Consider the following 56,775-nt stretch of genomic DNA (forward strand, 5'->3'; position numbering starts at 1 on the left):
GTTGAATTTTAATGGCAAGCGAATAAATACAGTTTTATTTCGTTTGCCGTTTTTTTATCCAAAGACGGTTATTTTAGTGCTTTTGCTATAAAGGAAGGCAAGGCGGTAAGGCTTTCAAGTACTGCGTCTGCTGCACTTTCGCTTTCCGCTGTCACAGGCTTCCCTGTACGCACTAAAATTTTAGTGCCCACGCCTGCGGCGGTAGCAGCCAGCATGTCTTCAAGCTTGTCGCCCACCATATAAGAAGAGGCCATATCAATATTTAGCTCTTCTTTCGCCGTTAAGAACATCCCAGGCAAAGGCTTACGGCAGTCACAAACCTGAGTAAACTCTTTCACCGAGCCTTCAGGATGATGCGGACAGAAATAGATGCCATCGAGATCGACACCACGATCGGCGAGAGACCAGTCCATCCATTCGGTCAGTGTCATAAACTGGTCTTCGGTAAACTTGCCGCGTGCAATTCCCGATTGATTCGTCACTAACACGAGTAAGAAGCCCATTTCCTTTAACTTAAGGCAGGCATCGATTACACCGTCGATAAACTGGAATTCATCGATTTCATGTACATAACCGTGATCGACATTCAAAGTGCCATCACGGTCGAGAAAGATTGCTGAAACAGGTTGTGCCACGTATTTGCTCCTGATGGCTGATTAACGGCGTCAGTATCGCATGTTTTCAATGTCAGTGAGAATGTTAACCTGGTTGACTTAGCCGTCTAGACGCCTTAGCATCCACGACATGCTACGAGGGTCACCCTCGCAGAGTTAAATTCACCATGTGACGTCAAAAAGACAGAATAAAAAATAATATGATTAAACTTTCAAATATCACCAAGGTTTTCCAGCAGGGAGCGCGCCAGATCGTCGCGCTTTCCGACGTGAGTCTTCACGTCCCTGCAGGACAAATATATGGCGTGATCGGCTCATCTGGCGCAGGTAAGAGTACATTAATCCGCTGCGTAAATTTGCTCGAGCGTCCGACCGAAGGCCAGGTGTTGGTCGATGGCCAGGATCTGATGTCCTTTTCAGAAAAAGCATTGACCCGCGCACGGCGCCAGATTGGCATGATTTTTCAGCATTTTAATTTGCTGTCATCCCGCACCGTTTTTGGCAACGTCGCACTGCCGCTGGAGCTGGATAACCTCTCAGGAGCCGAAATTAAGCAACGCGTTTCGGAGTTGCTGAAACTGGTTGGACTGGAAGATAAACATGATGCCTACCCTGCCAACCTTTCCGGTGGACAGAAGCAGCGCGTAGCGATTGCGCGCGCACTGGCGAGTAACCCTAAAGTTCTGCTGTGTGATGAAGCGACCAGCGCATTAGACCCTGCAACTACCCGATCCATCCTTGAATTACTGAAAGACATCAACCGCCGTCTGGGATTAACCATCCTGTTGATCACCCATGAGATGGATGTGGTAAAACGAATTTGCGATCAGGTTGCGGTGATAAGCGACGGTAAACTGATTGAGCAGGATAAAGTGAGCGAGATGTTCTCACATCCCAAAACCCCGCTGGCTCAGCAATTTATTCAGTCAACGCTACATCTCGATATTCCGGAAGATTACGCAATACGTTTGGTGCCCGCCCCGGAACAAGGCCGCGTGCCTTTATTGCGTCTGGAATTTACCGGTCAGTCCGTTGATGCTCCACTGCTTTCCGAAGCCGTACGACGTTTCGATGTAAACAATAATATTATCAGTGCTCAGATGGATTATGCCGGTGGCGTGAAGTTCGGGATTATGCTGACAGAAATGCACGGTTCAGAAGAAAACACTCAGGCTGCGATTCATTTCCTGCATGAGAATCAGGTGAAAGTTGAGGTGCTCGGTTATGTCTGAGGCAATGATGTGGTTAATGGGCCGGGGTATCTGGGAAACTGTCATTATGACACTAACCTCTGGCTTCTTTGGTTTTGCGCTCGGGCTACCCTTTGGTGTTCTGCTGTACGTCACCCGTCCGGGGCAAATTGCTGAGAATAAAAATGTCTATCGCGTGATGTCTGCGCTGGTGAACATATTCCGGTCGATTCCATTCATTATTCTGCTGGTCTGGATGATTCCGTTTACCCGCGTCATTGTGGGCACCTCCATTGGATTGCAGGCGGCGATTGTTCCGCTGACCGTAGGCGCTGCGCCATTTATTGCACGTATGGTGGAAAATGCGCTGCTTGAAATTCCAAGCGGTCTGGTTGAGGCTTCCCGCGCAATGGGTGCCACGCCGATGCAAATCATCCGCAAAATTCTGTTGCCGGAAGCCTTGCCGGGTCTGGTTAACGCAGCCACTATTACTCTGATCACTTTGGTCGGGTACTCTGCGATGGGCGGTGCAGTAGGTGCCGGTGGTCTGGGGCAAATCGGATATCAGTACGGTTACATCGGTTACGACGCGACCGTCATGAATACGGTGTTAGTCCTGTTAGTGGTTTTGGTCTATTTAATTCAGTTTTGTGGCGACCGCATCGTAAAAGCAGTCACGCATAAATAACGAAATAACAACTGTAAAACGTAACCCTGCGAATGATTTTTATCCGCTTATTGAGGAAAGGACATGTCAAACAAATTTAAATCCATTGCTGTTGTCGGCGCGCTTCTGGGATCGCTGGCTTTAGCGGGCTGTGGGCCAAAAGAACAAGATCCAAACCACATTAAAGTGGGCGTGATTGTCGGTTCTGAGCAGCAGGTAGCTGAAGTTGCACAGAAAGTAGCGAAAGAAAAATACGGTCTGGACGTTGAACTGGTGACTTTCAACGATTACGTTCTGCCGAATGAAGCGCTGAGCAAGGGTGATATCGATGTTAACGCCTTCCAGCACAAACCTTATTTGGATCAGCAGATCAAAGACCGTGGTTACAAACTGGTGCCAGTCGGTAACAGCTTTGTTTACCCGATCGCGGGCTATTCCAAGAAAATCAAATCTGTTGATGAACTGAAAGAAGGCGATCAGGTGGCATTGCCAAACGATCCAACTAACCTCGGCCGCTCTTTATTGCTGCTGCAAAAACAAGGTCTCATCAAACTGAAAGACGGCGTTGGCCTGCTGCCTACCGTTCTTGATGTGACTGAGAACCCTAAAAACCTGAAACTGGTTGAGCTGGAAGCACCACAGCTGCCACGTTCACTGGATGATGCCAAAATCGCACTGGCGGTAATTAACACGACTTACGCCAGCCAGATTGGCCTGACGCCAGAGAAAGACGGTATCTTTGTTGAAGATAAAAACTCACCGTATGTGAACCTGATTGTTGCCCGCGAAGATAACAAAGACGCTGAAAACGTGAAGAAATTCGTTCAGGCTTACCAGTCTGATGAAGTAAACGCTGCAGCGAACAAAATCTTCAACGGCGGCGCAGTGAAAGGCTGGTAATACCTGCCGTCAGGAACTCAGCATTACGCCTGAAAATTCCTGTGAAATATAGATTTCATAAATAAGTACAAGGCGGGCATATGCCCGCCTTGTTATTTTCTCAATACCTTGGTTCAATAACGCCACATTCATTCCTGTAAACATATTAAAAAGCAGAGGATTTACCATGCGTGCTTTACCTCTCTGTTTGTCGGCACTTTTGCTGGCGGGTTGTTCCCTGACTCCACACACACAGCCAATCACCACTGCACCTGTTGTTAAAGAAGAGCCAAAACCCGTCAAACCCAAACCGGCTCCAGTTCGCCCGGCTCCAGTAAAACTGTATAAAGATGCAGAAGCGCTGGTCGGCACACCATTTCGTGACTTAGGCGAAGTCTCCGGAGAATCATGTCAGTCCGATCAGAATGATGCTCCGCCGAGCCTTGCCACAGCACGTAAAAGAATGCTGACCCGGGCATCCTATATGAAAGCCAACGCAGTGCTTTTACATCAGTGCCAGATCCTTGGCGGTGTACCGGGCTGCTTCCAGCAGGCAATTTGTCAGGGCTCTGCCCTGAACGTCACCTTTAAATGACTTCATTTTCTTTTGAGCAAATAGGGACCATCCACTCGCCCTATAAAGAGAAATTTGCTGTCCCCCGCCAGCCTGGTCTGATTCAGGATGGCGGCGGTGAATTACATTTGCACGCGCCGTATAACCAGCCCGAAGCCGTTCGCGGGCTGGATGAGTTCAGCCATCTCTGGGTGATGTTTATTTTTCATCAGACGATGGATGGTGGATGGCGTCCGACAGTGCGCCCTCCCCGCCTTGGCGGTAACGCGCGAACCGGCGTATTTGCTACACGTTCAACCTTTCGCCCTAATCCACTAGGAATGTCTTTGGTTGAGCTGAAAGGGATCCACTGCCAGGGGCAAAACGTCATCTTGCAGCTCGGCAGTCTGGATCTGGTCGATGGCACTCCGGTGGTAGATATCAAACCTTATCTGCCCTTTGCGGAAAGCCACCCGGATGCTCGCGCAGGCTTTGCTCAGCACGCACCAGACGCTGATATGCCGGTAGAGTTTTTGCCTCAGGCCGAACAGCAGATGGCCGAGCACATTCATCAATACCCTCAGCTGCGCCGGTTCATCACGCAAGTGCTGGGGCAAGATCCTCGCCCGGCCTATCGCAAGGGCGAAGCCACCGAACGGGACTATGCCGTTCGCCTGCTGGAGTTTAATGTACGCTGGCGGGTGACAGGCTCTGTGAATCAGGTATTGTCGCTCGACAAAGACTAAATTTCCTCTGCGTCTCTTTTGGCGACACCAACTCGCTGGTAAACTAAACCACTTTTTACGTTTTGGCGGCTTTTAGCCGCCTGATTGCAATTTGCAGTGCTAACGGAATCAACACATCATGCGTACTACTCAATATCTGCTCTCTACTCTGAAAGAGACGCCAGCCGACGCGGAAGTTATCAGCCATCAGCTGATGCTGCGTGCGGGGATGATCCGCAAACTGGCTTCCGGTCTGTACACCTGGCTGCCGACCGGCCTGCGTGTTCTCAGAAAAGTTGAAAACATCGTGCGCGAAGAAATGAACAACGCGAACGCCATCGAAGTGTCGATGCCGGTAGTGCAGCCCGCCGACCTGTGGCAGGAGAGCGGACGTTGGGAACAATACGGCCCTGAATTGCTGCGTTTTGTTGACCGTGGTGATCGTCCGTTCGTTCTGGGTCCAACCCATGAAGAAGTCATTACCGACCTGATCCGTAATGAAGTCAGCTCATACAAACAGTTGCCGCTGAACTTCTTCCAGATCCAGACCAAATTCCGTGACGAAGTTCGCCCGCGTTTTGGTGTGATGCGTTCCCGTGAATTCCTGATGAAAGATGCCTACTCGTTCCACACGACCCAAGAATCTTTGCAGGAAACGTATGATGCCATGTACGCAGCCTACAGCCAGATTTTCAACCGCATGGGTCTGGATTTCCGTGCAGTACTGGCTGATACCGGTTCTATTGGCGGCAGCGCGTCTCACGAATTCCAGGTTCTGGCGCAGAGCGGCGAAGATGATGTCGTATTCTCTGACTCTTCAGATTTCGCTGCCAACATCGAGTTCGCAGAAGCGTTGGCCCCGACCGCACCTCGCGGCCCGGCAACCGAAGAGATGCGTATCGTTGAAACGCCAAATGCAAAAACCATTGCTGAACTGACAGAACAGTTCCAGGTACCGGTTGAGAAAACCGTGAAGACCCTGATGGTTCATGCAACGGCAGAAAGCGGTCATAAACTGATTGCACTGCTTATTCGCGGCGATCATGAACTAAACGAAATCAAAGCGGAAAAACTGCCACAAGTTGCAACGCCACTGACTTTTGCTACCGAAGCGGAAATCCGTGAAATCGTTGCAGCTGGCCCGGGCTCACTCGGTCCGGTCAATCTGCCAATGCCAGTTGTTGTTGATCGTACGGTTGCTGCCATGAGTGATTTCAGCGCGGGTGCCAACATCGACGGCCAACATTATTTCGGCATTAACTGGGATCGCGACGCTGAGCTGCCAGAAGTGGCGGATCTGCGTAACGTGGTGGCTGGTGATCCAAGCCCGGATGGTCAGGGTACGCTGGTGATTAAACGCGGTATCGAAGTCGGCCATATCTTCCAGCTGGGCACCAAGTATTCAGAAGCGATGAATGCAACCGTTCAGGGTGAAGATGGCCGTAATCAGGTGATGACCATGGGTTGTTACGGTATCGGTGTGAGCCGCGTGGTTGCTGCCGCTATCGAACAAAATCACGACGATCGCGGTATCATCTGGCCGGATGCTATTGCTCCGTTCCAGGTCGCAATTCTCCCAATGAACATGCACAAATCTTTCCGCGTGAAAGATGCGGCAGAAGCCTTGTATGCAGAACTGCGTTCACACGGTATTGACGTGATCCTCGACGATCGTAAAGAACGTCCGGGCGTAATGTTTGCTGATATGGAACTGATCGGTGTTCCGCATCACGTAGTGATTGGCGATCGTAATCTGGATGCTGAGGAGCTGGAATACAAAAACCGTCGCTCCGGTGAAAAACAAATGATCAAACAAAGCGATATCGTTTCTTATCTGCTGGGCCAGATCCCGCGTTAAGGTTCGGCCAAAGATCGTTGTATATAAAAATGCCCGCATTGAGCGGGCATTTTTATTTGTGCTTTTCGCTTAGCAACAGTCATTACGGGCAAGCTTTGGTTGCATCAAACTTTACGTTTTTATCTGCCACCACGGCTTTCTGCATCTGGCCTTCTTCCATCGATGGTTCCGTCATGAAATGACCGTCCATCGCTACAAAGATCAGCTGATTTGGTGCCTTACGCGCCGCGAGATATCCCTGTTGCAGCGATTTGCTGGCAGACATTGGGAAAACTTTACCTGTCGCACAATCCTGGAAAGAAGCAGCGTCGGCGCTGTACTGCATCATACCGGTCAACGGCATGGGGGTCTTCGGCAAACTCTGCTGTGTAGGTTTCAGCGTGTAATTGAGCGACGAAACAATCGGCGCACCACGGGTATCAAGCATTTCAAGATTTTCATCTTTCGGATGGAAGTAACGCTTTTCACCTTTCGCATCGGTCAGGACCAGCTTGTCTGCGGTTCTCGCCCAACTGCCATAACTCGCAAAAGTCTGGTCGCCGTCTTTCGCGCCCTGATAAATTTCCTGCAGAACATAAGTCCCATCCTGCTGGAGGAATAAGGATGTCTCCAGCCCGCCGCAATCGGCGCACGGCAAGACACCGCTGTAACTTTGCTGCATCGCCTGCAAGGGTTTTTCCTGATTGAAGGCGGCGGTATGGCAACCAAACAGTGATAACGCCCCGAGCGCCAGCACTGCGGTTATGATGATTTTTTTCACAGTTTCTCCCCTACTGCTTTTCCTGAGTGTTGCGATAAAAATTGTCCTGCAACACGATGTAAGGCTATCGAACTTTGCCCCTCAATGCTTTTGTCGCGCCTTTGCGCACTTTACTTTCTACCCGACGGATCTTAGAACCGCGGGTTGGCTTAGTCGCACGCCGGGGTTTTTCCACCACCATCGCCTGCGCGATCAGAGTGCTCAACCGGGCCAGCGCCGCTTCGCGGTTCTGTTCCTGGCTCCGGGATTCCTGCGCCTTAATGACCACCCAACCGTCAGCCGTGATGGAATGATGATTGAACGCGATCAGCCGCTCTTTATAGTAGTCTGGCAAACTTGAGGCTTTAATATCAAAGCGTAAATGTATTGCCGTTGATGTTTTATTGACGTTCTGGCCACCGTTGCCCTGAGCGCGGATCGCCGTTAATTCAATTTCACTGTCGGGAATTTCAAGTTTACCGGAGAGGATAAGCACAACGATTACCTTGATTCTTTTACGACAGACTCTTTCCATTCAGAAAAGTGAATTTCTAAATTACTCTGAGCATCAGAAAGCCAAATAGTTCCGTCCTGCAACGTCGCCTGTAAATCCATGGTTCTGCTGCCAAAGGCGGTCAGCTGAGTGAGCATTTCATCGTCTATATAACGAATGCGCAAATTCTCAAAACCTCTGACTTTGCCTTCGATTTGCGACCACCACACTCTGGCCGCCCGCTCACCGTAAGCGTAAAGCACCACTTCGCGCGACTGGTTACAGGCTCTTTTCAGACGCTTCTCATCGGGGAGCCCTAATTCGACCCATAACTCGATGCCATTATGGTCATTTTTACGCCAGATTTCCGGTTCATCCTCTGCGCTTAATCCACGGGTAAACGTCAGTCGCTCATCGGCATGGTAAATCCAGGCGAGCAGGCGCAGCATCATGCGTTGTTCTGTTTCTGAGGGATGCTGGGCCAATGTCAGGTTAGCGTCGTGAAAGAAATTGCGATCCATATCAGCGATATTGATCACTGCTTTATAAATAGTTGCTTTTAACGCCATGGGAAACCTCTTGATGATAGACGTACAGTGTACTTGAAAGCGTCATGTCGCGACCAGTTTAACCCCGCAGGTCCTTCTGAAGAACCGTTTCAACGCAAACGATAAACCTTTGTGGGTTGTCTAATAACTGAGACTCTCCTGTGCTATAGTCGATAAATACTGAGAGCTTATCTTTCTGCGCTTTCCTCAGAGGGATACGCTTTTAAGGGAGAACCTATGCAACAATACTGTGAGTTGGTACGCCGTAAATATTCAGAGATTGCCAGCGGCGATCTGGGATATGTGCCCGATGCATTGGGCTGTGTATTGAAAGCATTGGACGAAGTGGCAGCAAACGCTGACCTTCCGTCCTCCGTTAGGGACCAGGCGGCCTATGCCGCCGCTAACTTATTGGTGAGCGATTATGTCGATGAATGATGAGTACCAACCCATCAATTGTGATGACTACGATAATCTCGAGCTCGCCTGCCAGAGTCACCTGGTGTTGACACTGAAGCTGCGTAGCGGAGAAATCGTTGAGGCGAAGGCTAACGATCTGCTGATGCGTAAGAAAGTAGAATATCTGGTGGCCGAGGTGAACGGCGAACAACGCGATCTGCGTCTGGATTACATCGAAAGCTTTAGTCATCCGGAAATTGGCACCGTGGTGGTCAGCGCCGAGTAGCGCGCCCTCCAAACGTCAAACTAACGGGCAATCTCAGGATTGCCCGTTTGCATTTCTGAGCTCCGGCTATTTCAGCGGCGCGAGGCTGGCGTAATATGCCGCCAAATCGTTGATATCCTGATCTGAAAGCGATGCCGTAAACGCCTGCATCACCCCCGCCTGCCCACCACTGCGTTCACCTTTCTTATATGCCTGTAACGACAACGCCAGATAATCTGCATTTTGCGCGGCTAAGTTAGGGTAAATCGAATTTGTCGCTTTACCGTTTGCACCATGACAGGCGGCACAACTGGCCGACTTAGACTGTCCGTCCGCACTGTTTCCCTTGGCGAAAACCGGCGAACTTACAACCAGCAGCGCCAAAATACCTGCAACGATACGCATTACTTCCCCCGCGGGCTTAGAATGTCCGCCCAAATTAATCATCTCATTTCTTCTCAGGCAACGGACCAGATGACCTGCCATTGCGTTTCATGGTCTTCAGCCAATGCCTGACGGGTTATAAACCAGCCCGGCGCGGCAATAAGTTGCTCATTGTAGTAAATCAACGGAATACGATCACGCTGCCACGGCGGCACACCGAGTTCAGACCATAATTTTTTGGCCTGTCGCGCACGGTCGCGCCCGACTTTTTCGATATTCCCGTGTGCCTGAAAACGTATGGAGACGATTTCACCGGCGCGCGGCTGGCGAAAAAATGAGTTTTCAACGCGCGCAACAGGAGAGGAAGCGATAGACAGAGTACCCAATCCGTCCGGCAGTGTTAAAGACTGGACAGGATCCCAGCTCAGCACGACGTCTTTTAAAGGCTGAAATTCTGGTAACAGATACAAGCGTTGACGAAAGCGACGTACCGTCAACGCGCCCAATCTTAACTGCGCCTGCGCATCTTCCCGGCTCAGCGCAACTTCATTCCAGATCATTTGTAACTGTTCCCGCGAAGGCATCTTCGCGCCGCGTGCGGCCAGCCAGCGGCGCAGTAAGGCAGAACGTTTCACGTCAGAAACGTCGAACAGCCCTTCTACCGCCAGACTGCCCTGCGAATCCATTAATGCGCTCAGAGCTTCACTGAGCAGTTCATCCAGAAGAGACTCCTGTTCCGCACACAGCGCTGCGCTGCGGGCGGTAGCCTGTGCAAAGTGCGGCCAGCGCTGATACAGCTCCGGCAGAATATTAAGCCGCAGGAAGTTACGGTCAAAACGAGGATCCTGATTGCTGTCGTCCTCGATCCAGTTCAGCTGATGCTGACTGGCGTAGCCTTCCAGCTGTGCACGACTGAGATCCAGCAGAGGGCGTAACAGACGATAACGCGGCGTCAGGCTGTCTTCGCTCATCGCCGACAATCCCGCAGGCCCGCTGCCGCGTTTGAGCGCCAGCATAAACGTTTCACACTGATCGTTCAGATGCTGCGCCGTCAGTAGTACTTCATCTTCCGCGAGACTGTTTGAGAATGCCTGATAGCGCGCGGTTCTCGCCGCCGCTTCAATACCGCCGTCATGGGCATTTACCTGTACATGAACGACAGAAAATGCGATGTCATGGTGCAGGCAAAATCTCTGACAATGTGCCACCCAGTTATCGGCAAACTGACTTAAGCCATGATGAACATGCAGCGCACGCAGCTGAATCTCCGGCAGCAAAGTACCACGCAGCTCTGCCAGACCGGCGAGCAGCACGGTGGAATCCAGCCCGCCACTGAACGCCACGCAAAGCTTTCTCGCATCGCCAATTTTTTGGTGCAGATGCTCTGACAGAAAGCTGGCCGCAGAATGTGAATTCATAGAATTACCGGGATTCGTACAGTTCTAACGGGAGGCCGTCAGGATCGTTGAAAAAGGTAAACTGCTTGCCGGTATAGGGATCAACGCGAACCGGTTCACAGTCCACGCCCGCCAGCTCCAGCGCGGCAACAGACTGCGCAATATCATCCACGCTGAACGCCAGATGGCGTAGTCCGCAGGCTTCCGGGCGACTTGGGCGTGCCGGGGGAGTCGGAAAGCTGAAGAGCTCAATGATATATTGGCCATTCAACGCTAAATCCGCTTTCCATGAATCACGCTCTTCGCGATAAAACTCCGCCACCAGCGTGAAACCGAGGATATCGCAGTAGAAGCGTTTACTGGCCTGATAATCAGACCCGATAACGGCGATGTGATGAATTTGGCGTAGTTTAAGCATGGCGTTTGTCCCGTAGATTCTTGGGGTGCACGTTACTCAGCACACCCGCAGACGTCAATAAAAAGCCCTCATCATGAGGGCTATGGGTTATTCCGCATCCGGGAGTTTAAGGACTTTCACCAGATAGCGTCCGTCTTCGGTCAGCCGCGCACCGTGAATATCCGTTTCAAAGCCCGGATAACGTTCACCAATCGAACAAAGCATGATCAGGAAATCGAGCACGGCGCGGCTTTCCTCGGTGATCATCTCGCCCGGCATCACAACCGGCACGCCTGGCGGATAAGGCAGGATCATATTGGCCGATACTTTACCCATCAGTTCGTCGATATCGCATTCGTCGATATGTCCGCGCACCTGATGCTGGAACATTTCGTACGGTGTCATTTTCATTTCCGGCAGGACATCAAAGGCTTCGAGCATTAAGCGCGGCAGATCGTGGCGGACGATCAGCTTGTGAATCCCCTGCGCCAGATCCTGAATCCGCATATTGCGATAGAAATCAGGATCTTCCGCATAAAGGTCGGGCAGCATATTTTTAACGCGCAGATTGAGATCATAACTGCGTTTGAAATCGGTCAGCCCGCGCATCACGCTCATGGACTTGGTTTTATCAATGCCTATGCTGAACAGGAACAGAAGATTGTAAGGGCCGGTTTTTTCAACCACCACGCCCCGCTCATCAAGGAATTTCGCCACCAGCGCCGCCGGGATCCCCTCTTCTTCCAGCTTGCCCATTTCATTCATGCCGGGCGTGAGGATCGTCACTTTGATCGGGTCCAGATACATATGATCGGTATCCGCATTGGCAAAGCCGTGCCAGTTGTCATCCGGATTCAGCGGCCAGCACTGAGCTTCATCAATGTGCTCCGGCTGCCAGATATCGAAGAACCAGCCGTCCGTTTCCTCGCGCAGTCTCTGGATTTCTTTACGAAAATGTAGCGCGCGCTCAACGGAACGGTTGATCAGACGCCGCCCCGGATTACCGCGCAGCATCGCGGCTGCCGTTTCCGCTGAGGCCACGATGCCGTAGTTAGGCGATGTTGTGGTGTGCATCATATAAGCTTCATTAAAAGTGCTTTCATTGTAATCACCTTTAATGTGGATCATCGAGGCTTGCGAGAAAGCAGCCAGTAACTTGTGCGTAGACTGGGTTTCGTAAATGACTTTACCAGGCACGCGTTCGCCGCTCATGCCACTTTTACCCTCGTAGATCGGGTGGAAATTGGTATAAGGCACCCAGGCTGAATCAAAATGAATCGACGCCACGTCCAGCGTACTTTTAATGTAGTCGGTGTTGTACAACAGACCATCGTAAGTGGAGTTAGTGATGACGGCATGCACCGGCCAGGTAGCATTTTCCGTTTGCGTGATCTTCTCTTCGATACTTTCACGGGAGAATTCGTGTTTGGGGATCCCGCCAAGAATACCGTAAGCGTTTCGGTGCGGACGCAGATAAATCGGCACGATATTGGTCATCATCATCAGATGCGCCAGCGATTTATGGCAGTTACGGTCAATCAGTACCGTGCTGCCCGCCGGCGCGGCGTACATCCCGACAATTTTGTTGGCCGTCGAGGTACCGTTCGTCACGATATAACTTTGCTCGGCTCCAAAAGTGCGCGCGATATATTCTTCGGCTTCAAGATGCGGACCGGTGTGATCGAGTAAGGAACCGAGTTCAGTGACTGAAATAGACACGTCGGCCTTCAGCGTTTTGGCGCCAAAGAAATCATAGAACAGGGTGCCGACCGGGCTTTTCAGAAACGCCGTGCCCGCCATATGCCCAGGCGTACAAAACGTATACTTACCTTCCTCGACGTATTTGAACAGCGCTTTGGTCAGTGGCGGCGTGATGGTATCAATATATTCGTCAGTATACTGGCGGATGCGTTTGGCGATGTCGTCTGCGGCGGTCAGCGCATACTCGAAGAAATAAAGTACCATTCGCATTTCATTCACATCCACGTCCAGCGTCGAATGCGTGTTGATGAACGCGTACAGCGGCAGATATTCGTTCAGCTCATTAATTTCTGTACACAGCTCTTCGCTATGTTCGTCCCAGTCAAAAATAGCCCCACAAATGCGGGCGTTATTTTCAATCAGTTTCAGTAAGTCAGCGCGGTCTCGTGGATAAATCACCTGGAATCCGAGAAGCGTCAATGCGCTATCCAGTTCGCGGATTGGCTCTTCTTTATAGTAAGCCCCTTCCGGGCGCATGATAGCGATAATATTCATCTGACAAATCCTTCTGTTATTGGTATCTCATTTATTTATAGAAACACGGTTAGCGCCGGGTGTGTACCCTTTAGCATTGATTTTCTGGCTGGCGGAAGGAAATTAAGAATGCTGGAAAGGCTGACGAAGAAAAATAGACAATAAAAAAGGCCATGCGTTTGCATGGCCTTTCGGAAACTGGATTTGAATCAGCAATAGCCGTAAGTCATCAGACGCTGATAACGACGGTTACGTAATTCTTCAGTGCTCAGCACATCCAGATCGCTCAGATCAGCTTCCAGTTGCGCGCGCAATGAAGCCGCCATTGCTTCAACGTTACGGTGAGCGCCACCCAGAGGCTCAGGGATCACCGAGTCGATCAGCTTCAGTTCTTTCAAACGTGGCGCAATGATGCCCATAGCTTCTGCTGCCAGAGGTGCTTTATCCGCACTCTTCCACAGAATTGACGCACAGCCTTCCGGCGAGATAACCGAGTAGGTGCTGTACTGCAGCATGTTAACTTTATCACCCACGCCGATAGCCAGTGCGCCGCCAGAACCACCTTCACCAATGACGGTGCAGATAACTGGCACGTTTAAACGTGACATTTCACGCAGGTTACGGGCGATCGCTTCAGACTGACCACGTTCTTCTGCACCGACGCCAGGATAAGCACCCGGAGTGTCGATGAAGGTAATGATTGGCAGTTTGAAACGTTCGGCCATTTCCATCAGGCGTAACGCTTTACGATACCCTTCTGGCGCAGGCATTCCGAAGTTGCGACGGACTTTCTCTTTTGTTTCACGGCCTTTCTGATGACCAATGATCATCACGGCACGCTCCCCCAAACGAGCAATCCCGCCAACGATAGCTTTATCGTCAGCGAATGCACGATCACCAGCCAGCTCATCAAAATCAGTGAAGATATGTTTGATGTAATCCAGGGTGTAAGGGCGACGTGGATGGCGCGCCAGTTGAGCAACCTGCCAGGCGCCCAGATCAGAGAAAATCTTACGAGTCAGTTCAACGCTTTTCTCGCGCAAGCGTGCAACTTCCTCGTCCAGATTAATATCCAATTTTTCGTCTTGACGGCTGACTGCAGTCAGCGAGTCAATTTTCGCTTCGAGTTCCGCAATCGGCTGTTCAAAATCAAGAAAATTCAGACTCATAGCATTCCTATTTTAGTCAAATTCCAGTTCCACCTGCTCACTACCGACCAGGCCTCGCAAATCCAGCAATAGTTTGTCCGTTGGCGTAACACGCCATGACGCCCCGAATCGAAGCCGGGCTCTAGCGTTTTCTCGTTGGTAATACAGATGTACTGGTATCGTCCCCGATCGGTGAGGTTCCAACGATTGGCGGAGACGGTTCAAAAGCTGGTCATCAATTTGCCTGTCAGTCAGCGAGATAGCAAGACCGCGAGCATATTTTTCCCGTGCTTCACTGATGTCCATAATATCGCGGGCCATCATTTTAAGCCCGCCGCTGAAGTCATCAAAGCTGACCTGTCCTGTGGCGATAAGGATACGGTCTTTTTCCAACAAATGCTGGAATTTTTCCAACGCTTCGGTGAACAACATCACTTCCAGACGACCTGAGCGGTCATCTAACGTACAGATCCCAATGCGGTTACCGCGTTTGGTGACCATAACCCGTGCAGCGAGAACCAGCCCCACTGCAACTGTCATTTTTCCCCGATCGGTCGGGTGCATGTCTTTCAAACGCTGACCGCCGCCATAACGCTCGATTTCTTTCAGATATTGCGTGATCGGATGGCCGGTAAGATATAGCCCTAACGTTTCGCGCTCACCGTCCAGCACCGTCTGTTCCGGCCAGCGCATGACGTTGGCGTAGGATTTCTCCACCTGCTCCGGCGCTTCGGCCAGAACACCAAACATATCCACCTGACCGATAGCTTCGGCTTTGGCGTGCTGGTCGGCGGCTTTCAGGGCATCCGGCAATGAACTCATCAATGCCGCGCGATGGGGACCTAAACGGTCGAACGCCCCGGACATGATCAGTTTTTCCAGGATGCGCTTGTTGAGTTTTTTTACGTCCGCGCGGGCGCAAAGGTCAAACAGCTCTTTGAAGTAGCCACCTTCATTACGCGCTTCAATGATCGCTTCGATCGGGCCTTCACCCACGCCTTTGATCGCACCGATACCGTAAACGATTTCACCTTCGTCATTCACGTGGAAATGATACTGCCCACTGTTAATGTCCGGCGGGAGGATTTTCAGCCCCATACGCCAACATTCATCTACCAGCCCGACAACTTTCTCGGTGTTATCCATATCCGCGGTCATTACTGCCGCCATAAATTCAGCAGGGTAATGCGCTTTCAGCCACAGTGTCTGGTAAGACACCAGCGCATAAGCGGCGGAGTGGGATTTGTTAAAGCCATAACCGGCGAATTTTTCCACCAGGTCGAAAATTTTGATCGCCAGCTCGCCGTCGATGCCGCGCGCTTTCGCACCGTCTTCAAAGCCACCGCGCTGTTTCGCCATCTCCACCGGGTTTTTCTTACCCATGGCACGACGCAGCATGTCCGCGCCGCCCAACGAATAGCCCGCCAGAACCTGAGCAATCTGCATAACCTGTTCCTGATACAGGATAATGCCGTAGGTCGGCTCCAGTACCGGTTTCAGGGATTCGTGCTGCCACTGGATATCCGGATAGGAGAGCTCTTCGCGACCGTGTTTACGGTCGATAAAGTTATCTACCATGCCTGACTGCAACGGCCCCGGACGGAACAGCGCCACAAGGGCTATCATATCTTCGAAGCTGTCGGGCTTCAGGCGTTTGATCAAATCTTTCATGCCGCGGGATTCAAGCTGGAAGACTGCAGTGGTCTCCGAGCGTTGCAGCATGTCGAAACTTTTCTTGTCATCGAGCGGAATGGCTGCGATATCCAGCGGCGGCTCGCCCGCTTTCGCACGGCGGGCGTTAATCATCCCCAGCGCCCAGTCGATGATGGTCAGCGTACGCAGGCCAAGGAAGTCGAATTTGACCAGCCCCGCATATTCCACGTCGTTTTTATCGAACTGTGTGACCGGGTGATTACCCTCGGCATCACAATAAAGTGGCGCGAAATCGGTAATTTTGGTCGGTGCGATCACCACACCTCCGGCGTGTTTACCGGCGTTACGCGTGACACCTTCCAGCTGACGCGCCATGTCGATCAGCGACTTAACTTCTTCATCCGCTTCGTAAATTTCCGGCAATTGCGGTTCAGCAGCAAAGGCTTTTTCCAGCGTCATGCCCGGATCGGGCGGCACCAGCTTGGAAATACGATCGACAAACCCGTACGGGTGTCCCAGTACGCGGCCCACGTCGCGGATAACCGCTTTGGCGGCCATCGTACCGAAGGTAATGATCTGCGAAACCGCTTCACGACCATACATTTCTGCCACGTGATCGATAACCTGATCGCGTTTTTCCATACAGAAGTCAACGTCGAAGTCAGGCATGGAGACACGTTCGGGGTTAAGAAAACGTTCGAACAGCAGGTCGAATTCGAGCGGATCCAGATCGGTAATTTTTAGGGCATAGGCCACCAGAGAACCCGCACCGGAACCACGTCCCGGTCCGACCGGCACGTCGTTATCCTTTGACCACTGGATAAACTCCATCACGATCAGGAAGTAGCCTGGGAAGCCCATTTGGTTGATCACTTTGAGTTCGATATCCAGACGCTCGTCATACTCAGGGCGTCGCTGGGCGCGAACTTCAGGATCGGGGAATAAAAACTCGAGGCGCTCTTCGAGGCCGATTTTCGATTTATCGACCAGGAAATCTTCTGTAGTCATGTCACCGGTCGGGAACTGCGGCAGGAAATACTCGCCCAGCCGGATGGTGACGTTGCAGCGTTTAGCAATCTCTACGCTGTTTTGCAGCGCTTCGGGAATGTCTTCAAACAGCTCGCACATTTCATCTTCACTGCGCATATATTGCTGAGCAGTGTAATTACGCGGGCGTTTGGGATCGTCAAGAGTAAACCCGTCGTGGATCGCCACGCGGATCTCATGGGCGTCAAAGTCTGTCGGCAGCATGAACCGCACATCGTTGGTCGCCACAACCGGCAGGCCGCGCTCGGCGGCCAGCGCCACGGCGGCGTGCAGATAGTTTTCTTCTTCGGCGCGGCCAGTGCGGATCAGTTCAAGATAATAGCGATCCGGGAAATATTGTTGATAAAAGTCCAGGCACAGCTCGACCTGCAAATCGTTACCGCGCATCAGAAACTTGCCGACATCGCCCATTTTAGCGCCGGAAATCAGGATCAACCCTTCATTCAGTTCGGCCAGCCATTCACGATCAACAATCGGGCCCGCTGCACCATAACCGCGCTGATAAGCCCGGGAGATCAGTAGCGTCAGGTTCTGATATCCCTGATTATTCATCGCCAGCACCGTCAGCTGCGCCAGCTCGTCACCAAGGATCTCGCTTTGGATATTTAAATCAGCACCGATAATCGGCTTAACGCCAGCGCCGTGTGCAGCACCGTAAAATTTGACCAGACCGCACAGATTGGTGAAGTCAGTGATCCCCAGAGCGGGCATGCCGAGTGACGCTGCGCATTTCACCAGCGGACCCACTTTCGCGAGTCCATCCACCATGGAATAGTCGCTATGTACACGCAGATGAATAAAACGAGGTTCGGCCATATCCAGAGTCCAGAAATGAGTGAATTAAGGGTTTGTATCTCCCGCTATGGCAGGAAAGGAACAAGGCGACGCGTTACGCCAGCCCGAGTGCGCGTTTCACTGGTGCGAAACTGCGGCGATGATGCGCTGTCGCGCCAAGTCTGGCGAGGCTCTCAAGATGCACCGGCGTCGGATAGCCTTTATGTTTCGCAAAACCATATTCAGGGAACTGCAGATCCAGTTCAACCATTTCGCGATCGCGGGTGACTTTCGCCAAAATGGACGCCGCACTGATTTCGGCAACTTTACTGTCCCCTTTCACCACGGCCTGAGAAGCCATCGGAAGTTTTGGGCAACGATTGCCATCGATCAGCACCATATCTGGCGTAACGCCAAGTCCGGCGACAGCTCTTTGCATTGCCAGCATGGTGGCGTGCAAAATATTCAGTTCATCAATTTCATGCGGTTCCGCGCGGCCAAGACTCCACGCAAGCGCCTTTTCTTTAATTTCGATATACAACGCTTCGCGGCGTTTCTCGCTGAGCTTTTTAGAGTCCGCCAGACCTTTAATCGGATTGGCTGGATCCAGGATCACTGCTGCGGTCACTACAGCGCCCACCAGCGGGCCACGACCCACTTCATCCACACCGGCAATGCACACGGCCTGTGGATAGATAAAAACGTCACTCATCGGCTTGCCAGCTCCATTACGGCCTGAGCGGCCTGCTCGTCAGCATCACGGCGGATGCTTTCGTGCAATTCCAGAAAAGTATTACGCAGTTCCTGGCTCTTCTCACCGCCGGCCAGCAAAGGTAGCAGCGCAGCGGAAAGTTTATCCGGCACGCATTCAGTTTGTAGCAGCTCAGTGACAATTTCACGTCGGGCAAGCAGGTTGGGCAATGAAACGTAGGGCGTTTTCACCAGACGCTCTGCGAGCCAGAAGGTAAACGGCTTCATGCGGTAACCTACCACCATCGGGCATTTCGCCAGCATACACTCGAGCGCTGCCGTACCGGACGCCAGTAGCGCGGCATCGCTGGCGATCATCGCTTCGCGCCCTTTGCCATCGAGCAAGTGCGCAGGAAGGTCTGGTGCAATTTCAGCTTTGATGCGTTCGAACTGCTCACGACGTTTGGCATTCACCAACGGCACAACGATGTGCAAATCAGGATACGTCTGCCTCAGTTGCAGCGCCGTTCTTAGGAAATCAGCACTGAGCATTTCTACTTCCGCATGACGACTTCCCGGCAGTAGAGCCAGACAATGCACGTCATCAGGAATGCCCAAAGACACGCGGGCAGCCTGTTTGTCCGGATGCAGCGGCATCGCATCAGCCATCGTGTGGCCGATGAAACGGCAAGGTACGTTGAATTTATCGTAGAACGCTTTTTCAAAAGGCAGAAACGCCAGGACCAGATCGGTGGCTTTACCAATTTTGAAAACGCGTTTTTGTCGCCATGCCCAGACGGACGGACTGACGTAGTGGATGGTGCGGATACCGCGCTGCTTCAGACGACCTTCGAGCGTGATGTTAAAATCAGGGGCGTCGATGCCCACAAACACATCAGGCTTAAGTTCGCTGAAACGTTGGGTCAAATCTTTGCGGATTTTCAACAAGCGTGGCAGACGCTCTAATACTTCCACCACGCCCATTACCGCCAGCTCTTCCATTTCGTACCAGGTTTCACACCCTTCCGCCTGCATCAGCGGCCCCGCGACGCCCACAAAGCGTGCGTCCGGATGGTGCTTCTTCAGGGCTCGAATCAGCCCGGCGCCAAGAATGTCACCGGACGTTTCACCGGCCACCAGGCCAATTGTCAGAACAGGCTTTTGCATTATTTTCCGTAGCGCAGATCAGCGAATAATACCGCGGGTTGAGCGGCTGAAGAAATCACTGAAAGGTTTAGCTTTCGGGAATTCAGCGGCGATCGCAGCAATTTCCGGCTGTGCTTCTTCCAGCGTTTTGCCACTGCGATACAGTAACTTATAAGCATTACGGATAGCGTGCAGGTCTGCTTTCTCAAAACCACGACGTTTAAGTCCTTCGATGTTAATACCGAAAGGTGTCGCGTGGTTACCCTGCGCAATCACAAACGGGGGCACGTCCTGAGCAACGCCAGAACACCCGCCAACCATGACGTGTGCACCGATGATGCAGAACTGATGCACTGCGGTCATACCGCCAATGATCGCGAAATCGTCAATCTCAACGTGGCCGCCAAGGGTCGCGTTGTTCGCCAGAATGCAGCGATTACCAATGACGCAATCGTGGGCGATATGCGCGTTAACCATTAACAGGTTATCGCTGCCCACTTTTGTCAGACTACCGCCCTGAACGGTCCCACGATGAATGGTCACGCTCTCACGAATATTGTTGCGATCGCCGACCTCAACGCGTGTTGGTTCACCGGCATACTTCAGATCCTGGTTAATTTCACCAATGGATACGAACTGGAAGATGCGGTTATCGCGACCAATTTTGGTCACGCCATTAAGAACTACGTGTGATTTAAGCTCAGTACCTTCGCCGATTTCCACTTGGGAACCGACATAGCAGAAAGGACCGATATGAACACCAGCACCGATAACGGCGCCTTCTTCAACAATAGCGCTTGGATGTATAAAGGCGGTTTTGTCTATCATGTATTAAGACTCCCGGCGACGGGCGCACATCATTGATGCCTCGCAAGCAATCTCACCATCTACTTTTGCGACACCTTTAAAACGAGCAACACCACGACGCTCTTTAATGAATTCAACTTCCAGAATCATCTGGTCACCCGGCAACACCGGACGTTTGAAGCGTGCATCATCAATTGCTGCAAAATAATACAGCTCGCCCGGTTCCAGTTTTCCAACGCTTTTAAACGCCAAAATACCGGTGGCCTGTGCCATGGCTTCCAGAATCAGAACACCTGGAAAAATCGGCTTGCCTGGGAAATGCCCCTGGAAAAACGGTTCGTTAAAGGAAACGTTTTTCACTGCGCGCAAAAATTTCCCTTTCTCAAAATCCAACACGCGGTCAACCAGCAAAAACGGGTAGCGGTGTGGCAGTAAATCCAGTATCTCTTCAATACGCAGAGTATGAGTGTCAGTAGTCAAAATACTCTTCCTGTCTATAAAAACTGATGGCATCAAAAACACGGCCTGCCAGACCCCAAAAAAAGGTCATCAGGCAGGCCGCAAATAGGAACGAATGCCGCAGGTTCACCCGTAAAGGGAACACATTGCAGCACCGTAAGTGGTAATTAGTCTTTTTCGATTTTACGCTCGACAGCTTTCAAGCGCTTATTCATCTCGTCAATATTCATTACCAATGCAGCCGTCTTACGCCAAACTTTATTCGGTTGTAACGGAATACCGGAGGAGTATACCCCAGGTTCGGTGATTGGTCGCATTACCATTCCCATTCCTGTCACCACGGCCTGGTCACAAATCTCCATGTGACCATTGATAACACTGGCTCCGCCTATCTGGCAGTAACGTCCGATTTTCAGACTACCGGCCATAATTACGCCGCCAGCAACGGCCGTATTGTCTCCAATCACGACGTTGTGTGCAATCTGACATTGATTATCAATGATGACGCCGTTGCTGATAATAGTGTCATCCAGCGCACCGCGGTCAATGGTGGTACAAGCACCAATCTCAACGCGATCACCAATAATCACGGTGCCCAGCTGTGGGATTTTAATCCAGTTACCACGTTCGTTTGCGTAACCAAAACCGTCAGCACCGATCACCGTACCTGACTGAATCAGGCACTGCTCGCCAATCTCAACGCGATGATAAATAGAAACATTGGCCCAGATACGGGTACCTGCTCCTATTTTAGCTTCTTTACCGATAAAACAACCTGCGCCAACGATAACGTTATCGCCCAACACAACGCCTGATTCGATAACTGCATTAGCGCCAACCGAGACATTCTTACCTAAAGAAGCACTTTCAGAAATCACCGCACTCGCAGCAATATCTTGTGCCGGTGCCGGCGTGGTATCCAGCAGTTGCGCCATACGCGCATAGGTCAGGTAAGGGTTTTTAACCACTAGTGCCGCTGTAGGGCAAAATGGCAGATCCGCTTCCGTCAACACTACGGCGCCTGCACTGCAGGAGGCCAACTGTTCACGGTAACGGCTGTTTGATAAAAACGTGATTTGCTCAGAGTGTGCGGAATGCATTGAAGCAACGCCGGTGATGGCAATTTCGCCATCACCGTGCAATTGTGCATCCAACTGCTGTGCGAGATCAGCCAGTCGAATTGAAGACATGTTTATTTAACCTGTTTCAGCACATCAGCAGTAATATCTTTGTCATTGCTTGCATACGCGATTGCATTTGCATCAATAACAACATCATAACCTTCTTTGCTTGCAACAGATTTCACAGCGTCCTGAATACGGCTCAGGATTTTGTTACGTTCTTCGCCCTGACGACGACGGTTGTCTTGCTCAAACTGCTGCGCTTTAGCGGAGAACGCTTCACGCTGAGCCATCACGTCTTTTTCAAGTTTAGAACGATCGCTGGCTTTCATGGTTGAGCCATCGCGTTGCAGACGTTGCATTTTTGTTTGCAGATCACGTTCCTGAGATTGCAAATCACTTGCACGGCTTTTGAACTCATTTTCGAGTTGTTTGGCCACAGCTTCACGCGCTGGCATCTGTTGGAAAATGCTAGCGACGTTAACGATAGCAATTTTGTCAGCAGCCTGAACGCTAGCTGAAGAAGCCATAACTAAACCGAGGCCTGCGGCATATAACCACTTTTTCACTATAAACTCCTTCCATCACCCGTTTGTGCCATCTGGCACAGTAAATTACACAAAACGCCTGACTTTAAAACGATACACGGGCCGAAACCCGTGTATCCAGTTCCGCAATCAGGCGATTGCGATTCTGCTGAATAACTCTTGTTCAGGCAGGCCGTTACCAGGTTTTACCAATGTTAAACTGGAACTGCTCTGCTTTATCGCCTTCGTATTTCTTAACTGGTTGTGCGTATGAGAAGACCAATGGCCCCAGCGGAGACATCCACTGCAACGCAAGACCTGAAGAAACACGAATGTTGCCTGGTTTACTGTAATCAGGCACACCGGCAGCCATAGTCTGCGGGGTGTTTTCCCAACCTGTATCCCAGACAGTACCGCTATCCACGAACAGGGAAGTACGCAATGAGTTAGCGTATTTTTCGCTAACGAACGGAGTTGGAACAATCAGTTCTGCACTCAGTACTGCCATTGCATTACCGCCCACCGCATCATCCGAATTATCGATCGGACAACCGCTGTACGAGGTATTAGCCGTAGTACATTTGTAATACGCTGCTTTTGGACCAATGGTGTTCGACTGGAAACCACGAACACTGCTTGAACCACCGGCATAGAAGTTATCGTAGAACGGTACTTCTTTACCGCCCAGACCATCCGCATAACCTGCACGCGCGCGGCCCATCAGTACCCAATCACGATCCTGATTCAGCGGCATATAGCTGGTTGAATCGAAAGTGATTTTGTAATATTCGTTATCAGAACCCGGAACGGTGACTTTACCGTTCAGGCTGGCTTTGGTCCCTGACGTAGGGAAGTAGCCACGGTCGAGGTTGTTATACCCCCAACCAAGGTTCACGAAGAAGTCATCAGCACTGAAATCTGCATCAGCGTTGTCGCTGGTGGTGACCGCAGGTTTAAGGCCCACTGAATTCAGATAACGGAACATGGCGATCTGAGGTTCCATATTGGACAGATCGTTATGTACGTAATCCAGACCCAGACGCAATGAGTTGTTCTCATTGATTGGGAAACCAAGGTTGCCGCCAATACCATAACTTCTGTTGGTATAGTCAGACAGATCCGCATTATCCGCTTTAAAATCATTATAGAAGATACGGCCGCCCAGACTTACACCGTCAACGGTGAAATACGGGTCAGTGATCGTGAATTCTGCATACGTCTGATAGTCGTTTTTAGTACCGCTGATGCCGACAGAGTTACCTGTACCCAACCAGTTGTCCTGCTGGACGCCGACCTGGAAGCTGACACCACTTTCTGTACCGTAGCCCACACCGAAGTTGAATGTCCCGGTGTTACGCTCTTTAACTTTATAGACCACATCAACCTGATCCGGTGTACCCGGAACGCGTTGCGTATCCACATCTACCGTTTCGAAGTAGCCAAGACGGTTCAGACGCTCTTTACCTTTATCGACCAGATCGTTACCTAACCAGGCACCTTCCATCTGACGCATTTCACGGCGCAGAACGCTGTCTTTACTGGTGTCATTACCTTCAAAGCGGATGTGACGTACATAGAAACGGTTACCCGCATCTACGTTGATATGCAGTTTGACGGTCTTGTCTGTATCATTAATTTCTGGCTGCGTGTTCACACGTGGATAGGCGTAGCCATAACGACCCAGCATCTGCTTGATGTCGTTTTCCATCTTGGTGACTTTAGCGCCGTTGTACAGCTCGCCTTTATCAATCTTAGTCAAGCTTTGCACTTCTGCTGAGTGACCGGCCATGCTGCCAGTGACTTCAACGCCAGAAAGTTTATATTGCTCACCTTCTGTGATGTTCAGCGTGATGTAGATGCCTTTTTTGTCCGGCGTCAGGCTGACCTGCGTCGAATCAATGTTGAAACGGGCGTAACCGCGATCCAGATAGAAGCTACGCAGGGTTTCAAGGTCACCCGCCAGTTTCTGTTTCTGATATTTGCGATCGCCAACCACGTTCCACCATGGCACTTCATCACGAAGCTGGAAATGTGAAATCAGTTCATCAGTACTGAAGGCGTGGTTACCTACGATGTTGATCTGCTGAATTTTGGCAGAAACACCCTCGGTAAAGACTAATTTCAGGTCGACACGGTTACGTGGCAAAGGGGTAACAACCGCTTTTACCGACGCACTGTATTTTCCGACGCTGTAATAGAAGTCTTCCAGACCTTTCTCGATACTGCCGATTGTTGTACGGTCAAGCGCTTCGCCAACACGGACGCCAGAGGCCTCCAGGTTTTGTTTAAGCATGTCATCTTTCACCGATTTGTTACCGGAGAAAGTGATGCTGGCAATCGTTGGACGTTCCTTAACCTGAACAATCAGAGAATCGCCATCGCGCAGGACGCGAACGTCCTCAAAGTTGCCAGTGGCAAACAATGCACGAATGGTATTACTGATGTCATCGTCAGTCACCGTATCACCGACGCGAACCGGCATATTGAGTAACGCCGCACCGACGGCAACTCGCTGCAGGCCTTCGAAATGAATATCTTTCACTACGAAACCGTCTGCACCGTATACGGTGGCGCTGCCAAACAGCAGCGACGCTATGAGCAACTTTTTGATCGCCATCGTTGTTATGCGTTCTTCCTAACCTAATCTCCAGCCTTAAAGACGGGAGAAATCATTGAAAAGTGCAAGCCCCATTACCAGGAACAGCAATACCGCACCGACCTGATAACTGAAGTTTTGAACTCGCTCGGAAACTGGACCACCTTTTAGTTTTTCTATTGCCAGAAAAACCAAGTGTCCACCATCTAATATCGGTAATGGGAACAGGTTTACGATACCGAGATTGACGCTGATAAGCGCCAAAAACGTCAGGTACGACACTAAACCATATTCTGCTGACATTCCTGCGCCCTGTGCGATGGAAATTGGGCCACTCAGATTGTTCAGCTTCACATCACCGGTAAACAATTTGCCCAGCATGTTGACTGTAAGCTTCATCAGTTGCCAGGTTTTATCACCCGCCTCATATAAAGCGACAAACGGACCATACTGACGAACTGTCTTGTACTCTTCAGGCAACGGTATGACTTTGGGAACCACCCCGGCAAAACCTTGTACAATACCTTTACCCAACGTCCGACTTTCCGGTGTCAGGGTCAATGCCAGAGCCTCGCCATTACGCTCAATGTCTAACGCAATGGGCTTACCCGGATTATCGCGAACCTGTAACGTAAAATCACGCCAGCTCGCCAAAACCTGACCGTCAACTTTAACGATCCGATCGCCCGCTTGCAAACCTGCCTTTTGAGCGGCGGAGGCTGATTGCACCTCAGATAATACGGGTTCTGCCTGCGGACCACGCGGAATAATCCCCAACGCGACCACCGGATCTTGCGTTTCAGGATCAAACGACCATTCACGCAAATCGACAACTTTTTCAATTATCGTTGATGAGCCTAACTCGGCTACCCCGAGCGTCATTTGGCTATTGCCAATTTCACCCATCAACGACATTCGAATTGAATCCCAATCAGGCGTTTCGATACCGCCAATAGACTTAAGTTCCATCCCTGGCAAAACTTTGGCTTGCGCGGCAATGGATTGAGGCATGATTTCGGCCACTACAGGCCGTACTGTTGGTACACCAACAATAAAAATGATCCAGTAAGCAAAAACCGCAAAGATAAAATTGGCTATCGGACCCGCGCTGATAATTGCGGCACGCTGCCAGACAGTCTTACTGTTGAAAGTAAGATTTTTTAGCTCAGGCGGTACGGTTTCTAAACGCTCATCGAGCATTTTGACGTAACCGCCGAGGGGGATGATAGCAAGGACATATTCAGTGCCGCGGCTGTCGGTTCGACGCCATAGCGCACGACCGAAACCTACGGAAAACCGCTCAACGCGTACGCCACAGCGACGAGCAACCCAGAAATGGCCGAACTCGTGCACGGTGATAAGCACCCCCAATGCAACGATAAAGGCGGCCAGGCTCCAGAGTATGTTCATCATATGTCCAACTATTCCTTAGAAAACTTCACCGTCAGCGACGGATTAATACACTAACAGCATCAGGCAGGCAAATACAGGAACCGCAGCAGTCAGGCTGTCGATACGGTCCAATATTCCACCATGCCCTGGGATCATATGACCACTGTCTTTGATCCCGGCTTCGCGTTTAAACATACTCTCGGTCAGGTCGCCTAAGACTGAAGCCAGCGCAGCAACCACGGAACAAATCAATAATACAGACGGCTGCACGGTAAGCGGTGCATAGCGGCCAAACAGCCAGGCAATCAACGCACATGTCAGTAACCCACCGATGAACCCTTCCCAGGTTTTTCCCGGCGAAACTTTAGGTGCCAGCTTGTGCTTGCCGAGTAGCTTACCAAACAGGTATGCACCGGAATCCGCACCCCAGACGAGTAGCATCACATATAACAGCCACCATGCGCCAGTATGAGGATTCTCAACGTAACCATATTGACGCAGCGCGACCATGCCCCAGAAGAACGGCACTATCGTCAGTACGCCAAAAAGCACCCGCAGCACGCGCGAGTGCCGCCAGAATGCCGCTGAAACCGGATATCCCACGACCAACACCAGCGCCACACACCACCAGGCGAGTGCAACCCATAGGGATCCACTTACCAGCGGCAACTGCGCGTTGTGATGATAGGCTGGAATGCTTAGCATCATGGCTGCCAGCAGAAAACCACAGAGAATGGCGAGCCAGATCCTCTGATTACGGCTTCCGAGACCCGCTAGTTGCCCCCACTCCCACGCCGCCAACATGCACACGATTAACGTGACAATGGCAAAACCGACAGGCGGTAATAAAAAGAGTGCAGCAATAACAATCGGTATTAAAATCAGAGCTGTGATAATGCGATACTTCAGCAAATGTTCTCCCTAGGACGCATTGGCGCCGATAGGTGTAGTCCCCCCGAAGCGGCGCTCGCGTTGTGCAAAAGCATCCAGCGCATCTTCAAAGGTATTTTCATCAAAATCAGGCCAGAGGACATCCGTAAAGTAAAACTCCGCATAGGCAATTTGCCACAGCAGGAAGTTACTGATTCGATGTTCCCCACCGGTTCTGATCACCAAATCGACTGGTGCCAGTTCGCTCATACAGACGGCTGAATCCAGCATGTCTTCTGTTATTTGCTCTGCCCGCAGGGTACCGGCTTCAACCTGACCCGCCAGCGTCTTAACGCCCTGAATAATATCCCATCGCCCACCATAATTCGCAGCAATGTTCAGCGTAAGACCGTCGTTATTTTCTGTAAGTGTTTCTGAACGACGAATGCGTTCCTGCAGACGAGCACTAAAGCGACTGACATCGCCAATGATCCGCAACCTGACATTGTGTTTATGCAGGCTTTTGACTTCGCTGTCGAGTGCACGTACGAACAGTTCCATCAATGCGGCGACTTCCTGAGCCGGGCGATTCCAGTTTTCACTACTAAAGGCATAAAGCGTAAGCGCATCAAGTTGATGATTGGCCGCAAAACTCACGGCTTTGCGCACTGATTTTACGCCCGCTTTATGACCAAAGACCCTCATTTTACCCTGACGTTTTGCCCAACGTCCGTTGCCGTCCATAATAATGGCGACATGGCGCGGCTGAGCGCAGGACGTATCAGACATCTGTTGATTTTCGAGGGACATAACGCGTACTCATTTCCTTTTATCAGAACACGACGGCTTTTTTAGCTGGCGTTGCAGTTCAAACGCAGGCGCAATAACACGCGCAAAAAAGCCGTGTCTCCCTTGCGGGCACGGCTACTCTGACAGCTTACCGATTCCACATGTCAGATCCAGAGACTAAAAACCTGAATCTACTGTCAGCGTGGCGCAGACTATACCATTTCAATGTGATGCTAACAAACTGCTGCATAAGCAGTAAACTTAGCGTCAGGCCGCAAATGTGCGAAGTTTTTGTTGAGCGGATGCGCGCGATTGTTTGTCAATTTCCAGCACTGCTTCCACAGACTCCGGTTCAGCACTCACCAGCTCTTCCATTACCTGACGATTAATCGAAGCAATATCGGTGAAACGAATCTCACCATTGAGGAATGCCGCTACGGAAATTTCGTTCGCTGCATTCAGCGCCGTCGTCGCAGCCTGTCCGGTATTGCTGGCTTCGATAGCCAGTTGCAGGCAAGGATACCGCGCATAATCCGGCTCAGAGAAAGAGAGTTCGCCCATTTTACAGAAGTCTAATGCCAGCACGCCAGCAGCGACACGGCGCGGGTACGCCATCGCATGTGCAATAGGCGTACGCATGTCCGGCGACCCCAACTGCGCCAGTACGCTGCCGTCACGGTAACGAACCATCGAGTGGATCACCGACTGCGGATGGATAATCACTTCCATTTCGGCCGCGGACGCATTGAACAACCAGCGAGCTTCGATGTACTCCAGGCCTTTGTTCATCATCGTGGCGGAATCGACGGATATTTTACGCCCCATGGACCAGTTAGGATGCGCGCACGCCTGATCCGGTGTCACATCGTTAAAGTGGTTTAACGGTAACTCACGAAAAGGCCCGCCGGACCCGGTTAGGACGATGCGGGAAATCCCGTTTTCTTCAAGTGAAGCATAGCCCAGTTGCTGCTGCACGGACTCAGGCAAACTCTGGAAAATCGCGTTATGTTCACTGTCTATAGGCAGGAGTTGGGACTGATTTTCACGGACAGCATCCATGAAGATACGACCACAGGTAACCAGTGACTCTTTATTCGCCAGAAGGATCTGCTTACCTGCGCGCACGGCGGCGAGCGTCGGTAAAAGGCCGGCAGCACCTACAATGGCTGACATCACTTGATCGACATCATCCAGCGCAGCCAGTTCAATGGCTGCGTTTTCGCCGGAGAGCACTTCAGTTTTCACACCCTGTTCAGCCAGAATGGTTCGCAGAGCTCGGGCTGAAGTCTCATCAGCCATGCACGCATAGGCCGGACGAAACTCGATACATTGCTGCGCCATCACATCAACATTGTGTCCTGCAATCAGGGCTTTGACTGCGAAAGCGTCGGGATTGGACCGGACAACGGAAAGCGTACTGGTGCCGACAGACCCTGTCGAACCAAGAATAGTCATTTGTTTCATGAAAATGCCCGGGATAACGCCATCAATTCAGAATAGTGCACAGTCTGAAACCTCTTATCCGGCTTGTCCATGAGATTGTGGCAGCGGAGAAAAGATTTGAGACCCGTAAAAAAATAAAGCGCCGCATTTGCGACGCTTTATATGAGAACAAACGAGTCTGATTAGAACTCCATCAGCTCAGCTTCTTTCTCAGTCAAAGCTACATCGATTTTCTTGATAAAGATGTCTGTCAGCTTCTGGATATCGTCCTGAGAACGACGATCTTCATCTTCACTGATTTCTTTATCTTTCAACAGTGCTTTGGTTTTGTCGTTAGCGTCACGGCGGACATTACGCACAGAAATACGGCCCTGCTCTGCTTCGCCACGCACGACTTTGATCAGGTCTTTACGACGCTCTTCAGTCAATGCAGGCAATGGAACGCGGATAGTCGCGCCTGCTGAAGATGGGTTCAGCCCCAAGTCAGAGGTCATGATCGCTTTTTCAACGGCAGCGCTGATAGAGCGGTCAAATACAGAAATAGCCAGAGTACGGGAGTCTTCCACCGTCACCTGAGCCAGCTGACGCAGTGGCGTAGCAGAACCATAGTATTCCACCATGATGCCGTCGAGAATGCCGGGAGAAGCGCGGCCTGTACGGATTTTGCTGATATGGGTTTTAAATGCTTCAACGCATTTTTCCATACGAATTTCAGCGTCTTTTTTGATTTCGTTAATCACGTTGTGAACCCTTGAGAGCTGGTTACCTGGCAGACCATACCATCAGTATAGTCCGTGAATACTTATGCCAGCACTGGCTGGCTGAACGTAATGTTCAATGGCGAAGGATCACTCAGCGTTAGAAATCAGCGTCCCTTCGTTTTCACCCATCACCACGCGGCGCAGTGCACCGGGTTTGTTCATGTTGAAAACACGAATCGGAAGATTGTGATCGCGGGCTAACGTAAACGCCGCCAGGTCCATCACTTTCAATTCCTGTTCCAGCACTTCCTGATAGGTCAATGTTTCGTACAGCGTTGCTTCCGGATTTTTGACCGGGTCAGCGGAATATACACCGTCGACTTTGGTGGCTTTTAATACCACATCGGCTTCAATTTCGATACCACGCAGACAGGCTGCAGAATCGGTAGTAAAGAAAGGATTACCGGTACCGGCGGAGAAAATGACCACGCGGTTATGACGCAGCAGGCTGATGGCTTCAGCCCAGCTGTAATTATCACAAACACCGTTCAAAGGAATTGCAGACATCAGACGCGCGTTAACATAGGCACGGTGTAATGCATCACGCATTGCCAGGCCGTTCATGACAGTCGCCAGCATACCCATATGGTCGCCTACAACACGATTCATGCCCGCCTGCGCCAGACCCGCGCCGCGGAATAAGTTACCGCCGCCGATCACAACGCCTACCTGAATGCCGAGTTCGACCAGCTCTTTAACTTCCTGAGCCATACGATCTAATACACTCGCGTCGATACCAAAACCTTCACTGCCCTGCAGGGCTTCGCCACTGAGTTTGAGCAGGATACGCTGATAAACGGGTTTCGCATTGGTAGCCATGGTGTCTGTCCTAGAAGCAATGTGTCTTAATGAGAATTCAATCTTTACATCATAGCGTTGTTGCCGGGTGTTGCTACAGCACATCGCACAATGTCATTGGAATTTGGGGCTGGATAAAACGGAACCGCCAACGTGCAGCGGTTCCATTTTATAGTGCATCAGTTACTGATTAAGACTGTTTGGACATCGCTGCAACTTCTGCAGCAAAGTCAGTCTCAACTTTAACGATGCCTTCACCCACTTCGAAGCGGATGAAGTTGATAACGTCGGCGTTATGCTCTTTCAGAATCTGACCAACAGTTTTGCTTGGGTCGATAACGAAAGGCTGGCCAGTCAGAGAAACTTCGCCGGTGAATTTCTTCATGCGGCCTTCAACCATTTTCTCTGCGATTTCTTTTGGCTTGCCAGATTGCATCGCGATGTCCAGCTGAACCTGGTACTCTTTTTCTACCACTTCAGCAGACACATCTTCTGGTTTAACGAACTCAGGCTTGCTTGCAGCAACGTGCATAGCAATCTGCTTAACCAGCTCTTCGTCAGCGCCTTTAGCAGCGATCAGAACACCAATGCGTGCACCGTGCAGGTAGCTACCCAACACTTCGCCTTCCAGGGAAGAAACGCGACGGATGTTGATGTTCTCACCGATTTTAGCAACCAGTTGCACACGTTCTTCTTCGAACTGTGTTTTCAGAACTTCAACGTCGGTGATTTTGCCTGCAACAGCAGCATCCAGTACTTTGTCAGCAAATGCCTGGAAACCGGCATCTTTAGCAACGAAGTCAGTCTGGCAGTTAACTTCCAGAATCACGCCGTAGTTGCCTTCAATCTTGGTTTTGATCACGCCGTCAGCAGCTACGTTGCCTGCTTTTTTCGCCGCTTTGATCGCGCCAGATTTACGCATGTTTTCAATGGACAGCTCGATGTCGCCGTTAGCTTCAACCAGAGCTTTCTTACAATCCATCATGCCAGCGCCAGTACGTTCGCGCAGTTCTTTTACCAGGGCAGCGGTAATATCAGCCATTGTATTTTCCTCGATTATCTCAGTGCAAAAAGGCTTTTTGCGGTGAGATATTTCTCGCATTTAAGATAAGCAAAGGGGGCCAATAAAGGCCCCCTAACCAACATATTTCAATACCTGGTTAATAAGGGCTCTGCTGAGCTTGCCTTATTATTCAGCTTCTACGAAGCTTTCTTCTGCCTGTACAGCCAGATCTTGCGAACGGCCTTCACGGACAGTGGCAGCAACAGCGCTCAGGTACAGATTTACTGCACGGATTGCGTCATCGTTACCAGGGATAACAAAGTCAACGCCATCCGGATCGGAGTTGGTATCAACAATGGAGAATACCGGGATACCCAGGTTGTTAGCTTCTTTGATTGCGATGTGTTCGTGATCAGCGTCGACAACGAACAGTGCGTCAGGAAGACCACCCATATCCTTGATACCACCCAGGCTGTTTTCCAGCTTAGCCAGTTCGCGAGTACGCATCAGCGCCTCTTTCTTGGTCAGCTTCTCGAAAGTGCCGTCCTGAGACTGAATTTCCAGGTCTTTCAAACGTTTGATGGACTGACGAACGGTTTTCCAGTTAGTCAGCATGCCGCCCAACCAGCGATGGTTCACGAAGAACTGGTCGCAGTTGTGTGCAGCGTCTTTTACCGCTTCGCTTGCTGCGCGTTTAGTACCAACGAACAGGATCTTGCCTTTACGGGCAGAGATCTTCTGCAACTCAGCCAGGGCTTCGTTGAACATTGGAACAGTTTTCTCAAGGTTGATGATGTGAACCTTGTTACGAGCGCCGAAGATGAATGGCTTCATTTTCGGGTTCCAGTAACGGGTTTGGTGACCGAAGTGAACACCGGCCTTGAGCATGTCGCGCATGGAAACAGTTGCCATGATAAAACCTCTATTAAGTAGTTGGGGTTATGCCTCCACGTATCCCATACAACCGACCCTGCAGAATAAATTCCCAAGGCACCCCGGCGTATGTGTCGATACGTGTGTGTTATTACTTACGTTAATAAGTACACATATGAGTGAATTCGGCTTTAATCCCCCGGAGTCTGGGACCCAGAGCGGATTGCCGGCGCGTTTTATACCACAAATAACGGCCAGGCAGCAACTTTTGTTCGCCGAATTGCGCCCCGGGAAATGATAGTTTGGCAGCTAATATCAGGGCTGATACCATAAGCCACAGCTAATTATTGATGACAACGGTGTAGAAATACAGCACACCGGATGTACAAACCTGCAGGAAGACTCATGGCCATTTCAATCAAAACCCCTGAAGATATCGAAAAAATGCGCGTCGCTGGCCGTCTGGCTGCGGAAGTGCTGGAAATCATTGAGCCTCACGTCAAACCTGGCGTCAGCACCGGTGAATTGGATCGCATTTGTTCTGATCACATCGTGAATAACCAAAAAGCCATTTCTGCCTGCCTGGACTATCACGGCTTCCCGAAATCCGTCTGTATCTCCATTAACGAAGTGGTGTGTCACGGTATTCCAAGTGACGACAAAATTCTTAAAGACGGCGATATCGTCAACATCGACGTGACGGTTATAAAAGACGGTTTCCACGGCGACACCTCCAAGATGTTCATCGCGGGTAAACCGACGATTCTGGGTGAGCGTCTGTGCCGCGTGACGCAGGAAAGCCTGTATCTGGCACTGCGTCTTATCAAACCGGGTATCCGTCTGCGTACCCTGGGGAAAGAGATCCAGAAGTTCGTGGAAGCGGAGAAATTTTCCGTCGTACGCGAATACTGCGGTCACGGCATTGGGGAAGGTTTCCACGAAGAACCTCAGGTTCTGCATTACGATGCAGACGACGGCGGCGTAGTTTTACAGGCCGGTATGGCTTTCACCGTTGAACCTATGGTCAACGCGGGTGATTTTCGCATCCGTACCATGAAAGATGGCTGGACAGTAAAAACTAAAGATCGCAGCTTGTCGGCTCAGTACGAGCATACTATTGTGGTGACTGATAACGGTTGTGAAATTATGACGCTGCGTAAGGATGACACCATCCCGGCAATTCTGACGCACGACTAACAGTTGCCGCTCTGCGAAGCGCGGATAAATCTGTCAATCAAACCGGCGAAAGCCGGTTTTTTTATCTTTAACGTGTAGGAATGGGCTGCGCATCTATGACTGAAAACTTCTCTGCTGAAAAGCGCCTGCAACCTGAACTCTCTCAGGAATTGCCGTTGGCGTGCCCGCCACAGCCTGTCTCCCCTGCCGTCTATCCGGATGATGATTTAAACCGTCAGAACCTCAAGCAACATATGGAACAGTTTCAGGGCTGGCTGGCGGATGCATTCAATGCCGGACTGCGTGCCGAAGAATTGGTTGATGCGCGGGCGCATTTCATCGACCAGCTTCTGCAACGTCTTTGGACGTTCTACGGTTTCGACAATATTCCCGAAACCGCGATGGTCGCCGTAGGTGGGTACGGCCGTGGTGAATTGCACCCGCTTTCCGACATCGATGTTCTGGTCCTGAGCCAGAAACGCCTCAATGATGAACAGGCGCAACGCATCGGTGAACTGATCACCCTGCTGTGGGACGTGAAGCTGGAAGTCGGGCACAGCGTTCGCACGCTGGAAGAATGCCTGCTGGAGGGACTTGCGGATCTCACCGTTGCCACCAACCTTATTGAATCGCGTCTGATTTGCGGCGATGTGGCGCTGTTCCTCAGCATGCAGAAACACGTTTTCAGCGACGGTTTCTGGCCTTCGCCCAACTTCTTCCGCGCCAAAATTGAAGAGCAAAACGAACGCCATCTGCGCTATCACGGCACCAGCTACAATCTGGAGCCTGATATCAAAAGCAGCCCCGGCGGCCTGCGCGATATCCATACTATTCTGTGGGTCGCGCGCCGTCACTTCGGTGCGACGTCGCTCGATGAAATGGTTGCGTTTGGTTTTCTAACCAAAGCTGAGCGCAATGAGTTGCTGGAATGTCAGAGCTTCCTGTGGCGCATTCGCTTCGCTCTGCACTTAGTTCTGCCGCGTTACGACAACCGTCTGCTGTTCGACAGACAGCTCAACGTCGCCCAACTTTTGCAGTATCAGGGCGAAGGCAATCAGCCGGTTGAACGCATGATGAAAGATTTCTATCGCATGACCCGCCGGGTCGGCGAGCTGAATCAGATGCTGTTACAGCTGTTTGATGAAGCGATTCTGGCCATTGGCCCGAATGAAAAGCCACGTCCGCTGGATGAGCATTTCCAGCTGCGAGGCGATCTGATCGACCTGCGTGACGAATCGCTGTTCGAACGCCAGCCAGAAACCATTATCGGCATGTTCCACCTGATGGTACGTCACCGCGAAATCAAAGGTATTTACTCCACCACCGTGCGTCTGCTGCGTCACGCGCGACGTCATCTCAAAGAGCCTTTATGTATGATCCCGCAGGCGCGTGAGATGTTTATGTCGATTCTGCGCCATCCGGGCGCCGTGTCGCGCGCGCTGGTGCCGATGCATCGTCACAGCGTGCTGTGGGCATATATGCCGCAGTGGGGTCAAATCGTTGGTCAGATGCAGTTCGATTTATTCCATGCTTATACCGTGGATGAGCACACCATTCGTGTGCTGCAAAAGCTCGAAAGCTTCGCTCATGAAGAAACGCGTCCGAAACATCCGCTGTGCGTAGAGCTCTATCCGCGGCTGCCGCAGCCAGAACTTTTGCTGATGGCCGCGCTGTTCCACGATATCGCCAAAGGCCGTGGCGGCGATCACTCCATTCTCGGGGCGCAGGACGTACTCGAATTCGCCGAACTGCACGGTTTGAACTCGCGGGAAACTCAGCTGGTATCATGGCTGGTGCGCGTTCATTTACTGATGTCAGTAACGGCACAGCGTCGCGATATTCAGGATCCTAACGAGATCCAGCAGTTCGCCGCAGAAATGCAAACCGAAGTTCGCCTGCGTTATCTGGTCAGTCTGACGGTGGCCGATATCTGCGCCACCAATGAAACCCTGTGGAACAGCTGGAAGCAAAGCCTGATACGCGAACTGTATTTCGCAACAGAAAAACAGCTGCGTCGCGGTATGCAAAATACGCCGGATCTGCGCGAACGCGTGCGGCATCACCGCCTGCAGGCGCTGGCGTTGTTGCGTATGGATAATATTGATGAAGAAGCGCTGCACCGCATCTGGAGCCGCTGCCGTGCAGATTACTTCCTGCGTCACTCGCCCAATCAGCTGGCGTGGCATGCGCGACATCTGCTGGAACATGACTCCACCAAACCACTGGTGCTGGTGAGCCGTCAGGCCACGCGCGGCGGCACGGAGATTTTCATCTGGAGCCCTGACCGCCCTTACCTGTTTGCCACGGTTGCAGGCGAGCTGGACCGGCGCAACCTGAGCATTCATGACGCGCAGATTTTCACTAACCGCGATGGCATGGCGATGGACACCTTTATTGTGCTCGAACCGGACGGCAGCCCGCTGGCGCAGGATCGTCATGAAGCAATCCGTTACGCGCTGGAACAGTCGATGACGCAGGCATATCAACCCCCGCGCGCGCGCCGCCCTTCGCCAAAACTGCGCCATTTCAGCGTGCAGACCGACGTCAGTTTCCTGCCGACGCATACCGATCGCCGCACCTATATGGAGCTGGTCGCGCTGGATCAACCAGGCCTGCTGGCCCGCGTTGGGGAAGTCTTCTCTGATTTGGGATTATCGTTGCATGGCGCACGCATTTCGACCATCGGCGAGCGGGTGGAAGATTTATTCATTCTGGCGAACTCCGAACGTCGCGCGCTCGACAAGCCGACGCGCAAGGAAATCACACGCCGATTAACCGAGGCACTCAACCCCGGCGATAAAATGTGATACAAGTACGGTTGTCTATTTAACATCACTTCAGGAAAGAGAACAGGATGCAGCAACTACAAACCGTTATTGAACAAGCCTTCGAGCGCCGTGCAGACATTACTCCGGCAAACGTAGACAGCGTAACGCGCGACGCGATCACTCAGGTCATCAACAAAATCGACAGCGGCGAACTGCGCGTGGCTGAAAAGATTAATGGCGAATGGGTAACGCATCAGTGGCTGAAGAAAGCGGTACTGCTCTCTTTCAGAATTAATGACAACCAGATCATGGAAGGCGGTGAAAGCCGTTACTTCGATAAAGTGCCAATGAAATTCGCTGACTACGATGAAGCGCGTTTTCAACGTGAAGGTTTCCGCGTTGTTCCACCGGCTGCCGTTCGTAAAGGCGCATTCATCGCCCGCAACACTGTGCTGATGCCTTCTTACGTCAACATCGGCGCTTACGTTGATGAAGGCACCATGGTTGATACCTGGGCGACCGTCGGTTCCTGCGCGCAGATCGGTAAAAATGTTCACCTGTCCGGTGGCGTTGGCATTGGTGGCGTACTGGAGCCGTTGCAGGCTAACCCAACCATCATCGAAGATAACTGCTTCATCGGTGCGCGCTCAGAAATCGTTGAAGGCGTTATCGTGGAAGAAGGCTCCGTGATTTCCATGGGCGTTTACATCGGCCAGAGCACCAAGATTTACGACCGAGAAACCGGTGAAGTGCATTACGGCCGAGTTCCTGCGGGCTCCGTCGTGGTTTCCGGTAATCTGCCGTCTAAAGATGGCAGCTACAGCCTGTACTGCGCCGTGATCGTGAAAAAAGTGGATGCGAAAACATTAGGCAAAACCGGCCTGAATGAGTTGTTGCGTAACATCGACTAAACTGAGCAGTACTGAGAAATAGCGGGTCAATTTTTGTATTTACAACAATACCCGCTATTTTTTTATCTTGTTGATGGCAAATTGTGTCATTAATCAACGATTCGAACCGCCGTTCGGTTCATCATGATGATCAAATATTCTCCTAAACGAAGGTAGCGCTATGTATGACAATCTGAAAAGCCTGGGCATTAATAATCCCGACGATATTGATCGTTACAGCCTGCGTCAGGAGGCGAATAACGACATCCTGAAGATTTATTTCCGCAGAGATAAAGGCGAATTTTTTGCCAAAAGCGTGAAATTTAAATATCCGCGCCAGCGTAAAACCATCGTCGCTGATAATGCGGGACAGGGTTACAAAGAAATTCACGAAATCAGTCCGAATCTGCGTTATGTGATTGATGAGTTAGATCAAATCTGCCAGCGCGATCAGGTGGAAGTTGATCTCAAACGTAAAATTCTCGACGATTTACGTCATCTGGAATCCGTGGTAGCCAATAAAATTACCGAGATCGAATCTGATCTGGAAAAACTGACCAGCGGTCGTTAATTCCATTAATACATGGCCTCATTGATGCCATGCAGAAATGCAAAAAGGTCAGGTTAACTCCCCTGACCTTTTTTATTATTTGCACCGCAGTACTTTATTTCAACAATAACGCCCACTTCTCGACCCACGGAATGGCCACCGTTTCCGGCTCCGGATTTTCCATAGCATCTATTTCCAGCAAATCGCCGATACGCGCTGCGCCCTGCTCCTGCAATAAATCATCCAGCTTATGACCGCCGCCGCAAAAATGATCGTAACTGCTGTCACCCAGCGCAATCACGCCGTAACGCAGTTCGGGCTGGTAGCCAACAGTATCGCGCACAGCAACGTACAGCGGCGCAATGCTATCCGGCAAATCACCCTGGCCGGTCGTGGAGGTCACTACCAGGACGAAATGATGGCGGTAGTACTGCCAGGCTTCCAGCGTTCCTTCTTCGAACAGCTTCACCTCATGACCCTGGCTTTTCAGCACGGTTTCCGCTTCTTCCGCTACCAGTAACGCATTGCCGTATACCGTACCGACAAAAATTCCGACTTCTGCCATGGCTTCACTCCTGTGTCGTTCGACTCACTCTTTCGCAAATGCGTCCGAAGGCTTTAAATTTGTTCACTATCCTGACCGCAAGCGGGGGCAACTTCAACCCTTTCAAGCTCAGGGATTTTCCCCTGCCAGCCAAACTGTTCGACCACGCTTTGCCAGCGATTATCCCAGCGCGCCTGCAAAGACAGTAATTCACCGGTGACCGGATGTGGTAACTGCATATGACTGGCGTGCAGCATCAGGCCGGAACAGCCAAAATGCTCGGTCATTCCGCGGTTTTGCTTGAGATCGCCATGGGCGCTGTCCCCGATGATAGGATGACGCAAATGTGACATATGGCGACGCAGCTGATGCTTACGTCCGGTTTCCGGCTTTAGTTCGACCAGGCTGTAACGGGCCGTGTCATAGCGGCCAATGGCGACCGGCATTTCGACCTGCGCCACCACGCGATAATGGCTGACTGCGGATTGCGGCGCTTTATCGGGATTAGCAAACTTGTCGGCAATTTTATCCAGCTCTTCCGTCAGGGCGTAATCGATCGTACCGTCTTCGCTGACATATCCGCGAACCACTGCGTGATACACCTTCTTCATTTGGTGATTTTCTAGCTGCTGGGACAACAACCGCGCCACGTCACTCGACAACGCCATCAGCAACACACCCGATGTCGGTTTATCCAGGCGGTGAACGGTAAACACGTGCTGACCAATCTGATCCCGCAATGTTTGCATCACAAACACCGTTTCATGTTGATCCAGCCAACTGCGATGAACCAGCATGCCCGCAGGTTTATTCACTGCGACCAGATGTTCGTCCTGATACAAAATTTCCAGCATGTCAGTCTTCTATATTCAGTAAATCATCGAGACGTTGCAGCTGACTCAACAACATCGTTGCTTCAGGCATCGCCACTTCAAAATAAGGTGTGATGGCAAAACGGGTTGGCAGCGCCGCACCGGCTTCCAGCAGGGCGTACATTCGGGGCACCAGCACCCATTGCAGCCATTGTTCCGCAGACATGGTATCGACTGAAAATGGCTCCTGGCTTTCAAAAGCGTCCGTATCAGGTGGCGTGGCATGCCAGAGTTTCGCATTGCGCATCGCCTGTTCGATATCTTCTAAAATCTGACGAACCTGTTTTTCTGTATTCATGAGTCGCTCTCTTCATTCATGGCCCCTGGCAGCCTCCGCCGGGGGCGCAAAGCATAACATTGAAGACCTGTTGCCCCAACTTTCTGCATCCTGTCCGGTATATCGCTCCTTCCATACGTTTTTCATAGTGGCGAAAGGTGCCCGATACGGGCAAACTACCGCCACTTTTTTCTTTACAGATGTGTACCTATGTCCGCTCAACACACTCAAAAAGCACACGCAACACCCGCCAAAGCGATGCTGGCCTCCGTGACAGGCTACGCGATGGACGGCTTCGATCTGCTCATCCTCGGTTTCATGCTCCCGGCCATCTCCAGCGAATTTGGTTTGAGTTCCTCGCAAAGTGGTTCACTGGTGACCTGGACCCTGATTGGTGCAGTGCTCGGCGGCGTGATTTTCGGCCCGATCAGCGATCGTTTTGGCCGTATACGCGTACTCACTTTCACCATATTGATGTTCTCAGTGTTTACCGGTTTATGCGCGTTCGCTCAAGGTTATTGGGACTTATTGATTTATCGCACGCTGGCCGGTATCGGGCTCGGCGGCGAATTCGGTATCGGTATGGCATTGATCGCTGAAGCCTGGCCGGCTGAAAAGCGTAACCGCGCGTCTGCCTATGTCGGCATGGGCTGGCAGCTCGGGGTGTTACTCGCTGCCTTCCTCACGCCATTATTGCTCGACGTAATCGGCTGGCGCGGTATGTTCCTGGTCGGCCTGTTACCGGCGCTGGCGTCCTTCCTGATCCGCCGGACCATGGGCGAACCAGAAGCGTTCGTGAAAAGCGCTTCCACCGACAACGGTGGTTCACTCTTCAGCCGCATCAAATTGCTCTTTGGCGATAAAGCGACCACCAAAGCCAGCCTCGGTATTTTCATTTTATGTTCTGTGCAGAATTTTGGTTATTACGGCCTGATGATTTGGATGCCGAGCTACCTGTCGAAGAACTTTGGCTTCTCGCTGACTAAATCGGGTTTATGGACGGCGGTGACCGTTATCGGTATGACTTTTGGAATCTGGCTGTTTGGCGTCTTGTCTGACCGTTTCCCGCGCTGGAAAATCTTCCTGATCTATCAGATGGGCGCTGTGGTGATGGTGGTGTGTTACGCGCAGCTTTCTGACCCAACGCTGATGCTGTTCGCGGGCGCGGTGATGGGGATGTTCGTGAACGGTATGATTGGTGGGTACGGCGGGCTGATTTCCGATCTCTATCCGGTACGCGTCAGAGCAACGGCACAAAATCTGTTGTTCAACATGGGGCGTGGTGTGGGTGGTTTTGGACCGCTGGTGATCGGGATGCTGGTGGCGCAGGTTTCTTTCACCGCAGCCATTTCTTTACTGGCCGCCATCTACCTGCTGGATATCTTTGCGACGTTATTCCTGTTACCGAAAAAGCAGGGGCAAGATGACGTGCTGGGCGCTATTGGCTAATGCCAGGCGCTTCGGTTAACGCCGGAGCGTCCATTTTTTCATCAAACCACAAAATTCAGACAAAAAGTTGGGGGCACTGTTTTCACAGTGCCCCCGGTTCGTTTTATAGCAATCCAGCTACCAAAGTGCTCCCTGCTCAATCCCTGAAAACTTTTCCTGCGGTTATCCTAACCTGCTATCCTTTGCATCGTCCAACTTTCATCCTGACGGTTTATCCTGAGCCATCCTGACTCGCATCCTGGTCATCTGTGACCCGCTCAGCTTCCTTTGTGAGCTCTCTTCTCCGTCCTGGAGGTGTCCCTGGTTTCGTCCTGAAACATCCTGGCATAATCCGATGCCGTCCTGACTCACCCTGAGTCGTCCCCTGCTTTATGAAACAGCCATCATCCTGATGTTCCGTTTCATGCTTCCCTTCTGCCCGACTAGAATCGTTGATTTTGGCCTCTCAGGCAATACAGGCTGTAAGCCAAAATAGAGGAATGTCAGTCGACTCACAGAGGAGATCAATATAACAATCTGAATTACAATGAGTTTATTATTTGAAATGGGGGGCGATTAAGTCAAATTAGCGAGATCTCTTACAGTCTTTGTGAGAGATCTCTCACACGCGTGTGAGCCATTTGTGCTCTGCGGGAATGGGTTCTTCTGGCGATAAAATCAGGTAGGGTTGATAGCGGTCAGCATTGTAAGGAATTCCGACAATGATGGCGAGAGTATCGTTCTTTTTTTGCTGCCGAACTGCTCCAGAAGAACATTACCGGTCACATTACACAATGAAACCAAATCCAGCTCTGAATCGGTCGTCGCCAGAAACACCGTCGGCGTCAGCTTCAGACGCTTTTGTGTCACCAGATGACCAATCAGGTTTTCCTGCAAGCGGGTAAAATCTTCCAGGCTCCAGACCTGCAGCAGCGTCAATGCATTTCCCTGCCATTCGGCAGTCATGTCGCCAGCAAATTGCGTGGTGTAGAACTGATGCGCTTCCGGGCGTAACTGCAGTTCCATCGCGCGTTCGACATTTTCCAGCGTACTTTCAGGGCTGAAGGTGTGTGTCAGCCAGAACACTTTGTCTTCGTCGGTTTTCACAACACAGGGGGATTCGACGCCAAACAACGCCTCACTCGACGGTGGCATACCGGTTTTCTGTTGCCATAGATCGACATAACGCTGAGTAAATTCACGCAATGCTACAGAAACTTCAGACTCCATAATTCTCTCATCTTCAGGTAAGGCTGGGGTAAACTAGTCACTATTCTCTATTGTACCGATCTCTTAGCAAGGTGACACCATGTCCTCTTATCAGGATAACCCCGCACTGGCGCAACTGACGCTGGGCAAAAGCACGGCTTACGTCGATCACTACGATGCTTCTTTATTGCAAGCCGTTCCCCGCAGTATGAACCGTGAACCGCTGGGCCTGTTCCCGGATAACCTGCCTTTTCATGGCGCAGATATCTGGACCCTGTACGAACTGTCATGGCTCAATGCCAAAGGATTGCCACAGGTCGCCGTCGGCGAAATCAGCCTGAATGCCAACAGCCAGAATCTGATTGAATCCAAAAGCTTTAAGCTTTACCTCAACAGCTTTAATCAAACCGTTTTCCCGGACTGGCGCACCGTCGAAGAAACCTTAACGCGTGATTTAAGCGCCTGCGCGCAGGGCGATGTCAAAGTGACAGTCAGCCGCCTGTCAGAAATTGAAGGCACACCGGTCGGGCATTTTGCAGGAATATGCATTGACGATCAGGACATCGAAATCAATAGCTACGAATTCAGCACCGACTTTCTGGCAAGTGCTGCAGGCGATGAAATTGTTGAAGAATCACTGGTCAGCCATCTGCTCAAATCCAACTGTCTGATTACTCACCAGCCAGACTGGGGTTCGGTGCAAATCCAGTATCGTGGCCCGAAAATCGATCGAGAAGCCCTGTTGCGCTATCTGGTGTCATTCCGCCATCACAACGAATTCCACGAACAGTGCGTCGAGCGAATTTTCAACGATCTCCTGCGTTTCTGTCAGCCTGAGAAACTCGCCGTGTACGCCCGCTATACCCGTCGCGGCGGTCTGGACATCAATCCGTGGCGGTCTAACTTCCCGTTTGAACCTGCAACCGCGAGACTCGTCAGGCAATAATGCGAGGCATTGCTCAAGTTTTGCGCTAACGCTCTGGGAGTATTGGTAAAAGCCGGACGACAAGGTTACTGTTAAATCAGAAAGAGATGGTGGGCAAACCTGCACCGATCATCCTTTCTGTTAACAGATAATTGTTTTTGTTTGCCCAACGCTTTGCGATGCAAAAAACATGATTCGAAAAATCATGCACGGCGTCCGGCAGCAGAAATAATCACAGCACCGATTGGTGTCAAGGAGCAACTTTGATTACACATATCAGCCCGTTGGGCTCCATGGATTTGTTGTCGCAGTTGGAAGTCGACATGCTCAAGCGTACTGCGAGCAGCGACTTGTACCGTCTTTTCCGAAATTGCTCACTGGCCGTCCTCAACAGCGGCAGCCAGACCGACAGCAGTAAAGAACTCCTCGAACGTTACGAAAGCTTTGATATTAACGTGCTGCGCCGCGAGCGTGGCGTGAAACTCGAACTGGTCAATCCCCCAGAAGATGCCTTTGTCGATGGACGGATAATTCGTTCATTACAAGCAAACCTGTTCGCCGTGTTGCGAGACATCCTGTTCGTTAATGCGCAAATCGCCAGCAACCCCCGCTTTGAAAACTTTAACAGTGACAATGCGGCACACCTCACCAATATGGTGTTCTCCATTTTACGCAACGCCCGCGCACTCCATCTCGATGAAGATCCGAATATGGTGGTTTGCTGGGGCGGGCATTCCATCAATGAGGTGGAATATCAGTATGCCCGCAATGTCGGCAGCCAACTGGGCCTGCGTGAACTGAACATCTGCACTGGCTGCGGCCCTGGCGCGATGGAAGCCCCGATGAAAGGTGCCGCCGTCGGCCATGCGCAGCAACGTTACAAAGCAGGCCGTTTCATCGGCATGACTGAACCCTCCATTATTGCTGCGGAACCGCCAAATCCTCTGGTCAATGAACTGATCATCATGCCGGATATCGAAAAGCGCCTTGAAGCGTTTGTTCGTATCGCTCACGGAATTATTATCTTCCCCGGCGGCGTCGGTACAGCGGAGGAATTGCTGTATCTGTTGGGCATTCTGATGGATCCGGAAAACAGCGATCAGGTATTACCGCTGATCCTGACCGGACCGAAAGAGAGTGCAGATTACTTCCACGTACTCGATGCTTTCATTAAATCTACGCTGGGCGAGGATGCCGCTAAGTTCTATACCATCATTGTGGATGATCCGACAGAAGTCGCCCGTCAGATGAAACGTGCAATGCCGCTGGTGAAAGAGAACCGCCGTAACAGCGGTGATGCATACAGCTTTAACTGGTCGATTCGCATTGCGCCGGACTTGCAGCATCCGTTCGAGCCAAGCCATGAAAACATGGCGAACCTGAACCTCTATCCGAACCAGCCGCCACAGGAACTGGCCGCCGCCCTGCGCCGCGCCTTCTCCGGTATTGTGGCCGGTAACGTTAAAGAGTTTGGTATTCACGCTATCGAACAGCACGGGCGCTTTAAGTTGCACGGCGATCCGGCGTTAATGAAGAAAATGGACAGTCTGTTGCAGGGCTTCGTCGCACAGCACCGCATGAAATTGCCGGGCAGTGCGTATATTCCTTGCTATGAAATTTGTGCCTGATATTGAGGGTTCGAATTTAAGCAGACTTCAGGGCGACGAAATGTCGCCCTGATTTTTATAAAGAATAGATTATGGAGAATGGATTATGGAGTTTGCCGATGGCGATACATCTGCTGATTATTGATGCCCTGAACCTTATCCGCCGTATTCACGCGGTGCAGGGTTCGCCTTGCCTGGTTACCTGTCAGAATGCGATTGGACAACTGATCCAACATACCCAGCCGACCCATGCGGTGGCAGTGTTTGATGAAGACGATCGCGCCGACAGCTGGCGTCATCATTGTCTGCCAGATTACAAAGCCGGGCGCTCACCGATGCCGGATAATCTTTTCGCCGAAATGCCCAGTCTGAAGGCCGGGTTTGAAGCGCAGGGGATCACCTGCTGGCACTCCGCCGGCAACGAAGCCGATGATTTAGCCGCCACGCTGGCGGACAAAGTGTCATCCGGCGGACATCAGGTGACCATCGTTTCGACGGACAAGGGTTATTGCCAACTGCTAGCCCCTAACGTACAAATTCGCGACTACTTCCAAAAACGTTGGCTGGACATGCCGTTTGTGCGTGATACCTTCGGCGTTCTGCCCCATCAGCTCACCGATTACTGGGGGCTTGCCGGGATCAGCAGCAGCAAAATTCCGGGCGTACCTGGGATTGGCCCCAAAACCGCCGTGACCTTGCTGACACAGGCCGGTTCGCTGGATGCGCTGTATGACAATCTCAGCGGCGTGCCGGAAAAGTGGCAGTCTAAATTGCAGGAACATCGTGAACTGGCGTATGCCTGTAAACGAGTTTCGACACTGCAAACAGATATTGTTCTCGACGGAAATTTGCAGCAGCTGCGCCTGCCGTAACCCCGACACACGACCTGCGGCCAAAGAAAAAGGCGCTTCCCGAAGAAAGCGCCTTTTCACATCACGTCAGAATTCACTTAGCGATGATCAGTGATCGCGTTCATCACGACGGCCACCGATGGCTGACCAGAAACGACGAATATGCACTGTCACTTCCTCACGGTCGTGATACAGCTGCTTGGCAAAGATCTCGGCGTTTACACCATTTTCTTTCAGACGTTCGTCAATGCGCGCCAGAATGTTGGACACTTCTTCGTAGCGCTTCTTCATAGGCAATTTCAGGTTGAAAATCGCTTCACGACACCAGCCGTTGACCAGCCAGTCGCACATCAGTGCGGCCACTTTCGCCGGTTTTTCTACCATGTCGCACACCAGCCAGTAGTTCTTGGTACTGGTGGATTTATAGCGGAAGCCGTCTTCACGCAGGTGAATAACCTGACCGGTTTCCATCAGGCTTGGTGCCATAGGACCGTTATCAATTGCAGTGACCATCATGCTGCGTTGCACCAGCTGATAGGTCCAGCCACCCGGGCATGCCCCCAGATCCGTCGCATACATTCCGCTTGCCAGACGCTCTTCCCACTCATCGGCAGGAATGAACACGTGGAACGCTTCTTCCAGCTTCAGCGTAGAACGGCTTGGCGCCTCGGAAGGGAATTTAAGACGGTGGATCCCCATGTAATACGGTGAGTTGTTGTTGCTGTAGGAGTAGCCGACATAGCAGCAACCCGAGGCAATAAAGAACACATGCACAACCGGGCGCAGCGGGTTTTCACGTTTGCCCAGCACACGGCGTTCACGCATCGCAGTACGCAATGGCACGGTCAATTTGCGGCAAAACTTGGTCAGCTCTTTACTTTCATTGGTATCCGGCACTTCAACGCGCAATTCACCGCCGTTGGTGATGACGTTCTGTACCATGCCCACGATCGGCGAAACACGATCTTCAGGTGGTAAGTCTTTCAGCAACTCGCCAACAACGATCAACTGACGGGCAAAGATCAGCTCGCGGAAAGGCAGTTCTTTTGCCAGACGATCGGCGTCGTCCGGCTGATAGCATTCAAACAGCACATAACCGCTGTTATCTTTTACACGGGCAAAACCGAAGATTTCCATCTTCGCGGCTTTGTCCGTAATTTCTGCTGCGCATTCTTTTTCAAAACCCTGACGGCAGTAGAGAGCAACTTTATTCATGGCGTTCGGCCTTTTTCTTCAGGCGCAGTGCGCCGATCAACATCAAAATCCAACCGACCAGAAACAAGGTACCGCCAATCGGAGTCACAAAAGCAAATAAACGGAGGTGCGACAGCGCCAGACAATAAAGGCTGCCGCTGAATAACACGGTTCCCAGCGCCAGAAACGCGCTGCTCCAGTAGAACCACACATTACGCTGACGCTGCATCGCAACGCCTAAAATCATCACCGCCAGCGTGTGAATACTTTGGTAGGTCAGGCCGGTATGGATCCAGGCCAGTTCGGCTTCTCCCAGCGACTGACTCAGTACGTGTGCGCCGAAGGCACCAAACGCCACATAGATAAAACCGCTGATCGCGGCGAAGATCAGCATTGAACGGCTGGTCATTATACGTTACCTGTTATCGTTGTTTAATGATGGAAACCTTGAATAATCAGGCTCATCAGTACGTTCATGTCCATCAGTTTCCGGTATTCAGGACCTCAGGCCTGATCAAACCGAAAGCGCAGTTTTTCCTGCTCGCTGGCTGCACGCGCAAGGATCCATTGGCGAAAGGCGGCTATTTTACCCAGTTCTGCCTGACTGTCATGACAAACCAGATAAAAAGCGTTTTTACTGACTAAAACCTCGTTGAACGGACATACCAGACGACCGGCTTCGATTTCAGTCTGCGCCATCACATTATTCACCAGCGCCACTCCCTGCCCGTGTACGGCGGCCTGCACCACCATCGCGCTGTGACTGAAAATCGGCCCTTGCTGAACATTCACCTGTTGCAGCCCCAGCTGTTTGGTGTAAGCCAGCCAGTCGCGGCGGGACGCATCGTGCAGCAAAGTGTGATGCCCGAGATCGGCAGGTTCTTTCAACAAATTATCGCCCATCAGTAAAGACGGAGAACAAACGGGGATTAAATACTCCGCATATAAACGTTCGGCGCGCAGACCCGGCCAGTTGCCTCGCCCATGGAAAATCGCCACGTCCACATCGTCAGACAATTTGTCCTCCTCGCGGTCAACAGCCTGAATCCGCACATCGATACCCGGATAAGCTGAGTTAAAGCCAGACAATCTTGGCACCAGCCACTGGATAGCAAAGCTCGGCGGCAAACTGACCGTCAGCGCACCTTTCGCACTGCGCGCCTGAAGTTTACGGGTCGCTTCATTCAGCGATGAGAATATCTCTTTGATATCCAGATAATAGCTCTGCCCTTCTTCGGTCAGTAACAAAGAGCGGTTACGGCGACGAAACAGTTTTAGCCCCAAAAAGTCTTCAAGTGACTTAATCTGGTGGCTAACGGCAGCTTGCGTGACGAACAATTCCTCTGCCGCTTTAGTAAAACTAAGGTGGCGCGCTGCGGCATCAAACACACGCAGTGAGTTAAGAGGCGGTAAACGTTTTGACATAGATAGGATACTTGTTGTGTGCCGGTCAGCGGGACGCCTGTCCGTGGCTCTGGATATTAGTTTTTTTAATCCGAGACATTATAATTTGTCCGTTGAGGATGTACAGGCAAAAACCTATAGTGGCGCCACTTCCTGAGCCGGAACGAAAAGTAGATTGGTATGAGGATGCTGAAATACTTTTGGCTTGTGGTTGTGATGTTGTGTTTGCAATTGTCCGGCAATCCGGACTCGTAGCTTGAATGCTACAAACTTTTCACTTCCTGTACATTACCCTGTCTGTCCAAAGTGATTTTTTAGCACCGCATTTTGCGGTGCTTTTTTTTGTCCGGATTTCGGCCATCCCGCCAAAATCACTACGTACATATGTGACAAAACCGGCTACGTCGCATACGTATCCGGTTTTGTCGTGAGGCGCAGTGAGGTTACCCGAAGGTGGTGTCACTCAGGGGATTATTTCCCTTCAGCCATCTCTTTCACTTCAGACTTATTGATCTGCTGCTTGTTGCCATACGCATCGGTATAACTGATCATACCGGTATCACTGTCGGTGCTTGGTTTGCCTTCAGCAACGATAGTACGGCCATCGTTGGTGTGCATCACGTAGTTGCTCGAACAGGCGGCAAGTGTAGTGGTCAGCAGTGCGGCTGAAATTACGGCGACGATCTTTTTCATTGTAGACTCCTTGCAGATTAAAATGCTTTCAATTCCCGGGAAGCCCCCAGGGTAATGCGTCTAGTCTTCGTAATTCAGCATAACAAACCTCTGATATATTTCCAGGTAACCATTCCTAAAATGAATAGATGGTTTGCACAAACGGAAAGTTTGTACTCTTTACCCCGTAGCCGAAGGATGTAATCTTGCATGACTGACTTTAACGCCGCTGATTTTCGTCAACGCTTCCCCGCGCTCTCACAGGGCCAGTGCTATCTCGACAGCGCAGCTACTGCACTGAAACCGCAAGCGGTCATCGATGCCACCGTGAATTTCTATTCACAGGAAGGCGCGACGGTTCACCGCAGCCAGCACCACGCCGCGCAAACGCTGACTGAAGAATACGAGCAGGCACGCGCTCTGGTGGCGGAATGGATCCATGCCCCAAGTGCTGCCGATATCGTCTGGACGCGCGGTACCACGGAATCCATCAATCTGGTGGCACAAAGCTATTTGCGCCCAAGGTTGCAGGCCGGTGATGAAATTATTGTCAGCCAGGCTGAGCACCACGCGAACCTGATCCCGTGGCTGATGCTGGCGGAACAGTGTCAGGCGCAGGTCGTCACGCTGCCGGTAGACAAGCATGGCGCACCCGATATCGCCGCGCTCCCCGCCTTGCTTAGCGCCCGCACCCGGCTGCTGGCTGTCACGCAAATGTCCAACGTCACCGGTGCCATGCCCGATCTTGCGCATGCGATCACACTGGCACATGCCAACGGCACGCCGGTTCTGGTGGATGGCGCACAGGGCGTCGTGCATTCGCCGCCGGATGTCCGCCAGCTGGACGTCGATTTCTATGCGTTTTCCGGCCACAAACTGTATGGCCCGACCGGCATCGGCGTGCTGTACGGCAAAACCGAATTACTCGACAGCATGGATCCCTGGCACGGCGGTGGGAAAATGCTGACGCAGGCGTCGATGTCTGACTTTACACCGCAGGCGGTGCCGCATCGTTTTGAAGCCGGTACACCCAATATTGCCGGCGTGATCGGTATGGCGGCCGCTCTGAAATGGCTGCAAACGGTTGATCTGCACGCCGCTGAGCGCTATGCGCAAAATCTGGCGACCCTGGCAGAAGAACAACTTTCACAGTTCGAAGGTTTCCGCAGTTTCCGCGCTCAGAACGCGTCACTGCTGGCTTTCGATATCGCCGGGGTGCATCACAGCGATCTGGTGACATTGCTGGCAGAACAAGGCATCGCACTGCGTGCCGGACAACATTGTGCGCAGCCGCTGATGGCTGCATTGGGCATCAGCGGAACATTACGTGCGTCGTTCGCGCCTTATAATAATGAGCATGACGTCGCCCGCCTGACCGCTGCGGTAAAATATGCCCTCAGTCTGTTAGCCGATTAATTTAATTGAGAAAAACGTTTTTTGAGGAATACGATGCACGCGCCACATCCTTTTGGACATGAGATCACCGAAGCCTCGCTGACGGAAAAATTTGCCGCATTCCGTCAGTGGGAAGATCGCTATCGTCAGTTAATCCTGCTGGCAAAATCTCTGCCGCCGCTGGATGCGTCACTGAAACTGCCGGAAAATGAGCTGTCGGGATGCGAAAACAGGGTATGGCTGGGAGCAGAAAAAGCAGAAAATGGGACAATGCATTTCTACGGCGACAGCGAGGGAAGGATCGTCAAAGGTTTGTTGGCCGTGTTGCTGACGGCGGTAGAAGGCAAAACGCCAGACGAGATCCTGAACCGGGATCCGCTGGCGTTGTTTGATGTTTTAGGTTTGCGGGAACAGCTGAGCACCAGCCGCGCCAGCGGGCTGAATGCGCTGGCAGAAGGCGTATTACGTCTTGCCCGTCAGGCCGCCTGAGCCTGACGCTGCTGTTTCGCCATCATCTTTTTAAGCACATGGGAAACCGCGACAAAACCGAAGGTGGCGGTGACCATCGTCGCCGCACCAAATCCTGACGCACAGTCCATACGCTTTGGCCCTTCCGCCGTGGCGCGTGACGCACAGACAGAACCGTCGGCCTGCGGGTACATCAGCGGTTCGCTGGAAAATACGCAGTCGATCCCCAGTTTACCTTTACTGTTTTTCACCACGTTGAAATCGTTTTTCAGACGCTCACGCAGCTTCGCCGCCAGCGGATCCTGAATGGTTTTCGCCAGATCGACTACCGCGATCTGGGTCGGATCAATCTGCCCGCCGGCACCGCCGGTGGTCACGACAGGAATTTTGAAGCGGCGACAATACGCGAGTAATGCCGCTTTCGGACGCACACTGTCGATGGCGTCAATCACGTAGCTAAACCCTTTATCGAGCATCTCTGCAACGTTATCCGGCGTAATGAAATCGTCGATGCAGGTTACCTTGCATTCCGGGTTAATCGCCAGAATACGCTGAGCCATCACCTCGGTTTTCGCCTGCCCGACGTTTTCACGTAGCGCGTGGATCTGCCGGTTGGTATTGGTGGTGCACACGTCATCCATATCAATCAGCGTGATCGCGCCGATGCCGGTGCGGGCCAGCGCCTCAGCTGCCCAGGAACCTACCCCGCCGATACCAATCACGCAAACATGTGCCTGCGAAAACAACGCCAGTGCCTGCTGACCATAAAGACGTGCAGTGCCGCCAAAGCGTTGCTGGTATGCGTCGGAGTATGTTGCTGTCATGACCTTCTGAACCTCAGTACGTGTCGAAAACTTAATTTGGCTGGGCAGACGCGGTGAACAGCGGTTTGCCATTTGGCGCTGATTTTAACACCCAGACGCGGCCGTAGTGGTTATAAAATCCGGCTGCGTGTCCGGCATCAGTACCAATCCCCTGATACATATCGAAATGTTGCCCTTTAATTGCTCCGCCAACGTCCAGCGCCACCATCAGACGCATGTGGTATTTTCCAGTGAACTTACCTTTATCGTTAAGCTCCGGTACTTCCGCCAGCAAAGTGCTTCCGGCCGGGATGAGCGAACGGTCAGACGCTACGGACGCTTTGGCGATCAATGGAACGCCGCTGGCACCGCGGACTGGTGCGAAAGGTTCAGGCTTAAAGAAGACGAACGACGGGTTTTGTTCCAGAAGTTCGCGCACTTCGGCGGCGCTGTGCGTATCGGCCCACTGGCGGATTGCCTGCATGGACATATTCTCGCGCGCTACTTCACCGCGATCGATCAGCACCTTACCGATACTGCGATAAGCGTGGCCGTTTTTGCCCGCATACCCAAAGAACATATAAGGACGGCCATCGCCGTAATCGACATAGCCGCTACCCTGCACTTCCATCATGAAGTTATCCATCAGGGAGTTTGTCCAGGCCACGACGTAATTTTCGCTCAATGCGCCCGAATAAATGGCAGCGCGATCCGGCAGACGGCCGCGTTTTGGCGGCATGCGGTACAGCGGATACTGGAATTCGCCCTGACGGGTATAGCGCGCCTGCACCACCGGCGTGTAATACCCGGTCAGTTGAACGTTACCGAAGTTATCGGCACCTTCCATCTGATAAGCACTGATGCCGTACTGGCTTAGGTTGCGGGTATCTGCACCGGAACGCAGCCATTGCTGAACAGCCTGAAACGTCGGATTATTTCGGCCATATAAGGAAGAAGAGGCGATTTGCACGGCAGCGACCTGATTGGAGTAATCCAGGGCATTGACAGGTTTGCCTGTCGCATTCGGCTCATTAACGTATTCCAGCGCGTTTTCCAGCCGCCCATCCTTATATTGCTGACCCCGGTCGGTCGGGCGCGAGGAACAACCTGCAAGCACCGCAATCACCAAACCACCCAGCAGATATTTACTCCAACGTCCTTTCATTATTGCCGCGCTCTCTTACTTTCAGGGGAAATGACAGGCGAAACGATAACAAACGGCCTATCAGAAAGGAATTGGCATAGCCGAAAAAATTGCCCTCAACCAAATTGGGTACAAAACAGCAACGATGTGGGCAAAAAGCCAGCAACTAAGTGCTTTGTTTGAATAAATTCAAATAAAGGGTTGCGCGAAATCTCATGGGGAGTATAGTTCGCCTCCATCGGACGCGGGGTGGAGCAGCCTGGTAGCTCGTCGGGCTCATAACCCGAAGGTCGTCGGTTCAAATCCGGCCCCCGCAACCAATTCGATTCGCAGGCAATAAAATGCCCGATTCAATTGAACGATGAAGTAAAGAAGTAAGAAGTGCTACGGACGCGGGGTGGAGCAGCCTGGTAGCTCGTCGGGCTCATAACCCGAAGGTCGTCGGTTCAAATCCGGCCCCCGCAACCAATTCGAGACTTATGCATGATGTGCAAAGTTCGAATGATGTGATGAAGTAAATGCAGTACAAAGTAGTGACGGACGCGGGGTGGAGCAGCCTGGTAGCTCGTCGGGCTCATAACCCGAAGGTCGTCGGTTCAAATCCGGCCCCCGCAACCAACTACTAAAAAACCAGTAAACATGAGGCACCTTAACGGGTGTTTTTTTGTGTCTGAATTTTGGCTACAGAATCCTCTCCCCCTTCTTCCTGATGCCCTCTTAAATATTCACCCCCTTGCAGACATGCCACCCTGAGCGAAATAGGCCTTAATCCCTGCCAGTATAGACTCCGCGACCTGCTGCTGAAAATGAGCCGTACGCAGTTTCTTCTCTTCATTAATGTTACTGATAAATGCGGTTTCCACCAGAATGGACGGGATGTCCGGTGCTTTGAGTACAGCAAATCCGGCCTGATCCACTTTGTTTTTATGCAGAGGGTTAATCTTGCCCATCCGCGTCAGCACTTCCTTGCCGAATTTAAGACTGTCGCTGATAGTCGCAGTCTGCACCAAATCAAATATCGTGTGATCGAGATACTTGTCACCACTTTTACTCACGCCGCCAATCTGGTCGGATTCGTTCTGAGTTTGCGCCAGAAAACGTGCTGCTGAGCTGGTCGCGCCCTTAGTCGATAAGGCAAAAACGGACGAGCCTTTAGCCGCTCGGCTGGTAAACGCGTCGGCATGAATGGAGATAAACAGATCTGCCCGCAGCTTTCGCGCCTTGGCGACACGCACTTTCAGCGGAATAAAGACGTCTTCATTGCGGGTCATATGCGCTTTCATGTTCTTTTCACGGGCAATAAGCTTTTGTAACCGTCGGGCAATCTGCAAAACGACATCTTTTTCACGCGTTTTATACTTGCCTATAGCACCGGGGTCCTCACCGCCGTGACCGGGATCTAACATGATGACCAGAGGCCGGCTTCGACCTGCCTGCCCGTCTTTTACCGCTTCCGGCGGCAAAGTCCTTTCCACGTCCCCACGATTGTAATCTTCCAGTAATGCCAGCAGCGGATCATCCTCAGCGCTGACCGCACCTTCTTCCGGATACAGATCGACGACCAGTCGGTTATGGAATTCTGCCACCGGTTTAAGTGTGAATACGTGAGGATTGATTGAGCGTTTGAGCTCAAGGACCATACGCACGGTGTTGGCATCAAACTGCCCTACCCGAGCCTGCTGAATATAAGGATCGCTTTGCTGGACCTTATCCCCCAGGCCTTTCAGCACGCTGTTGAGGTGAACGCCTTCGATATCCACCACCACGCGTGCGGGTGAGCTCAGCAGAAACTGCTTATACTTCAGAGGAGTACTGGATTCCAGCGTGATGCGGGTATAAGTCGAAGAGGGCCAGATACGCACGGCAATAACCTGTGAACTGGCAGCGAACCCCACTTTACTCACACTGAGCATCCAGGAAGCCGCTACGGTTTGAAGGAGTCGTCGTCTTCCGGGGTTGTGGTTATCGTCAGTCATGCAGTCTCAGGCAGATTTTTAAAGTCTTAAAGTGTTGATAAAAAGCTCAGTTTGGGAATTTTAACCAATCCGTCCCTGCATGTCATTCCTAAACATTATTTCGATATATCAATTTGTTGTATGTTTGTAATCGTTGTTAATAGAAAAACAGAGATTTCTTACTTGCCACACAGCCCTAAAAGAATAAAAATACAGAAATTACGAATAAAAATTCAAATGAGGTTTTGCCGTGAAGGAACGTAGTACTGAACTGGTTCAGGGATTTCGCCACTCAGTTCCCTATATCAATGCGCACCGTGGCAAAACATTCGTTGTCATGCTTGGTGGAGAAGCCATTGAACATGAGAACTTTAGTAATATTGTCAATGATATCGGTCTGTTACACAGTTTAGGGATCCGGCTTGTCGTCGTCTATGGCGCACGTCCGCAAATCGACGAGAATCTCGCCGACCACAATTGTGAGCCGATTTATCATAAAAACATTCGTGTCACCGACGCCCGAGCCCTCGAACTGGTGAAGCAGGCGGCGGGACTTTTGCAACTGGATATCACTGCCCGCCTGTCGATGAGTCTGAATAATACTCCGCTACAGGGCGCGCATATCAACGTCGTTTCCGGTAACTTTATTATTGCTCAGCCGCTGGGCGTGGATGACGGCATTGATTACTGCCACAGTGGCCGTATTCGCCGCATCGACGAAGAAGCCATTCACCGCCAGCTCGACAGCAACGCCATCGTATTGATGGGGCCGGTTGCAGTGTCGGTGACCGGGGAAAGTTTTAACCTGACTTCCGAAGAAGTCGCGACGCAGCTGGCCATCAAACTGAAAGCGGAGAAGATGATCGGCTTCTGTTCTTCACAGGGCGTGATAAACGAAGAAGGCAATATCATTTCTGAGCTGTTCCCAAACGATGCGCAGCTTCGTATTGATACGATGGAAACCAGCGGCGATTACCTCTCCGGTACAGTGCGCTTCCTGCGCGGTGCCGTGAAAGCCTGCCGCAGCGGCGTACGTCGTAGCCATTTGATCAGCTACCAGGAAGATGGCGCTTTGATTCAGGAGCTGTTCTCGCGTGACGGTATCGGTACACAAATCGTGATGGAAAGTGCCGAACAGGTTCGCCGTGCTACCATCAACGACATAGGCGGGATCCTCGAACTTATCCGTCCGCTGGAACAACAGGGAATTCTGGTGCGCCGCTCCCGCGAACAGCTGGAAATGGAAATCGACAAATTCACTATTATCGAACGGGATAACCTGACCATCGCCTGTGCGGCGCTGTATCCGTTCCACGATGAAGGCATCGGTGAAATGGCGTGCGTGGCCGTGCATCCTGATTACCGCAGTTCATCACGCGGCGAAATGCTGTTGCAGCGAGTGG

Annotated in this window: 56 protein-coding genes and 3 tRNA genes (1 of these 59 only partly in view); 22 read left to right on the forward strand and 37 right to left on the reverse strand. The window is 51.6% G+C overall.

Annotation, left to right across the window (positions count from 1 at the left end; genetic code table 11):
- Positions 1-68 precede the first annotated feature (68 nt).
- A complete protein-coding gene (gene gmhB, locus ACMHLI_RS19010; RefSeq protein ID WP_413530832.1) occupies positions 69-635 on the reverse strand; it encodes a D-glycero-beta-D-manno-heptose 1,7-bisphosphate 7-phosphatase in 567 nt (188 codons plus the stop codon).
- 179 nt (positions 636-814) lie between these two features.
- Here gmhB and metN point away from each other — a divergent pair, with 179 nt between their 5' ends.
- From metN to ACMHLI_RS19025, 3 genes are all read left to right on the forward strand, one after another.
- A complete protein-coding gene (metN, locus tag ACMHLI_RS19015) occupies positions 815-1,846 on the forward strand; it encodes a methionine ABC transporter ATP-binding protein MetN (protein ID WP_413530833.1) in 1,032 nt (343 codons plus the stop codon).
- Complete coding sequence (locus tag ACMHLI_RS19020) at positions 1,839-2,492, forward strand: methionine ABC transporter permease MetI (protein ID WP_112168891.1); 654 nt, start codon at positions 1,839-1,841, stop codon at positions 2,490-2,492. The genes metN and ACMHLI_RS19020 overlap by 8 nt, the downstream gene beginning before the upstream one ends.
- 63 nt (positions 2,493-2,555) lie before the next feature.
- Positions 2,556-3,371 carry a MetQ/NlpA family lipoprotein gene (locus ACMHLI_RS19025; protein WP_112168890.1) on the forward strand — a complete coding sequence of 272 codons (816 nt, stop codon included), beginning with the start codon at positions 2,556-2,558 and terminating at the stop codon, positions 3,369-3,371.
- A 9-nt stretch (positions 3,372-3,380) separates the two neighbouring features.
- Here the strand turns inward: ACMHLI_RS19025 and ACMHLI_RS19030 are convergent, their stop codons facing one another.
- The gene (locus ACMHLI_RS19030; RefSeq protein ID WP_413530834.1) at positions 3,381-3,539 is read right to left on the reverse strand and encodes a hypothetical protein; all 159 of its coding nucleotides are present in this window, start codon (positions 3,537-3,539) and stop codon (positions 3,381-3,383) included.
- Between ACMHLI_RS19030 and rcsF the strand changes: the two genes are divergently transcribed.
- The 3 genes from rcsF (at position 3,538) to proS (ending at position 6,486) form a co-directional block, all read left to right on the forward strand.
- A complete protein-coding gene (gene rcsF / locus ACMHLI_RS19035; RefSeq protein WP_413530835.1) occupies positions 3,538-3,945 on the forward strand; it encodes an Rcs stress response system protein RcsF in 408 nt (135 codons plus the stop codon). The two genes, ACMHLI_RS19030 and rcsF, sit on opposite strands and share 2 nt — an antisense overlap.
- Positions 3,942-4,649: a tRNA (N6-threonylcarbamoyladenosine(37)-N6)-methyltransferase TrmO gene (gene tsaA, locus ACMHLI_RS19040; protein WP_413530836.1), complete on the forward strand. Its 708-nt coding sequence runs from the start codon at positions 3,942-3,944 to the stop codon at positions 4,647-4,649. Before rcsF ends, tsaA begins: the two co-directional genes overlap by 4 nt.
- A gap of 118 nt (positions 4,650-4,767) precedes the next feature.
- Entirely contained in the window at positions 4,768-6,486 is a 1,719-nt protein-coding gene (gene proS / locus ACMHLI_RS19045) for a proline--tRNA ligase (protein ID WP_413530837.1), read from the forward strand.
- A gap of 82 nt (positions 6,487-6,568) precedes the next feature.
- Here the strand turns inward: proS and nlpE are convergent, their stop codons facing one another.
- From nlpE to ACMHLI_RS19060, 3 genes are all read right to left on the reverse strand, one after another.
- A complete protein-coding gene (nlpE, locus tag ACMHLI_RS19050) occupies positions 6,569-7,246 on the reverse strand; it encodes an envelope stress response activation lipoprotein NlpE (RefSeq protein ID WP_413530838.1) in 678 nt (225 codons plus the stop codon).
- Positions 7,247-7,310: 64 nt separating this feature from the next.
- Positions 7,311-7,760 carry an alternative ribosome rescue aminoacyl-tRNA hydrolase ArfB gene (arfB, locus tag ACMHLI_RS19055; protein ID WP_413530839.1) on the reverse strand — a complete coding sequence of 150 codons (450 nt, stop codon included), beginning with the start codon at positions 7,758-7,760 and terminating at the stop codon, positions 7,311-7,313.
- Entirely contained in the window at positions 7,727-8,287 is a 561-nt protein-coding gene (locus tag ACMHLI_RS19060) for a YaeQ family protein (protein WP_413530840.1), read from the reverse strand. The genes arfB and ACMHLI_RS19060 overlap by 34 nt, the downstream gene beginning before the upstream one ends.
- 216 nt (positions 8,288-8,503) lie before the next feature.
- On the opposite strand from ACMHLI_RS19060, the gene ACMHLI_RS19065 reads away from it, so the two are divergent.
- Positions 8,504-8,704, forward strand: coding sequence for a YaeP family protein (locus tag ACMHLI_RS19065; RefSeq protein WP_112168884.1), 201 nt, complete (start codon positions 8,504-8,506; stop codon positions 8,702-8,704).
- Positions 8,691-8,951: a Rho-binding antiterminator gene (rof, locus tag ACMHLI_RS19070; RefSeq protein ID WP_112168883.1), complete on the forward strand. Its 261-nt coding sequence runs from the start codon at positions 8,691-8,693 to the stop codon at positions 8,949-8,951. The genes ACMHLI_RS19065 and rof overlap by 14 nt, the downstream gene beginning before the upstream one ends.
- Before the next feature lie 66 nt (positions 8,952-9,017).
- Here rof and ACMHLI_RS19075 read toward each other — a convergent pair whose 3' ends face one another.
- The 21 genes from ACMHLI_RS19075 to rpsB form a co-directional block, all read right to left on the reverse strand.
- Positions 9,018-9,335, reverse strand: coding sequence for a c-type cytochrome (locus ACMHLI_RS19075; RefSeq protein WP_413530841.1), 318 nt, complete (start codon positions 9,333-9,335; stop codon positions 9,018-9,020).
- A gap of 53 nt (positions 9,336-9,388) precedes the next feature.
- The gene (gene tilS / locus ACMHLI_RS19080) at positions 9,389-10,732 is read right to left on the reverse strand and encodes a tRNA lysidine(34) synthetase TilS (RefSeq protein ID WP_413530842.1); all 1,344 of its coding nucleotides are present in this window, start codon (positions 10,730-10,732) and stop codon (positions 9,389-9,391) included.
- A 4-nt stretch (positions 10,733-10,736) separates the two neighbouring features.
- On the reverse strand, positions 10,737-11,129 hold the full coding sequence (locus tag ACMHLI_RS19085) for a VOC family protein (RefSeq protein WP_413530843.1): 393 nt from the start codon (positions 11,127-11,129) through the stop codon (positions 10,737-10,739).
- A gap of 87 nt (positions 11,130-11,216) precedes the next feature.
- Positions 11,217-13,364 (reverse strand): lysine decarboxylase LdcC, encoded by a 2,148-nt coding sequence (locus tag ACMHLI_RS19090; RefSeq protein WP_413530844.1) that lies wholly within the window; start codon positions 13,362-13,364, stop codon positions 11,217-11,219.
- A gap of 188 nt (positions 13,365-13,552) precedes the next feature.
- Entirely contained in the window at positions 13,553-14,512 is a 960-nt protein-coding gene (gene accA, locus ACMHLI_RS19095; RefSeq protein WP_413530845.1) for an acetyl-CoA carboxylase carboxyl transferase subunit alpha, read from the reverse strand.
- A 12-nt stretch (positions 14,513-14,524) separates the two neighbouring features.
- The gene (dnaE, locus tag ACMHLI_RS19100; RefSeq protein WP_413530846.1) at positions 14,525-18,007 is read right to left on the reverse strand and encodes a DNA polymerase III subunit alpha; all 3,483 of its coding nucleotides are present in this window, start codon (positions 18,005-18,007) and stop codon (positions 14,525-14,527) included.
- A 73-nt stretch (positions 18,008-18,080) separates the two neighbouring features.
- Complete coding sequence (gene rnhB, locus ACMHLI_RS19105; protein WP_413530847.1) at positions 18,081-18,677, reverse strand: ribonuclease HII; 597 nt, start codon at positions 18,675-18,677, stop codon at positions 18,081-18,083.
- Positions 18,674-19,822 carry a lipid-A-disaccharide synthase gene (lpxB, locus tag ACMHLI_RS19110; protein ID WP_413530848.1) on the reverse strand — a complete coding sequence of 383 codons (1,149 nt, stop codon included), beginning with the start codon at positions 19,820-19,822 and terminating at the stop codon, positions 18,674-18,676. Before lpxB ends, rnhB begins: the two co-directional genes overlap by 4 nt.
- Positions 19,823-19,840: 18 nt before the next feature.
- Entirely contained in the window at positions 19,841-20,629 is a 789-nt protein-coding gene (lpxA, locus tag ACMHLI_RS19115; RefSeq protein WP_056781724.1) for an acyl-ACP--UDP-N-acetylglucosamine O-acyltransferase, read from the reverse strand.
- Positions 20,630-20,632: 3 nt separating this feature from the next.
- The gene (fabZ, locus tag ACMHLI_RS19120; protein WP_183850297.1) at positions 20,633-21,121 is read right to left on the reverse strand and encodes a 3-hydroxyacyl-ACP dehydratase FabZ; all 489 of its coding nucleotides are present in this window, start codon (positions 21,119-21,121) and stop codon (positions 20,633-20,635) included.
- Positions 21,122-21,234: 113 nt separating this feature from the next.
- Positions 21,235-22,257: a UDP-3-O-(3-hydroxymyristoyl)glucosamine N-acyltransferase gene (lpxD, locus tag ACMHLI_RS19125; protein WP_413530849.1), complete on the reverse strand. Its 1,023-nt coding sequence runs from the start codon at positions 22,255-22,257 to the stop codon at positions 21,235-21,237.
- Between the two features lie 2 nt (positions 22,258-22,259).
- A complete protein-coding gene (gene skp / locus ACMHLI_RS19130) occupies positions 22,260-22,757 on the reverse strand; it encodes a molecular chaperone Skp (RefSeq protein ID WP_413530850.1) in 498 nt (165 codons plus the stop codon).
- A gap of 154 nt (positions 22,758-22,911) precedes the next feature.
- On the reverse strand, positions 22,912-25,332 hold the full coding sequence (bamA, locus tag ACMHLI_RS19135) for an outer membrane protein assembly factor BamA (protein ID WP_413530851.1): 2,421 nt from the start codon (positions 25,330-25,332) through the stop codon (positions 22,912-22,914).
- Between the two features lie 36 nt (positions 25,333-25,368).
- Positions 25,369-26,724: a sigma E protease regulator RseP gene (gene rseP, locus ACMHLI_RS19140; protein ID WP_413530852.1), complete on the reverse strand. Its 1,356-nt coding sequence runs from the start codon at positions 26,722-26,724 to the stop codon at positions 25,369-25,371.
- Between the two features lie 42 nt (positions 26,725-26,766).
- Positions 26,767-27,615: a phosphatidate cytidylyltransferase gene (gene cdsA, locus ACMHLI_RS19145; RefSeq protein ID WP_413530853.1), complete on the reverse strand. Its 849-nt coding sequence runs from the start codon at positions 27,613-27,615 to the stop codon at positions 26,767-26,769.
- 9 nt (positions 27,616-27,624) lie between these two features.
- Positions 27,625-28,383, reverse strand: coding sequence for a (2E,6E)-farnesyl-diphosphate-specific ditrans,polycis-undecaprenyl-diphosphate synthase (gene ispU, locus ACMHLI_RS19150; protein WP_112168868.1), 759 nt, complete (start codon positions 28,381-28,383; stop codon positions 27,625-27,627).
- A 246-nt stretch (positions 28,384-28,629) separates the two neighbouring features.
- Positions 28,630-29,826, reverse strand: a complete 1,197-nt coding sequence (gene ispC, locus ACMHLI_RS19155) for a 1-deoxy-D-xylulose-5-phosphate reductoisomerase (RefSeq protein WP_413530854.1) — start codon at positions 29,824-29,826, stop codon at positions 28,630-28,632.
- A 161-nt stretch (positions 29,827-29,987) separates the two neighbouring features.
- Positions 29,988-30,545, reverse strand: a complete 558-nt coding sequence (gene frr / locus ACMHLI_RS19160) for a ribosome recycling factor (RefSeq protein WP_413530855.1) — start codon at positions 30,543-30,545, stop codon at positions 29,988-29,990.
- A 108-nt stretch (positions 30,546-30,653) separates the two neighbouring features.
- On the reverse strand, positions 30,654-31,385 hold the full coding sequence (pyrH, locus tag ACMHLI_RS19165) for a UMP kinase (protein WP_056781743.1): 732 nt from the start codon (positions 31,383-31,385) through the stop codon (positions 30,654-30,656).
- A gap of 169 nt (positions 31,386-31,554) precedes the next feature.
- Positions 31,555-32,406 carry a translation elongation factor Ts gene (gene tsf / locus ACMHLI_RS19170; protein ID WP_112168865.1) on the reverse strand — a complete coding sequence of 284 codons (852 nt, stop codon included), beginning with the start codon at positions 32,404-32,406 and terminating at the stop codon, positions 31,555-31,557.
- Between the two features lie 147 nt (positions 32,407-32,553).
- On the reverse strand, positions 32,554-33,279 hold the full coding sequence (rpsB, locus tag ACMHLI_RS19175; protein WP_056781750.1) for a 30S ribosomal protein S2: 726 nt from the start codon (positions 33,277-33,279) through the stop codon (positions 32,554-32,556).
- A gap of 366 nt (positions 33,280-33,645) precedes the next feature.
- Here rpsB and map point away from each other — a divergent pair, with 366 nt between their 5' ends.
- The 4 genes from map to ACMHLI_RS19195 all read left to right on the forward strand — a co-directional run bounded on the left by map (position 33,646) and on the right by ACMHLI_RS19195 (position 38,645).
- Positions 33,646-34,437, forward strand: coding sequence for a type I methionyl aminopeptidase (gene map / locus ACMHLI_RS19180; RefSeq protein WP_112168864.1), 792 nt, complete (start codon positions 33,646-33,648; stop codon positions 34,435-34,437).
- A 95-nt stretch (positions 34,438-34,532) separates the two neighbouring features.
- Positions 34,533-37,223, forward strand: a complete 2,691-nt coding sequence (glnD, locus tag ACMHLI_RS19185; RefSeq protein WP_413530856.1) for a bifunctional uridylyltransferase/uridylyl-removing protein GlnD — start codon at positions 34,533-34,535, stop codon at positions 37,221-37,223.
- Positions 37,224-37,270: 47 nt separating this feature from the next.
- A complete protein-coding gene (gene dapD, locus ACMHLI_RS19190; RefSeq protein WP_413530857.1) occupies positions 37,271-38,095 on the forward strand; it encodes a 2,3,4,5-tetrahydropyridine-2,6-dicarboxylate N-succinyltransferase in 825 nt (274 codons plus the stop codon).
- 160 nt (positions 38,096-38,255) lie between these two features.
- Entirely contained in the window at positions 38,256-38,645 is a 390-nt protein-coding gene (locus ACMHLI_RS19195) for a DUF3461 family protein (RefSeq protein ID WP_056781756.1), read from the forward strand.
- Positions 38,646-38,739: 94 nt separating this feature from the next.
- Here the strand turns inward: ACMHLI_RS19195 and ACMHLI_RS19200 are convergent, their stop codons facing one another.
- Genes ACMHLI_RS19200 through ACMHLI_RS19210 form a run of 3 tightly spaced genes read right to left on the reverse strand, consistent with a single transcriptional unit; the run spans position 38,740 to position 40,338 of the window.
- Entirely contained in the window at positions 38,740-39,189 is a 450-nt protein-coding gene (locus tag ACMHLI_RS19200; RefSeq protein WP_413530858.1) for a flavodoxin, read from the reverse strand.
- Between the two features lie 53 nt (positions 39,190-39,242).
- A complete protein-coding gene (gene truC, locus ACMHLI_RS19205; protein WP_413530859.1) occupies positions 39,243-40,022 on the reverse strand; it encodes a tRNA pseudouridine(65) synthase TruC in 780 nt (259 codons plus the stop codon).
- A 1-nt stretch (position 40,023) separates the two neighbouring features.
- Positions 40,024-40,338, reverse strand: coding sequence for a YqcC family protein (locus tag ACMHLI_RS19210; protein ID WP_112168858.1), 315 nt, complete (start codon positions 40,336-40,338; stop codon positions 40,024-40,026).
- A gap of 189 nt (positions 40,339-40,527) precedes the next feature.
- On the opposite strand from ACMHLI_RS19210, the gene ACMHLI_RS19215 reads away from it, so the two are divergent.
- Positions 40,528-41,766 (forward strand): MFS transporter, encoded by a 1,239-nt coding sequence (locus tag ACMHLI_RS19215; RefSeq protein ID WP_413530860.1) that lies wholly within the window; start codon positions 40,528-40,530, stop codon positions 41,764-41,766.
- A 657-nt stretch (positions 41,767-42,423) separates the two neighbouring features.
- On the opposite strand, the gene syd is transcribed toward ACMHLI_RS19215, so the two are convergent.
- On the reverse strand, positions 42,424-42,975 hold the full coding sequence (syd, locus tag ACMHLI_RS19220) for a SecY-interacting protein (RefSeq protein ID WP_413530861.1): 552 nt from the start codon (positions 42,973-42,975) through the stop codon (positions 42,424-42,426).
- A gap of 79 nt (positions 42,976-43,054) precedes the next feature.
- Between syd and queF the strand changes: the two genes are divergently transcribed.
- The 3 genes from queF (at position 43,055) to xni (ending at position 46,358) form a co-directional block, all read left to right on the forward strand.
- On the forward strand, positions 43,055-43,900 hold the full coding sequence (queF, locus tag ACMHLI_RS19225; protein WP_413530862.1) for an NADPH-dependent 7-cyano-7-deazaguanine reductase QueF: 846 nt from the start codon (positions 43,055-43,057) through the stop codon (positions 43,898-43,900).
- A gap of 242 nt (positions 43,901-44,142) precedes the next feature.
- Complete coding sequence (gene ppnN, locus ACMHLI_RS19230) at positions 44,143-45,507, forward strand: nucleotide 5'-monophosphate nucleosidase PpnN (RefSeq protein ID WP_413530863.1); 1,365 nt, start codon at positions 44,143-44,145, stop codon at positions 45,505-45,507.
- A 98-nt stretch (positions 45,508-45,605) separates the two neighbouring features.
- Positions 45,606-46,358, forward strand: a complete 753-nt coding sequence (gene xni / locus ACMHLI_RS19235; protein WP_413530941.1) for a flap endonuclease Xni — start codon at positions 45,606-45,608, stop codon at positions 46,356-46,358.
- 87 nt (positions 46,359-46,445) lie between these two features.
- Here xni and rlmM read toward each other — a convergent pair whose 3' ends face one another.
- The 4 genes from rlmM to ACMHLI_RS19255 all read right to left on the reverse strand — a co-directional run bounded on the left by rlmM (position 46,446) and on the right by ACMHLI_RS19255 (position 49,628).
- Positions 46,446-47,552, reverse strand: coding sequence for a 23S rRNA (cytidine(2498)-2'-O)-methyltransferase RlmM (rlmM, locus tag ACMHLI_RS19240; protein ID WP_413530864.1), 1,107 nt, complete (start codon positions 47,550-47,552; stop codon positions 46,446-46,448).
- Complete coding sequence (locus tag ACMHLI_RS19245) at positions 47,545-47,940, reverse strand: DUF423 domain-containing protein (protein WP_413530865.1); 396 nt, start codon at positions 47,938-47,940, stop codon at positions 47,545-47,547. The genes rlmM and ACMHLI_RS19245 overlap by 8 nt, the downstream gene beginning before the upstream one ends.
- Before the next feature lie 95 nt (positions 47,941-48,035).
- Positions 48,036-48,956: a transcriptional regulator GcvA gene (locus ACMHLI_RS19250; protein WP_112168850.1), complete on the reverse strand. Its 921-nt coding sequence runs from the start codon at positions 48,954-48,956 to the stop codon at positions 48,036-48,038.
- 450 nt (positions 48,957-49,406) lie between these two features.
- Positions 49,407-49,628 (reverse strand): YgdI/YgdR family lipoprotein, encoded by a 222-nt coding sequence (locus ACMHLI_RS19255; protein WP_056781782.1) that lies wholly within the window; start codon positions 49,626-49,628, stop codon positions 49,407-49,409.
- 189 nt (positions 49,629-49,817) lie between these two features.
- Here ACMHLI_RS19255 and csdA point away from each other — a divergent pair, with 189 nt between their 5' ends.
- Positions 49,818-51,023 (forward strand): cysteine desulfurase CsdA, encoded by a 1,206-nt coding sequence (csdA, locus tag ACMHLI_RS19260; protein WP_413530866.1) that lies wholly within the window; start codon positions 49,818-49,820, stop codon positions 51,021-51,023.
- Between the two features lie 33 nt (positions 51,024-51,056).
- Positions 51,057-51,491 carry a cysteine desulfurase sulfur acceptor subunit CsdE gene (gene csdE / locus ACMHLI_RS19265; RefSeq protein ID WP_413530867.1) on the forward strand — a complete coding sequence of 145 codons (435 nt, stop codon included), beginning with the start codon at positions 51,057-51,059 and terminating at the stop codon, positions 51,489-51,491.
- Here the strand turns inward: csdE and tcdA are convergent.
- Positions 51,479-52,294: a tRNA cyclic N6-threonylcarbamoyladenosine(37) synthase TcdA gene (gene tcdA / locus ACMHLI_RS19270; RefSeq protein WP_413530868.1), complete on the reverse strand. Its 816-nt coding sequence runs from the start codon at positions 52,292-52,294 to the stop codon at positions 51,479-51,481. The genes csdE and tcdA overlap by 13 nt on opposite strands.
- Before the next feature lie 31 nt (positions 52,295-52,325).
- Positions 52,326-53,438 (reverse strand): murein transglycosylase A, encoded by a 1,113-nt coding sequence (mltA, locus tag ACMHLI_RS19275; protein WP_413530869.1) that lies wholly within the window; start codon positions 53,436-53,438, stop codon positions 52,326-52,328.
- Positions 53,439-53,660: 222 nt separating this feature from the next.
- Here mltA and ACMHLI_RS19280 point away from each other — a divergent pair.
- The 3 genes from ACMHLI_RS19280 (at position 53,661) to ACMHLI_RS19290 (ending at position 54,035) form a co-directional block, all read left to right on the forward strand.
- Positions 53,661-53,737: transfer RNA gene (locus ACMHLI_RS19280), tRNA-Met, on the forward strand.
- Positions 53,738-53,808: 71 nt separating this feature from the next.
- Positions 53,809-53,885 (forward strand) — tRNA-Met (locus ACMHLI_RS19285).
- A gap of 73 nt (positions 53,886-53,958) precedes the next feature.
- Positions 53,959-54,035, forward strand: a tRNA-Met gene (locus ACMHLI_RS19290).
- A gap of 107 nt (positions 54,036-54,142) precedes the next feature.
- Here the strand turns inward: ACMHLI_RS19290 and amiC are convergent.
- The gene (gene amiC, locus ACMHLI_RS19295; protein ID WP_413530870.1) at positions 54,143-55,393 is read right to left on the reverse strand and encodes an N-acetylmuramoyl-L-alanine amidase AmiC; all 1,251 of its coding nucleotides are present in this window, start codon (positions 55,391-55,393) and stop codon (positions 54,143-54,145) included.
- A 229-nt stretch (positions 55,394-55,622) separates the two neighbouring features.
- Between amiC and argA the strand changes: the two genes are divergently transcribed.
- On the forward strand, positions 55,623-56,775 hold the 5' portion of the coding sequence (gene argA, locus ACMHLI_RS19300) for an amino-acid N-acetyltransferase (protein ID WP_413530871.1). 173 nt of this gene lie beyond the right edge of the window; 1,153 of the gene's 1,326 nt are visible here — the first part of the coding sequence; the start codon lies at positions 55,623-55,625; its stop codon lies off the right edge, out of view.

The sequence above is a fragment of the Rahnella inusitata genome (genome assembly GCF_965118895.1).
In the GTDB taxonomy this organism is placed as follows: Bacteria; Pseudomonadota; Gammaproteobacteria; order Enterobacterales; family Enterobacteriaceae; genus Rahnella; species Rahnella inusitata_A.

Excerpts from the sequence above, each read along its gene's own strand:
- metN (WP_413530833.1), top strand. The coding sequence starts at position 815 with ATGATTAAACTTTCAAATATCACCAAGGTTTTCCAGCAGGGAGCGCGC.
- ACMHLI_RS19020 (WP_112168891.1), top strand. The coding sequence starts at position 1,839 with ATGTCTGAGGCAATGATGTGGTTAATGGGCCGGGGTATCTGGGAAACT.
- ACMHLI_RS19025 (WP_112168890.1), top strand. The coding sequence starts at position 2,556 with ATGTCAAACAAATTTAAATCCATTGCTGTTGTCGGCGCGCTTCTGGGA.
- rcsF (WP_413530835.1), top strand. The coding sequence starts at position 3,538 with ATGCGTGCTTTACCTCTCTGTTTGTCGGCACTTTTGCTGGCGGGTTGT.
- ACMHLI_RS19030 (WP_413530834.1), bottom strand. The coding sequence starts at position 3,539 with ATGGTAAATCCTCTGCTTTTTAATATGTTTACAGGAATGAATGTGGCG.
- tsaA (WP_413530836.1), top strand. The coding sequence starts at position 3,942 with ATGACTTCATTTTCTTTTGAGCAAATAGGGACCATCCACTCGCCCTAT.
- proS (WP_413530837.1), top strand. The coding sequence starts at position 4,768 with ATGCGTACTACTCAATATCTGCTCTCTACTCTGAAAGAGACGCCAGCC.
- arfB (WP_413530839.1), bottom strand. The coding sequence starts at position 7,760 with ATGGAAAGAGTCTGTCGTAAAAGAATCAAGGTAATCGTTGTGCTTATC.
- ACMHLI_RS19060 (WP_413530840.1), bottom strand. The coding sequence starts at position 8,287 with ATGGCGTTAAAAGCAACTATTTATAAAGCAGTGATCAATATCGCTGAT.
- ACMHLI_RS19065 (WP_112168884.1), top strand. The coding sequence starts at position 8,504 with ATGCAACAATACTGTGAGTTGGTACGCCGTAAATATTCAGAGATTGCC.
- rof (WP_112168883.1), top strand. The coding sequence starts at position 8,691 with ATGTCGATGAATGATGAGTACCAACCCATCAATTGTGATGACTACGAT.
- ACMHLI_RS19075 (WP_413530841.1), bottom strand. The coding sequence starts at position 9,335 with ATGCGTATCGTTGCAGGTATTTTGGCGCTGCTGGTTGTAAGTTCGCCG.
- tilS (WP_413530842.1), bottom strand. The coding sequence starts at position 10,732 with ATGAATTCACATTCTGCGGCCAGCTTTCTGTCAGAGCATCTGCACCAA.
- ACMHLI_RS19085 (WP_413530843.1), bottom strand. The coding sequence starts at position 11,129 with ATGCTTAAACTACGCCAAATTCATCACATCGCCGTTATCGGGTCTGAT.
- ACMHLI_RS19090 (WP_413530844.1), bottom strand. The coding sequence starts at position 13,364 with ATGAATATTATCGCTATCATGCGCCCGGAAGGGGCTTACTATAAAGAA.
- accA (WP_413530845.1), bottom strand. The coding sequence starts at position 14,512 with ATGAGTCTGAATTTTCTTGATTTTGAACAGCCGATTGCGGAACTCGAA.
- dnaE (WP_413530846.1), bottom strand. The coding sequence starts at position 18,007 with ATGGCCGAACCTCGTTTTATTCATCTGCGTGTACATAGCGACTATTCC.
- rnhB (WP_413530847.1), bottom strand. The coding sequence starts at position 18,677 with ATGAGTGACGTTTTTATCTATCCACAGGCCGTGTGCATTGCCGGTGTG.
- lpxB (WP_413530848.1), bottom strand. The coding sequence starts at position 19,822 with ATGCAAAAGCCTGTTCTGACAATTGGCCTGGTGGCCGGTGAAACGTCC.
- lpxA (WP_056781724.1), bottom strand. The coding sequence starts at position 20,629 with ATGATAGACAAAACCGCCTTTATACATCCAAGCGCTATTGTTGAAGAA.
- fabZ (WP_183850297.1), bottom strand. The coding sequence starts at position 21,121 with ATGCCATCAGTTTTTATAGACAGGAAGAGTATTTTGACTACTGACACT.
- lpxD (WP_413530849.1), bottom strand. The coding sequence starts at position 22,257 with ATGTCTTCAATTCGACTGGCTGATCTCGCACAGCAGTTGGATGCACAA.
- bamA (WP_413530851.1), bottom strand. The coding sequence starts at position 25,332 with ATGGCGATCAAAAAGTTGCTCATAGCGTCGCTGCTGTTTGGCAGCGCC.
- rseP (WP_413530852.1), bottom strand. The coding sequence starts at position 26,724 with ATGATGAACATACTCTGGAGCCTGGCCGCCTTTATCGTTGCATTGGGG.
- ispU (WP_112168868.1), bottom strand. The coding sequence starts at position 28,383 with ATGTCCCTCGAAAATCAACAGATGTCTGATACGTCCTGCGCTCAGCCG.
- ispC (WP_413530854.1), bottom strand. The coding sequence starts at position 29,826 with ATGAAACAAATGACTATTCTTGGTTCGACAGGGTCTGTCGGCACCAGT.
- pyrH (WP_056781743.1), bottom strand. The coding sequence starts at position 31,385 with ATGGCTACCAATGCGAAACCCGTTTATCAGCGTATCCTGCTCAAACTC.
- tsf (WP_112168865.1), bottom strand. The coding sequence starts at position 32,406 with ATGGCTGATATTACCGCTGCCCTGGTAAAAGAACTGCGCGAACGTACT.
- rpsB (WP_056781750.1), bottom strand. The coding sequence starts at position 33,279 with ATGGCAACTGTTTCCATGCGCGACATGCTCAAGGCCGGTGTTCACTTC.
- map (WP_112168864.1), top strand. The coding sequence starts at position 33,646 with ATGGCCATTTCAATCAAAACCCCTGAAGATATCGAAAAAATGCGCGTC.
- glnD (WP_413530856.1), top strand. The coding sequence starts at position 34,533 with ATGACTGAAAACTTCTCTGCTGAAAAGCGCCTGCAACCTGAACTCTCT.
- dapD (WP_413530857.1), top strand. The coding sequence starts at position 37,271 with ATGCAGCAACTACAAACCGTTATTGAACAAGCCTTCGAGCGCCGTGCA.
- ACMHLI_RS19195 (WP_056781756.1), top strand. The coding sequence starts at position 38,256 with ATGTATGACAATCTGAAAAGCCTGGGCATTAATAATCCCGACGATATT.
- ACMHLI_RS19200 (WP_413530858.1), bottom strand. The coding sequence starts at position 39,189 with ATGGCAGAAGTCGGAATTTTTGTCGGTACGGTATACGGCAATGCGTTA.
- truC (WP_413530859.1), bottom strand. The coding sequence starts at position 40,022 with ATGCTGGAAATTTTGTATCAGGACGAACATCTGGTCGCAGTGAATAAA.
- ACMHLI_RS19210 (WP_112168858.1), bottom strand. The coding sequence starts at position 40,338 with ATGAATACAGAAAAACAGGTTCGTCAGATTTTAGAAGATATCGAACAG.
- ACMHLI_RS19215 (WP_413530860.1), top strand. The coding sequence starts at position 40,528 with ATGTCCGCTCAACACACTCAAAAAGCACACGCAACACCCGCCAAAGCG.
- syd (WP_413530861.1), bottom strand. The coding sequence starts at position 42,975 with ATGGAGTCTGAAGTTTCTGTAGCATTGCGTGAATTTACTCAGCGTTAT.
- queF (WP_413530862.1), top strand. The coding sequence starts at position 43,055 with ATGTCCTCTTATCAGGATAACCCCGCACTGGCGCAACTGACGCTGGGC.
- xni (WP_413530941.1), top strand. The coding sequence starts at position 45,606 with ATGGCGATACATCTGCTGATTATTGATGCCCTGAACCTTATCCGCCGT.
- rlmM (WP_413530864.1), bottom strand. The coding sequence starts at position 47,552 with ATGAATAAAGTTGCTCTCTACTGCCGTCAGGGTTTTGAAAAAGAATGC.
- ACMHLI_RS19245 (WP_413530865.1), bottom strand. The coding sequence starts at position 47,940 with ATGACCAGCCGTTCAATGCTGATCTTCGCCGCGATCAGCGGTTTTATC.
- ACMHLI_RS19250 (WP_112168850.1), bottom strand. The coding sequence starts at position 48,956 with ATGTCAAAACGTTTACCGCCTCTTAACTCACTGCGTGTGTTTGATGCC.
- ACMHLI_RS19255 (WP_056781782.1), bottom strand. The coding sequence starts at position 49,628 with ATGAAAAAGATCGTCGCCGTAATTTCAGCCGCACTGCTGACCACTACA.
- csdA (WP_413530866.1), top strand. The coding sequence starts at position 49,818 with ATGACTGACTTTAACGCCGCTGATTTTCGTCAACGCTTCCCCGCGCTC.
- csdE (WP_413530867.1), top strand. The coding sequence starts at position 51,057 with ATGCACGCGCCACATCCTTTTGGACATGAGATCACCGAAGCCTCGCTG.
- tcdA (WP_413530868.1), bottom strand. The coding sequence starts at position 52,294 with ATGACAGCAACATACTCCGACGCATACCAGCAACGCTTTGGCGGCACT.
- mltA (WP_413530869.1), bottom strand. The coding sequence starts at position 53,438 with ATGAAAGGACGTTGGAGTAAATATCTGCTGGGTGGTTTGGTGATTGCG.
- amiC (WP_413530870.1), bottom strand. The coding sequence starts at position 55,393 with ATGACTGACGATAACCACAACCCCGGAAGACGACGACTCCTTCAAACC.